Below are 57,671 nucleotides of genomic sequence, written 5' to 3' on the forward strand. Positions count from 1 at the left end.
TAGTCTCGCCGGTACGATCGGACACTTCATCCCAGCGCGCGATCAGCAATTCGCCAGCGTTGGCGTCGCCGCCGATGTAGCGGCCCTCGGTCAGAGTTACGTTGGCGCGCGCGAAATGGCCGGCGCCCGCACACAGGATTGCGCGCGACGGTGCGTCGTCACCGACCAGCGCGAGGAGGCCGGGGCTGACCAACACGGGGTCGAGCGCCGCGAGGCTTTCGTCCGCCAGCACGCCCTGCGTCATCTGGGTGGAGGCGGTGGGGGCGAGACAATTAACGCGGATGCCGTATTTCTCGCCCTCGATCGCCAGCGTCTGCATCAGCCCGACGAGCGCCATCTTCGCTGCACCGTAGTTCGCCTGTCCGAAATTGCCGTAGAGCCCGGAGGACGACGTGGTCATGACGATGCGACCGTGGTTCTGCGCGCGCATCACCTCCCACACCGCCTTGCTGCAGATCGCCGCCCCCATCAGGTGAACGTCGAGGACGAGGCGGAAGTCGGCAATCGACATCTTGGCGAAGCTCTTATCGCGCAGGATCCCGGCATTGTTGACCAGGATGTCGATCCGCCCCCAGCGATCCATCGTTTCGGCGACGAGTGTGGCGACCGCATCCTCGTCGGTAACCGAGCCCGCGATTGCCGAGGTCCGCCCGCCTGCCGCAGCAATTTCCGCCGCGACGCCCGCCGCAGCGTCGCGCCCAAGATCGTTGACGACGACGTTCGCCCCTTTCGAGGCGAGATAGCGCGCGTGACAGCGCCCGAGCCCGCCGCCCGCGCCGGTGACGATGGCGACACGGCCGTGAAGGGGAAGATCGCTCATGATGGTAACTCGCTGCTAAGAGGCAATTCAGGGCGAAGGACGAAAGAATTCAGCGCGAACTTCCGCAAATCTGGCGGAAACCGGCGGCCATGAAGGCGGCCATGCGCAGCTTCACGGCGTTGAAATCGTCCGATCGGCACAGTCCGTCGGAAAGCTTATCGATCCGGCCAGTGCGGGCGAGCGTGACCATCAGCGCGCCGGTGACGAAGTGATATCCCCAGTAGATGTCCGCCTCCGCGCAATGCGGCAAGGCGCGCTTCAGGATCGCGACGAGGCGGTGGACAACCGGATCGAAGTGCTCGTCCATCAATTCGGCGCCCCATTCGGGGGTGTTGGCGACGAGGGCACCGAGCGCCCCGTAATTCTTCCAGCCCTCGCCGCCGTGAATGTACAGATCGAGATCGGTATCGAGGAACGCGTGCAAGGCGCCTTCGACGGTCGGCGCATCGCCGGCCTCGCATTCGTAGGCGGCAAGCGCCTCCATCCGTTTTTCGCTGGTAACAATCGCGCGGCGTGCGAAGACGGCGTCGAACAGCGCTTTCTTGTCGCTGAAGTAATAGTTCATCAGCGTGTGGTGCGCGCCGACGCGCTTCGCGACATCCTTGAGCGTGACGCCGTGCAAGCCGTGTTGCGAGAAAAGATATTCCGCCTCGTCGAGGATCTGTTCGATCATCTCGGCGCGCTGTTCGGCCTTGGTGGCGCGTCGGCGCGTCGCGGTTTTCTCCGGGGCGGTCATGCTGGTCCTTGCTTGTGGCGCGGCGCGGCCGCCGATCCTGTCAAGCGTCTCCATATTCAGCCCGCAAGCGAATCTTGTCGATCTTGCCGGTCGGGGCGAGCGGCATGGCGGGTAGGCGGACGACCGCGTCGGGTACCCACCACGGCGCGACACGGCCGTGCAGCGGCGCGAGCAGGTCGGCGTCGGTGAGGGCGGGTTCGCGCAATTCGACCAACAGGATCGGCCGCTCGCCCCATTTGACGTCGCTGCGGCCGATCACCGCAGCCTGTGCGACGGCCGGAAGTGCGCCGACGATGCCCTCGATCTCGGCGGGGTTGATCCACTCGCCGCCCGATTTGATAAGGTCCTTCGCCCGGCCGGTGATGATGAGATTGCCGGCGCGATCGATCCGCGCGAGATCGCCGGTGGCAAACCAGCCGTTACCGTCGGTGGCTGGCGCGTCCTGCCCGAAATAACGCTCGACCACCGCCGCGCCGCGCACGCGCAGATGCCCCTCCACATCGCGCTGCTCGGCCAGTGCTATGCCATCGGCATCGGTAAGGAGAAGGTCGACCCCGATCGCCGGCTTGCCCGATACGTCGGCGCGGCGCGCAGGATCAGCGGGTGGGGCGACGGTACCCGAAGGTGAGAGTTCGGTCATTCCCCAACTGGTTTGTACCGCGACGCCAAGGCGCGCTTCGAGCCGTGCCATCAGTGCAGGCGGCATCGGCGCGCCGCCGACGATCAGGCGCCGGAGTGTCGGCAGCGTCTCGCCGGTCGCGTCCAGATGCTCGAGCAGGCCAAGCCAAACGGTAGGTACGCCTACCCCCACCGTCACCTCCGCCGCCCGTATCAGCCGCGCAAGGCTCGCGCCGTCGGTATGGCGGCCGGGCAGGACGAGGCGGCCGCCCGCGGCCGGAACGGCGAATGGCAGCCCCCAGGCGTTGGCGTGGAACATCGGCACGACGGTGAGCACCGCATCGCGCGCCGAGATCGCCATGACGTCGGCCTGCAGCGTGCGCAGCGTATGCAGAAAGCTCGATCGGTGCGTGTAGGTTACCCCCTTCGGGGCACCGGTAGTGCCCGACGTGAAGCAGAGCCCGCTCGGTGCGGTCTCCGGAAAATCGCCCCAGGCAATGTCGCGCGGTGCGGCCGAGAGGAGCGGTTCGAGCGCGGTTGCCGTCGCGTCTTGCTCCGCCATACCGTCGATTACCAGGATACGCGCGATGCCGGTGGCGCGTTCGGCAACGCGGCGGGCGAGTGGCAGCAGATCGGCGCTGGCGACAAGCAGTTTGGCCTGTGATTGCACCGCCATCGCGGCGAGTTGCGCCGCGGTGAGCCGGGGATTGAGCGTGTGGCAAACCGCCCCCATGCCCATGATCGCGTACCACGCCTCGACGTGCGCCTGGCTATTCCACGCGAGTGTCGCGACGCGGCTGCCGGTGGTGACGCCCAAGTCGGCGAGCACACCTGAGACGGCGCGCGCGCGATCGTGCAGCGCGGCATAACCGATCCGCGCGAGGCCGCCGTCGTGGGCGGTGACGACTTCGGCCTGCGGATGCCATTTGGCAGCGTGGGTCAGGAACTTGTCCAGCGTCAGCGGAAAATCCTGCATCGCTCCGTCGATCATCGGCAACCCGCCACTTTCGCGAGGACCGGCGAGGCAACCCCGGTATTCCAGTTCCACGGCTGATCGCCCGCCGCCCGGCGGCGACACATTGCCGCTTCGTGCAGCGCGAACATGCCGGGACGGATGCGCGTTGCCGGGCGCGGTTCATCGGCGAAGACCATTGCGTTCGCCGCCGTGCCATAAGCGGCCCAGGCGGGCTGGCCCTTCGCGGCAGGGGTGCCGGTGCGCGCAAAGGACAGCCAATAGTCGCCCATCGCGGTGGCAAGCCGGCGCTCGGTGACATTGTCGGGGATCTTCGGCCACAATCGCGGCGTGTTGTCCAAGGTGCCGAACACATACGGCAGCTCGGCGGCGTGAAAGGCATGGAGGCCGTTCTCGTCGGCGGCCGGATAGCCATGATCGAAGAGGTAGAGATAGCCCGGCTGGCCAAGCGCCGTCTGCCCGATCGCCACCCGCTGCGACGTCCAGCCGTAGAGCGCGTCGCGCGTGGTGGCGAGGACCGACTCCGCGACATCGCCTGATGGATAAAGGCGCAGGAAGGGATCGGCGAGGTCGCCGTAGCGTTCGCGGATCGTCGCCTCATACGCAGCCGCGCTGGCGGGCGCAGCGGGTGCCAGCGCGCGCAGCGAGCGGATTTCACCGGCGTTGAAACCGGCTAGCACCGGCACCTTGGCCTGTTCACCGCGATCCCAGGTATCGACCAGCTGACGTGGAAGCGTCCGGCCGTCGATCGTGCCCGATACCGCATATCGTTTTGCCGTTGCCTGACGCGTCAGCAAGCCGGCGTCCATTGCGCGCAGACTGACAAGGTCCGCCGCGCCAAGATCGGCCATCAGCTTTTCTCCGGCGCGTTCGGCGGCGGGGAGGCCATGACGGGCCTGCTTCAGCTCGGGCGTCGTCACCATATAGGCGCTCTGTGCGATCGCCTTGGCGAACAGGCCGCGCGCGAGCGGGCTCGCCATCAGATACATGACGCTCAGCGCGCCGGCGGATTCGCCCGCAATCGTGACGTTGGCGGGATCGCCCCCGAATGCGGCGATGTTGCGCTTCACCCACCGCAGCGCGGCGATCTGATCGAGCAGGCCGTAATTTCCCGAAACGCCGTCCGGGGATTCCGCGCTCAGCGCGGGATGTGCGAGATAGCCGAGCACGCCGAGGCGATAGTTGACCGACACCACGATCGCACCGCGCGCCGCAAGCTTCGCACCGTCGTAGATGCCCTCGTTGCTGTAGCCGGTGACGAGCGCGCCCCCGTGGATCCAGACGATTACCGGCAAGTCCTTCGCGCCCCGCGGCGCCCAGACGTTGAGTGTCAGGCAATCCTCGCTCATCCGTTCGGGCGGATTCTCGTAGATCACGCCGAGCACCTGGGGCTGGACGCATGCGGGGCCGTAGGACGTCGCCTGATAGGGCATCGGCCGGAGCGGAAGGTCGGCAGGCGGCTGCCAACGGCGCGCGCCGACGGGCGGCTGGGCATAGGGGATACCCTTGAAGACGCGGAGGCTGCCCTGCGTCGCGCCCTCGATCGAACCGGCCGGCGCGTCGACCCGCACTGGTTCGGCGATCGCGGGCGTGGCGAGCAACGCGGCGATGGCGGCGGCAAGGATCTTCATGCGCGGGTCTCCTCGCGGTGGAGCAGGCGGGCGAGCGCGAGAAACAGCGCGATCGCGACGAGATAGAAGGGCGTTAGCGTGTAGAGCGCGGTCTGAAGCGCGTGCGGATCGCCATGTGCCTTGAACCAATCGCTTGCCTGACCGACCCAGGTCGGCCCGAGCCCCAGCCCGATGAAGTTCATGATGAGCAGCAGAAGCGCACCCGACAGCACGCGCTGGTTTGGCAAGACCTCGTCCTGCACCAGCGCGACGCTTGCCGAGAGGTAGAAATAGTTGAAGACCATCACCACGGACAGCAGCACCAGCGCGAGCGGCCAGGACGGTGCCCAGACGAAGCCAAGGTAGAAGGGCATCGCGACCGCTAGCGACAGCGCCGGCGCGGTGGCGTAGCCGGCGCGCGAGGCACGCGTCATCCGATCGATCACGCGGCCCGATATGATCATGCCGCCACCCATGCCGAGTGCGAGGACGAGCGCGTACCAGATCGCAATCTGGCCGAGTACCATCTGCTTCTCTCGCATCAGGAACAGGACGGCGAAATTGCCCATGCCGTAGGTGACGAACTGCGTCGCCCCGCTGCCGAGTGCGGCGAGCATCAGTACCGGGTGCGTCAGGAATATCCGAACCGTCGACCAGAAGGCTGCCTGCGTCGGTTCGGATGCAGCGCCGCCGACGTCGGTCGCGCCGCGTACCGGTTCGCGCATGAATAGCCGCAGCAGCAGGGCGGTGACGACCCCGATCGCACCGATCACGATGAACGGCATCCGCCAGCCGAACCGCTGGGCAATCGCCGCGCCGAACGCGACGCCGATCGCCGCGCCCACCGCCGGCCCGAGATTGAAGATGCCGAACGCCGCGGCGCGCCGGCCGGGCGGATAGATGTCGGTGATGATCGCATAGGAGGGCGGGACGCCGCCCGCCTCACCGAAACCGACCGTCATGCGGGCAGCGACCAGCTGGGTATAGTTCGCCGCCAGCCCGCAGGCGACCGTCGCGCCGCTCCAGATCGCGCAGGCGAGCGACAGCACGGTCACGCGGTTGGTGCGATCGGCAAGCCAGCCGACGGGGATCGCGATGAAGCAATAGAACATTGCGAAGTAGAGCCCGCCGATCAGCCCGAGTTGCCCGTCGGTGACGCCGAGCGAATCCTGGATCGGCTTGGCCACGATGCCGATCAGCTGGCGATCGAGGAAATTGAGGACGTAGACGAAGGTCAGCGTCGCCAGCACCAGCCCCGGCCGGGCCGGCGCGGCATCGACAGCGGGCGGGGCGGTCGTAGCGGGCGGGGCGGTGGCGGCGACGCTCACGCCTCAGATCCCGTAACCGATGCGGATGCCGATCGTGCGCGGTCGCAACGTGCCGAACCGGCTGACGAGAAACGCTTCGGGATGGATGTAGACCACCGAATGATCGTCGAACACGTTCTCGACATAAAGCGCGCCCGTCCACGCGCCCTTCTTGACGCCTAGATTCAGGTTGACGTTCACATATTCGTCGGTCTCCCCGAACGTCGAGAGGCGCAGGTTCGGATTGCCCGGCGTGTTGGGGAAGGAACTGTTGTACGACCCGACATATTGCGCATTCACTGCAAAAGTGCCCTTCGCCTCCGCACCCAGATCGAACCCCAGCGAGGTATAGATCGCGCCCTGCAATCGCGGCGCGGACAGGCGATGGCCAAGCACCGCGCCCGAGATCGCCGCTTCCGCCGCTGTCAGCTCGGTGATCTTGCTGTCGTTATACGCGGCATTCAGGCCGATGAAGACATCGGTGGCGGGGATCACCCCCATCTCGACTTCGAACCCCTTGCTGCGTGCCGCCCCGATGTTGGTGGCGAATTGTACCGAGTCCGAGACGCGATTGGCCTGCGCCTGGATGTTGCTCCAATCGATAAGGTAGGCGGCGACGTTGATCGTCACCCGGCCGTCGAGCCAGCGACCCTTCGCGCCGATTTCGTAACTGTTGAGATTGTCCGACGACGCGCCGTTCGGGATGATGATATCGGCGCTGTTCACCACGCTTCCGCGCCCGGCGAAAGCGTTGACGATCGGCGCGCGGAAACCGGTGGAGAAGGTGGCATAGGTCGTTACCGTCTCGGTCGGGCGGAACGAGGCGCTTGCCTTCCACTGCGGCTTGGATCCCTTGGCCTTAATCCCGGTGACGGCCGTGTATGGCGTGAATTGCGTAAAGTTGACCGGCAGGTACGCACCGGTCGGTCCGCGGAGGCCGGCGAGTGCGGCCTGAAGATAGTTCAGGCCGAAAAACGTCGGAGCACTGGCGAGATAGCCGCCAGCCTCGGTGAAGCCCTGCGCGGTGATCCGGCCGTAGCGGACGCCGCCGGTCAGCCAGAAACGATCGGAGAATTTATAGGTGAGCTCGCCGAAGCCGGCGAGCTCTTCGCCGATCTGATGCGTGTATTGCTTCTGGTAATATTGGTCGGGCAGCCCGGTCATGTTGCGGGCTGCCAGGAACGCGGGATTGGAGCGATAGAGGAAGTCCACGTCGCGGCGGCGATGCAGGTAAAAGCCGCCGAGCACGAATTGCAACGGGCCGTCGAGCGAAGAGGTCAGTCGCGTTTCCTGTACGAACACCTTGTCGTACCCGTCGGCGTCGAGCCCAAAGGCGATCGGCGCCCCTGCGAAGCTGCCGGGTGGGAAGGTACCGGCAAGATCGAGATAGAACCGCTGGCGGAAGTCCGAATAGGTCGATGAGCTGGTCAACCGCCCGAAGTCGAATTCATAGTCGATCGTCGCGTTGGCGATGATCTGTTCGCCGGTGAAGCGGTCCGGCTGGTCGGAGATACGCTTTTCCCGCCCCAGCGATGGGCTGGTGAGTGAAGAATCCTTCGGATCGCTGTTCTCGTAGCTGCCGAGCAGGCGGACCGAGAGGCGGTCGGTTGGCTTCCACAAGGCAACCAGACGCCCTCCATAGTCGACCAGCGTGTTTGAGTTGCGCACGCCGGTGCCGACGTTGTCGAGATAGCCCTCCTCGTGGCGATAGAAGCCGACCGCCCGGATCGCGAGCTTGTCGTTCACCACCGGCACGTTGAGCATGAGGTTGTAGCGCTGGCGCAGGCTGTTCGAACCGGTGAGGCCGAGATCAACCAGCGCCGAGACATCGAAATCGTTGAGGTCGGGGCTTTTGGTCAGAATGCGCATAGCGCCCGAGAGCGAGCCGGAGCCGAACAAGGTGCCCTGCGGCCCGCGCAGGAATTCGACCCGCTCGACGTCGAAGAGGTTCGGATCGACGACGGTGGTGTTGCCGATCGTCGAGACAGGCAGTTCGTCGATATAGACCGCCACCGAGCTTTGCAGGTTGGCGTTGTAGCCGTTCGTGGCGATGCCGCGCGCCGTGAAATTGTTGAAGTTCTGCGTCGGGCGGTTGAGGATCACCCCCGGCGTCTCACGCGCGATACCTTCGAAACCAACGATACCCTTTTCGGTCAGCTCTTCCTGCTGGAAGGCGCTGACGCTGATCGGCACATCCTGGATGCGCTCGGTACGGCGGGTGGCCGTGACGTAGATATCGTCCGACCCGGGCGACGCGTCCACCGGGCTATTTCGATCGGTAGCGGTCTCATCCGAAATCGCAGCATCCTGTGCCAGCGCCGGCAGACTCGTAAATAGCGTCGCCGCCGCAACGGACGCGAGCAGACTGGCCTTCATGTGCCTCTCCCTGAACCAATTGATCGAATGTCAACTTATGGTCCGATGGATGCCGACGATTGAGGCCGCTGTCAACACTCACTCTCAAGCGTGTGAACATTGTGAGGTGCTTTGGTTTGGCGGAGAGAGCCGGTACGGGTCACAGAGAAGCCTTCGGCTTTCCAACGTTTCGGTCGGTGTTCGGCGCTAAGGGCACGCGCAATGCCGCACGATTGACGAGGTGCGTGAACCGACGAGCACGAATGTCGACTGGATGCGCGGAGAGACGGCTCTCGCTTCGGCCACGGCGTTGATTCGACGCGAAGCGACCATCGTAAGGGCTTGACGATCTTCGGACGCACGATCGTACAGCCAGCAGGGCCCAGCCCCTGTGGTATCGCCGCTGAGCGAATCGCGTACGCGCGCTGTCACGCGCCACGCGACGACTGGCTGTGGGGCCGGGCCGTCATCCGACATGGCATAAAAAACGACGGCGGAGGCGAGCCGGCGGTATGCCGGCTCGCCATTCTCGTCACGCCAAGGTGCGAACGCCGACTTCCCGCGCGTAGAAGCGCCGGCTGGCCGCCGCGACGAAGGCGTCGCCCAATTCGGTCACCCCCTCGTCCGGCTCGACCCCGGCCTTGTCTAGCAATGCCTGTGCGGCAGCGCTGGCTCCGATCGCCTTGAGATGGCCGAAGGCATCCATCACGAATTGAACGGCGGCCGCTTCCTTCAGCAATGCTGCGCATCCTTCGTCGGACAGCACCACTGCGATGGCGTCGAAGATCTGGCTAGGCGAGCCGGCGAGCTGGCCGTCCGCCTTTCGCTTCGATCCGTCGGCCAGCGTCGCGCCGCCGACCTTCGGCGCGACCAGTACGGCCTTGCCGTTCGCTGCTTCGACGGCAGCGATCACCGCGTCGATCGCTGCGCCGTCGCTGCCGTCGGCATACAAGATACCGACGCTGCGGCCTTCCAGCGTGTCCTTCATATTCTTGTGGATCGACAGGGCATCGGAAGGCGCCATATCGACCGGGTCGCGTGCCGCCGCTGCTTTCGGCGGCAGATCGATACCCAAGCCATCGGCCACGCGCTTTGCCAGATCGTCGTCGACGTTGCGAAGGTTGGCAACCATGCGCGGCGGGACCTGTTCGAGCACGCCGACCTTCGACAGCTCGAACACGAACGACGAGGCGATGTGCGCCTGCTCGCTCTTGGTTTGCGATCGATAGAAAAGCCGCGCCTGGCTGTAATGATCCGCGAACAATTCCGCACGGACACGTAGCTTGTCACCCTGTTCGTCCGGACCGGTAGCAGCATTCACCGTCGCGAAGCCGCGCTCGACGCTCTCGCGCGGGCCGCCGTCCTCACCGTGAGCGGCGAGGCTGTTGGGCTCGTAGTTCGCGCGGCCCTTCGGCACGTGCGTCTGCATTTTGCCATCGCGCTGGAAGTTGCCGAACGGGCATCGCGGCGCGTTGATCGGGATCTGATGGAAGTTCGTCGTGCCCAATCGAGAGTTCTGCGTATCGAGGTAGCTGAACAGCCGACCCTGCAGCAGCGGATCGTTCGAGAAGTCGATACCCGGCACCACGTTGGTCGGCAGGAACGCGACCTGCTCCGTCTCGGCGAAGAAGTTGTCTGGGTTGCGATTGAGCGTCAGCGTGCCGATGATCCGCACCGGCACATCGTCCTCCGGGATCAGCTTGGTCGCGTCCAACACATCATAAGGCTGCGCGTCGGCAAATGCCTGATCGAACACCTGAATGCCAAGATCCCATTGCGGAAAAGCGCCGGTGTCGATCGCTTCCCAAAGATCGCGGCGCTGATAGTCGTTGTCGGCGGCCTGAAGCTTCAATGCTTCGTCCCAGATCGTCGATTGCAGGCCGAGACGTGGCTTCCAGTGAAACTTGACGAAGCTCGCCTTACCGTCCGCATTGACCAGCTTGAAGGTGTGGACGCCAAACCCTTCCATCGTGCGGAACGAGCGGGGCAAGGTGCGATCCGACATCGCCCACATCAGCATGTGGGTCGTCTCCGGCATCAGGCTCGCCCAATCCCAGAAGGTATCGTGTGCGCTTCCCGCCTGCGGATAGGCACGATCGGCTTCCATCTTCACCGAATGGACGAGATCGGGAAACTTGATCGCGTCCTGAATGAAGAACACGGGGATGTTGTTGCCGACCAGGTCCCAATTGCCCTCGCGCGTGTAGAATTTCACGGCGAAGCCGCGCACGTCGCGCGGCGTGTCTACCGAGCCCGCACCGCCGGCGACGGTCGAGAAACGGACAAATACCTCGGTCTGCTCGCCCTTGGTGAAGACTGCCGCCTTTGACAGGTCACTGATATCGTCGGTTGCCTCGAAGACACCGTGCGCGCCGGACCCGCGAGCGTGCACGATGCGCTCTGGGATCCGTTCGTGATCGAAGTGGAAGATTTTCTCGCGCAGGACAAAATCCTCCAGCAGCGTGGGTCCCCGCGCGCCGGACTTCAGGCTATTCTGGTTGTCGCCAATCGGCACGCCGTGGTTGGTCGTCAGCACAGGTGCATCACCCGTCGCCCGCTGATGGGTCTCGCCGCCGTTGCCGGTGGCGGTGGTCATGTCGCTCATGCACAGTTCCTTCGTGGCCAGACGTGGCTCGTCAGCAAAACGAAGCAGGCAGCCGAAGGTCCCACCTGCTGATGTCTTATAAGATGATTGGCCGATAAGTTCGCTTCAGCGCGCTGAAGCGAATCCGGCATCATATGCGGCGCTTACGCTGAGGGGCGCCTTCGGTCAGAAGGGAGCGCCGGAAGGCTCGTGATAGGGGCAGCCGTTTACACGTGCGCGGAAGTCGGCGGAGTGGCGGTAGGTCTCTTTCCGTGCCCGGTTGATGTTGCCCAGTGGGCGGTGCGCAACGAGCCCGGTCCAGATCGAGAAGCGCATCTGCTCGTCGATCTGCTGGAATTTATCCTCGCTCAGACTGTCCTGCCTCGCCGCTCGAACGGTCGCCACCGGCTGAAAGGGGGTGTCGTCCTGATCCCATTCGACCGTCGGATCTTCGATCGGTTGGGCGTCGAGATCACGGCAGAGCTGAACCCGCAGCTCCCATTCCATCTCGAGTACCCGAGCTTCTGACCTGATCACCTCGCGAAGGGCGTCAGGACGGTGACTGGCATCGATCGTCGTATCGGTCTGATCGGTCAGATCCTTTGAAACGGGAAAGAGCGCGAACTTCGCGATATATTCGCCGTAGCGGAACGGCGTGACGCTGTAGTAAGTCTCGCCGAGCGGATCGGAGTTGGGCGCCCCGCCCAGCGTCTGCACCTTCGTGCTTTCGATGCCCACCGTGCTCAGCACCGTGTTCACGCCGCGCAGTGCCTTCGACAATATTTCCTTGGTTCCCTCCAGCTTGTCGGTGGTGCCGGCGAGCAGTTTCAGATTGCCGAGAAACTTGTCCGCCGTCTTGCTCTGGAAGACCGGGCCATTGACCATGATGAAATCCTGCGTCCGCCCCTCCGCATCCGGCAGGCGTTCGCCATCGACGTCCAGGACCTTTAGCGCCACCCCACGCGGTAGGCTGATCGTGTCCGGCAGAATGTCGCCGGCATTGGTCGAGAAGCGCATGATCACCTTGTGCTCGCCCGGCGTGATGAAAAGACCTTGGGCCAGCTCGGGTGGAAGATCAGCGTGGACGGTCAGCGTCCCTTCCAAGAAGCCGTGCGCCTTTGCATGTACCGATCGTACGGCGTGACCGTAATCGTCTGCGGTCCTCTCCAGGATCCTGTCGAACGTCTGGTTGAGCGCTGCGATCGTCTCGGTTTCGTCTGGTTTCACGTCCTCTACGTCGGCGGAGTAACGAACGGGTGTCTTGGCCATGATCAATACTCCTTAAGGCAGGGGGCGGTTACTTGCCGCCGTCGGGCTCGGCGCCTCACGACAGGCCGACCGAATGCCGTGTTCAACGCGCGACCGCAAAATAGTTCGCCTGCTTCGCGCCGCCGGTGATCCGACCAGGCCTAAGAATTCCGCCGGCGATATCCGAAAAATACTTCTGACCGGTATCGTCGACCACTTCCGATGCGGTGAGCGCTGACGTCTTGCGACAAGGTTTCGCGCGCTTATTGTCTGGAACGGCGCGGATCGTGACCGATGCTTTCGATGCCGGGGCAGCGCGCGATTATCGTATCGGCGATCAATCCTCGCGAAACATTTCGCGCTGGGACTTGTCGAGTTCCTCCGCATAACGCCGCCGAACATAGGATTCCGACAGGATGCCAAGAACGTCGCCGTTGACGGCGACGATCGCCATTTCGTCTGCGCCGGCCGCATCGAAAGCAGTCATCACGGCCTTGATGCCGGCGTCAGGCTCCAGAACCTGTTCCCTGTGGATCGCCAGCGTTCCGACCGCCTCTGTCGGCGAAACACCCTCCGCGAAGGCGGCGGCGGTTTGCACGATCCCGGCGTAACGATCCTGATCGTCGACCACCACCACCCGGCTCGTCGATCCCAACGGGAAAAGCCGTCGAAACTCGGCAACGGTGATACGGGCAGGCGTCGCCCGCTCCACCTTTCGCATCATTCGTCCGGCGGTCAGCGTGCGGACCCAACCCACATCGCGCGCGCTTTTGATCGTCTCGCCGCGCAGATGAAGCCGCCACGTCGAGAAGGAATAGCCGAACGTCTCGCGGACGATCGTCGACGATACCAACCCGGCAGCGATGGTCGCGCCGGCCAGCGAGAAGTCGTGTGTCGCCTCCAGCACCAGCATCGCCATCGTCATCGGACCGCCGACGACCGCGACGGCCAGCGCCGCCATCCCTACCAGCGCGGCGTTGGTGGGATCGATCAATGAGTGGCCTGCGAGCCAGCTTAGTCCGCCGGCATACAATTGCCCCAACAGACTGCCCAGGAATAGCGACGCGAAGAAGAGCCCGCCTCTGAAGCCGAAAGCAAGCGATACGATCGACGCCACGCTCTTCAGAACGAGCACGGCCGCCAGGATCGTCAGCGGCACGCCGTATTCCAGATCGATGTGGAGGGCACCGTGACCTGCCGACAGGACCTGCGGCGTCATCCAGGCCAAGGGGACGAGCAGCGCGCCCCCGACGATCGGCCGCAACGAAGTGCGAACAGGCAAACGGCGGCTTCCCGCCTCGACGCTCGCCACCGCGCGCATCAGCAGGATGGCGATTGCCGCCGCGATCGCGCCCAGCCCGGCGTAGATCACGTAATGATGCGTCTGCACCTGCTCGCCGACCGTCGCGTCGACAATATAAGGTTGCGCGCCGAACGCCTGGGCGACGAGCACGCCCGATAGCGCTGCCGCCGCGACGGGCGCGATCGCGGCGGGTGTATATGCACCGATGACGATTTCGAACGCGTAAAACGCACCCGCCAGCGGGGCGCCGAACGCGCCCGCAATCGCAGCGCCGGCACCGGCGCCAACGAGGACGCGAAGGTCGGCGCGCCTCAATTTGATCCATCCGCCCACGATCGACGAGATCAGCCCACCGAGTTGGGCGTAGGCGGCTTCCAGGCCCACCGACGCGCCGAAGCCGTTCGAGATGATCGTCTGGCCCGAGATGACGAGACTGTCGCTCCGCGACATGCGGCCGCCGTGCAGGGCGTTGGCCTCCACCGCATCGACCATCTTTCGGGTTCGCGCCCGGACGGCGTAAGAGAAGAGCGCCAAGACGGCGCCGCCGACGGGCAATGCCAGAAGCGCCGACAACGGGATTGCCGGCGTCCCGCTCAACCGCTGTCCGCTTGGCAATGCGAAGAGCAGATGCTGTATGGTCCGGGCGATGGCGCCTTGAACCACGCTCAATAGTCCGGCAGCGCCGCCGATTACGAGCGCCAGCAGGATCAGGAATGCTTCGCTGGCACGCACTTTCTGGCGCAGCCATAACGCCGCGACGCGAATAGCCGCGATGTTCAGCGTCATTCTAGCACCACCCCGCACGGCGGATCGCGCTTTGGGTGCCATTCCAGAAGAGTAGCGCTGATACCGTCACGACATCGTCCTGCTGCACGGCCAGAGTAAGACGGCGCCCGCCCCCAACGCCGCCCGAACGCCAGCGATCAGGCACGCCGGGCGGGATATGACGATCAAAGGCGCCGCCTGGAAAGAGCGGGAACGTCGCATGGTATCTGTTAGCGACAAGCGCTCGCCCGGGCTATCCATCTTGATAGGATCGGCCGATCGACATGCGTTCGGGACTATTCGTGCGGCGAGCCGGGTTCGGCGCGCGTTCAAGATGTCGCGCGCGCGTTCCGCTTCTTGGCAAGGCGGCTACAAGACCTGAAAAGGGAAGCCGCATTGCCATTTGATTTGCTGTATCGTCGTCTCGCTATCGTCGCCGGTTTGTTTGCTATGGCCGGCTGTGTTCCGGCGGGACGTCAACCTCTGCCACCAGCCGCCGTACCGATTACCGTCCAGACGACGACACCCGTTCGATCGCCGCCCACGCCGGCGAACGCGCAGCCGCAGCCGTCTGCTGCTTTGCTCAACGCTGTCCAGGCGCTGGGCGCAGGCTTCGACGGCCAGGTCGGCATCAGCGTTCGCGACATCGACGAAGGCTGGGTTGTCGCCTGGGAGGGCGATACCCCCCGGCCGCAGCAGAGCGTCAGCAAATTGTGGGTCGCGATCGGGGTCATGAATGCGGTCGACCGGAAGCGATTGTCCCTCACTGATCGGGTGACGGTCACCCGCGCCGATCTCACCGTCTTTCACCAGCCGATCCGCGCGCTGGTGGGCAAGGGCGGTTACGCGACGACGATCGACGGCTTGCTGCATGGCGCGATGACGCGCAGCGACAATACCGCCAACGATGTGCTTTTGTGGCGTGTCGGCGGCCCCGCAGCGATCAATCGGATGCTGGGCGACAAGGGTATCGTCGGCGTTCGCTTCGGTCCCGGCGAGCGGCAATTGCAGGCGCGTACCGCCGGGCTCGAATGGCGCCCCGAATGGGCCGGCGGCTGGGGTTTCCTGCAAGCCCGGGCGGCAATGACATATGACGCGCGCGACAAGGCGCTGCGTCGCTATCTCGAGGCCCCGATCGACGGCGCATCCGCCAACGGCGTGACGCTCGGACTATCGCTGCTGGCGCAGGGTAGATTGTTGAGCGCCCGATCGACCGCGGCATTGCTGACATTGATGCGGTCGAGCAAGACCGGCCCCTTACGTCTGAAGTCCGGGCTGCGCCCGGGTTGGACGCTCGCCCATAAGACCGGGACAGGACAGGATCTCGGCAGCTTGTCGACCGGATACAATGACGTCGGATTGCTCGTCGCACCGGACGGGCACCGTTATGCCCTGGCGGTGATGATCGCGAGCACGCGCCAGCGCATTCCGGTGCGAATGCGCCTGATGGGCGACGTGACGCGCGCCGTGATCGCCTCGAGCGAAGGTTAGTTCACCGTGGCGCGGTCGGTGGGCGATCGATCGGGTAGGTTTGCCCGATCACCGCCCCAGGTGGCCAGCGTCTTGCCGGTTTGGGGATTGTCGATCGCCACATCGTCGAACGTGACGGCGATGATGCAGATCGGGCGCTGTTCGGGGCCGGCGGGCTGTCGGCACGAGACGGGGGATCTATCGGCTGTTCCGCCGATCCGACCACGAAGGCGAAGCTGCAGACCTTGGTTGCCCGGCGCTTCGTCCGGGGCCGCGCGAACCACGCTTTCGTAAGGCTTGCCGTCGCGTAGACGTTGGCCGGCGCTATCCGAGAACTGTGCGATCGCCACTGTTTGCCCTGGCAACGTGACCGCATCTGTTCCGGTTGGGGCGATACTGTCTTGGGCGGGCGGGCAGGTTTCGCTGGCCGTCCATGGTCGTGGAATCCAGAAGCCCTCCGCCATGGCATCGCTCGCCGATCCATCGGTCGACGTGCGCAGGTCGTCGCTGCTCCAGACCACGGGGGACACATGCACGCGCAGCGCCTTGGCGTCGTCATCGTAGCGCCAGCGCATCGCACTATCGCTGCCCGCATCGGATGGTCCGCGGCATCCGAAGGGCAGTCGTAGTTCGAACCGCTGGCCCGCCAGATCGGCAGTAGCCCCCGGCAGCGGGCGGCCTGAAGCAAACGCATCTGCCGCCTGCGATGCCAGCGCGATCAGATCGGCGCGCGTTTTTATGATATCGCGCGGGTCGGGCAGCGACGGCGTCGGTTGGGCAACGGCAGGTGGCGTTGCAACGGGCGTTGCGGCCGGTTCGATCTCCCGCGGCGACGTGCCGCGCCCGACCAAGAAACCGGCGCCGCCGACAACCACGGCGATCGCCAAACCACCGGCCAGGGCGAGCCGACTGTTCCGCAAGTTGGGCTCATTCATGCGGCATCGATAGCAAAGGTCGCCAAATACGCCTACCCGAGGTCATGACGTCCGCCGATATCGTCCCGCCCGTGTGGCTCGGTCCCGCGGTTTGCCCGTCTCGGACCCCGTCACGGACAACGCCGGCGTGACCTTCGATCAGATCCTGACCCTGGTTGTATTGGTGGCGGTTGTCGCCGCCCTGATCTGGGACGCGGTGCGGTCCGACGTCGTTGCGCTGAGCGGGGCGGCCGTCCTGTTGGTCGCCGGCGTCGTGCGGCCGATCGACGTTCAAGGCGCCTTTGCCAGCCCGGCGATCATCGCGCTCGCCTCGCTCTTCGTCATCGCCTACGCGCTCGAACTATCGGGGCTGCTCGACCGCGCGATCGAAGCCGCGGTTGCAATGTGCAAGCGACTTGGCTCGGCGGGTATATGGTTGATGCTCGGCGCGATCGGGATCGTTTCCTGTTTCCTCAACAGCACGCCGATCGTCGTCCTCGGCGCGCCCGTCGTGCGCGATGTCGCAACCGCGCTGAAGCTGCCGCCGAAACGCTACCTTATGCCGCTGTCCTACATTACGGTGCTGACTGGTTGCTGTACCCTTATCGGAACGTCGACGAACCTGCTGGTCGACGACATGGCGCGCAATGCCGGGCAGCCGCGCTTCGGCATATTCGAGATCACGCCGGTCGGCCTGCCGATCGCGTTGGCGGGCGCGATCTACCTGTTCCTGTTCAGCGGTAAGCTGATGCGTGGCAGCATCGCTGACGAAAGCCCGCCGACCGATCAGCGCGAGATCGATGTATCGAACGCCCAGGTCGGTGATCCGACGCTATTCGTCGAACACCGGGTGTTTCAACCAGCCAAGGCAGCGATCGCTTTTGCCGTCTTTGCAGGGGCGATCGCTGTCGCCGCCACCGGCGTCGTGCCGATCGCCGCGTCGGCTTTCGCCGGGGCCGTGCTCCTGATCCTGCTGCGCGTCATCACCGCCGATGAGGCTTATGGAGGGCTTCGTCCCCAGATCCTGATCCTGATTGCCGGGATGGTCGTTATCGGACTGGCGATGGAACAGAGCGGATTGGCCGCGACGGCGACGGGTGCGCTGGTCGGTTCGATGCAGGAGTTCGGACCGCTTACGGCGTTGATCGTGTTATACGGCGTCACGATGGTGCTGACCGAACTATTGTCGAATGCGACAGTCGCCGTTCTCGTCACCCCGATTGCGGTGGCGCTGGCGGAAAGTCTCGGCGTCAGTCCGCGGCCGTTCCTGGTGGCGGTGATGATGGCGGGCAGCGCGGCATTCGCGACCCCGTTCGGCTATCAGACCAACGTCATTGTCTACCAGATGGGCGGTTACCGTTACCTGGACTTCGTGAAGGTGGGATTGCCGCTGAACCTCATCACATTCGCCGTCGCGATTCTGGCGATCCACACGTTCTTTCCGTTCTGACCGATGCCCAAGGTCGTCAGTGATAAAGTGGGACGCTTCCGCGCCGGCGGCGCAATTTCGCCTATCGCGACGCCGGTGTTCGCCGATTGCTATCATTGGCCGCTGCCCGAAAGCCTTGACGGCAATATCCCCCATCGCGGCAATTGGGGATGATCTTGGCCACCCCTTCGGTAGGAAGAACAATACGATGAGTGAATTGCCGCATCACGGACGATACCGCTATAGCCCGATCGTCGGTCGTCCCGACTATTCGTGGCCGGGAGATCGTCGTCTGGCGATCTACCTCGGCGTCAATCACGAGGTGTTTGCTTTCGGCGGGGGGCTGGGGGCAACCCTCGCGCCAGCAAAGACCGATCCCGACGTGATGAATTTCGCGTGGCGCGACTATGGGAATCGCGTCGGGGCATGGCGCTTCATCGAGATGTTCGACCGGCTCGAACTCAAGACAACGGCGCTGATCAACAGCGCGATCATCACTCACTGTCCTGGACTTGCCGAGGCGTGTCGCGACCGGGGGGACGAAATCGCAGCGCACGGCCGCACCAATGCGCACGCGCAGGGCGAGCAGAGCGAGAACGAGGAACGCGCCATGATCGCGCAGACGCTCGACGATTTCGCTGCGATCGGTGTCCGCCCCCGCGGATGGCTTGGGCCGTGGATCTCGGAAAGCCATCGGACTCCGGACCTGCTGGAGGAAGCGGGTTTCAGCTATGTTCTCGACTGGGCGCACGACGATCAGCCGACCCGGCTCGCGACCCGCAGCGGTGCAGGGATCCTTTCGATCCCCTATTCGCAGGAGATCAACGATATCCCGTCGATCATCGCTCGCCAGCAGGAGGCAGCGACCTTCGCCGACATGATCGGGGACACGGTGATGCAATTGTTGAGCGAGTGCGACCGGCGGCCATCGGTGTTGGGGATCGCGCTTCATCCGTACATCATGGGGCAGCCGCATCGGGCCCTGCATCTCGAGCGGGCGCTGACCCGGCTGCGAGAGCGGGACGACGATCGCATCTGGTGGACCACCGCCGGCGCGATCGCGGATCATGTAGCCAAGACGGAGGGGGCTGGAGTGTAGCGATCATTCGCCGCGTCCATCTTGTTCGCTGCCGAACGCCGGTGCCCCGCGCCAAGACACGTAACGGCAGGGCGTTCGGCGGGCATCGTCACCGCGCGAGCAACGTAGCGATATCGCGCGGACGCAATTCGGTGTCGTTCGTTCAGGGGTAAGCCAACCGTGGCCATTGCTGATCTCAGCTAATCGCGGAGGCGGGCGATCCTGTACGGCCCCGACCGGGTTGGCAGCGGTCGCCCTTTCCAGCTCAACTGCACCAGTCCATCGCGAAGCAGTGCATCGACCGCGGCGTGAACCGCCGGCATCGCACCTCGCCAATCGGGCGCGATCGCGCGCGCTACCTCGCTAGGGCAGATTGTCGCGCCCGCCGCACGGCTTGCGAGGAGGGCGAGTGTAGCGGCCCTCGGATCGTTCATGCAAAATGCGCCCGCATTGCGTGCAGCCTAGTCAAATGATCGCCTACTGCCCGAGCCGTGGCGGGCGGCACCGTCAGCATGGACGACATGACCGATGGCTGGCCGGTCTTCGCAGGCTACTCGGCGGCGACGGTGCATCGTATCGTCCTTTCGGTAGGGTCGATCGGATCGAGCAGAAACATGCCGACGGCTCGGTTCGCCGCTAGCCATGCGATATGCTCCGCGGTGATCCGCTGGCCGGGCACGAGGCGGGGGACGCCGGGCGGCGCAGGAGCGATCGTCTCCGCGGCCACGCGACCTTCTGCGTCCCGCAATGCGACCTGCTCGACCGGTCCGAAGAACGCGCCAGCAGGATCTTGTGCCATCTCCGACGACAGCGTCGCGATGCGTGGAACATCGACGGCCGACGCCAGCTCCAGCGTGCCGGCTCGCAATCGGTTAACGCAATCGGCCAGCCCCTTAGCCAGCGCGCGGATGTCGCTGGATGTGGTGCCGACCGAGACGACCGCCAGAAGGTGGCGCGCATCGGACAGCCCGACGCAGATTCGATGATGCTCGTTCAGCCAATCGTCGATGGCGTAACCCGACACACCAAGTGCCGATACATCGATCAGAACTTTCGTCGGGTCGAGTTGCGCGCCGGTCGGAATGTCGGACGGTCCGAGAACACGCACGCCGTCGATCACAGCGACACGCCGGCGAAGATCCTCCGCGCGCTTGATGGTGGCACGCCAGATCGTGTCGCCGTTGATGGCGTGATCGCGCCGGGCGGCATCGAGGCTAGCGATTATCGGCACGGACGGGCTCGTCGTCTCGTAGAGTTCGTAGGCCATCCATAGCCGCTGCCGATCGACGAGTTCGCCGCGCGCGAGCAAAGCCGAGCCCTGTGTCAGCGCGCCCATTGTCTTGTGCAGGCTGTAGACCGCGACGTCCGCCCCCTTGGCCAAGGCATCGTGCGGCAGCGCCGCTGAAAAGGCGAACGCGCCGCCCCATGCGGCGTCGCAGATCAGCGGTATGCCGCGCGCGTGGCACAAATCGGCCAGGGCGGCGATATCGCTGGTGACGCCGTAGTAAGTTGGCGACACAAGCACGAACGCCTTGGCATCCGGATTGGCATCCAGAGCAGCCGCGAGCGCCGCAGGATCGACACCGTGCTCGACGTCCCATTCGTCGTCGACGATGACGGGTACGATGCGGGCATCCAGCCCCGCGCCCAAGGTGTGCGCCCGTTCCGCTTTATGAACGTTCGCGGCGAACAGCACCGTGTCCCCCGCACGCGCAACCGCCGCCAACGCCATGTGGAGGCTAAGTGTCGATCCGCCGGTGACGAACCGACAGAAGTCGGCGTTCCACGCCTTGGCCGCTATCTCATGGGCACGCTGGACGACATGAGCGCCCTCCGTCCGGTCGTCGAGACCTTTGGGGGTGATCACATCGGCTTTGAAGACACGCGTACCAAGCAGCTTGCGCACGTCGCGCGCGGCTCCCCTGCCCAGATTATGGCCTGGCGCACCGAAACCGCGCACCGGCCGTCGCTCCATCGTGGCCAGCGCCTCGAGAATGGGTGTCTGATCCTGCTCCATCCTCCTCGAACGCGCGAACGCGCCAGACGACTCGGCGCAACAAATCAACGCCTTCCGAAGCCGAGAAAAAGAAGGACCCGATCCGAGCGGGGCAATGGTGTTCGCCGACTCGCGTGGTTCCGGTGGACACGGTACGACTGGATAGAGCGGTGACGCTTCGAGCGTTCAAGCCGAAGTTCGCAGCGCGATGGACGAACCGCGTGCAGGCACCGACGTCGTGTAGCCGATGGCGGCCTTGCGAGGTAGAACCGACGATAAACCCCTCGGAAGACAAGAATGAAGCTCAGCGCGCGCGATCAGATTTCCGGCACCATCGTCACCGCCAACATCACCGAGCAAGCGATCGCCGACTTCTGGCTGGCGACCGGTGAGACGGTGACCGTCATCGTCAAGGCTAGCGCCGTGATGATCGGCAAGTAACGTGAAGCTCGGCCCCCTCTGGCTCAAGATCCAGATCGCGTGTGGCGATGCCTTGGCAATGGGGCCGGGGAAGGCCGACCTGCTCGAGGCGATCATCGCCGAAGGTTCGATCAGCGGCGCAGGCCGCGCGCTCGGCATGAGCTATCGCCGCGCCTGGCTGCTGGTCGACGAGATGAACCGCTGCTTTGATCCGGTTCTGGTCGAGACGCTGAAGGGCGGCGGCCGGGAGCGCGGGGCGAAAGTCAGCGCGACCGGTCTCGCCATCCTCGAAGCCTATCGTGAGATGGAACGCGAGGCCGCAACCATCGCCGAGCACCCCGCTTATGCGCGCTTAAGCGAACACCTGCGCGTCGAGCCGATCCCAACCGATTGAACCCGACCAGTCCAAGGTCGCCGTCAGCTCTATATACGACCAAATACATTCTCGATATACGCCCGGACATAACGCAGCCGCGGGGACTGCAAGCAGGGTGTCGATCGATGTCGAAGCGGGTTGCGGTGTTTCTCGGCGCCACGGCCATGTCTGCGTTCAGCGCTCCCGCGCTTGCCCAGTCCGCTGCGACGGAGGTGCCGCCGCCAATCTCCGACGATGCGGCCGACACCCGCCTTCCGGAAGTCGTCGTCACGGCGCGACGCCGGGCCGAGGAAGCGCAGCGTGTGCCCGCGGCGCTGTCGGTCGCCGGCGGTGACCTCATCGACCAGAGCTACACGGTTAACACGCAGGGGCTGACGACGCTGATCGCGACGTTGAACTACAGTTCGGCCAATCCGCGCAACACCGCCTTCACGATCCGTGGGCTGGGGTCGAGCGTCGTTGCGGTCAGTCAGGCCAACGACGGGCTGGAGCCGGGCGTCGGCTTCTATGTCGATCAGGTCTATCATGCGCGCCCCGCGACCGCCGCGTTCGACTTCGCCGATATCGCGCAGGTCGAGGAATTGCGCGGGCCGCAGGGCACATTGTTCGGCAAGAACACGACGGCGGGCGCGCTCAACATCACCACCCGCGCGCCAAGCTTCGCGCGCGAAGGCTTCGCCGAACTGTCCTATGGCGATTATGACTTCGTGCAGGCACGCGGCTGGGCGTCGGGACCGATCACCGACACCGTTGCCTATCGCATCTCGGGCGTCTCGACGCGGCGCGACGGCGTGCTCGACAACGTCCGCATCGGCCGCGCCGCCAACACGATCGGCACGCAGGCGGTGCGGGGGCAATTGCTGTTCAAGCCCGATGACACGATCCAGATGCGCGTCATCGCCGACGTCAGTAACTTTCAGGCCTATTGCTGCGGGCAGGTGTATCTGCGCACCGGCACGAGCCTGCGCGCGGCCGATCGCCAGTTCGGCGGGCCCAACGGCTTGGCGGCGCAGTTCGGCTACGCGCCACCCAGCAACAATGTCTATGATCGCAAGACCGACATCGACGGGCCGCTAGGCGTCGACACCAACGAGGGTGGCGTCAGTGCGATCACCGACTGGAACCTCGGCCCAGTTACGCTGACTTCGGTGACGGCGTGGCGCTTCTGGAACTGGGATGCGGAGAACGACCGCGACTATACCGGCTTGTCGGTCCAGCTGTCGCAGCACATCCCGTCGCGGCAGGACCAGTATAGCCAGGAACTGCGTCTCGCCTCGAACGGTACCGGGCCGCTGTCCTATGTCGTCGGCCTATACGGCTTCCGCCAGCGGCTCACAGGACGGCCGATCAGCATCTATGGTCCTGCCGCCGCGCGCTATCTGATCGGCACGGTGACGGGGACAAACAACACGCTGGTTCCGTCCAATCTGCTCGACGGTTACGGGCAGGATGGTCGCACCGATTTCCGCAGCCTTAGCTACGCCGCCTTCGGCGAGGTCAATTACCGCTTCGTCGATCGCCTGACCGCGACGATCGGCCTGCGCTACACGCAAGAGGAGAAGGACGGCTATTATGCCACCACCGTTGCCGGTGGCCCCGCGACCACCAACCCCGCGCTCATCAATGCCCGCCTCGGCGTGCTGCGCCCGCAAAGCTATGAGGCACACGACAGCGACGGCAGCCTCTCGGGGCGCGGCAACATCGCGTGGCAGGTCACTGACACGACGATGACCTACGCAAGCTATGCGCGCGGCTTAAAATCGGGCGGGATAAACATGTCGGGCCTGCCGCTCGACAGCAACAACCGGCCGGTGCTGGCGACGGCCGTGGTGCGTCCCGAGCGCAACGAGACGTATGAGATCGGCCTGAAGAACACGCTGCTCGACAACCGGCTGATCGTCAACATCGACGGCTTCTACACCAAGGTGCGCGACTTCCAGGCGACGGTGGTCGAGAACTCGCTGACGCAGACGGTGCAGCTGCGCGGCTATCTGTCCAACATTCCGCAGGTGACGGTGAAGGGGATCGAGGCGGACGTGACCGCGCTGCCTGTACCGGGGCTCAGCGTGCGCACCGCCTTCGCTTGGTCTGACGGCAGATACACCGACTATCCGGCCGGTCCATGCCCGTTGGAGGCGCAGACCGCCGCGACGACGCGGTGCAGCCTGACCGGCCGTCGCTTGGCACCGCTACCACGCTTCGCGATCACCGCAGGACTTGATTACCAGCGGTCGGTGGGGGACGGGCAGGTCTTCGTTCATGTCGATACCGCCTCGCGCAGCGGCTTCAACGGCGACCCCAGCCTGTCGCGGTTCACCTATATCCGCGGCTACAATTTGACCAACGCCAACATCGGCTATCGCTTCACCGATGGGCTTGAGTTGATCGTCTGGGCACGCAACCTGTGCAACGCCGACTATATCCAGAATTTGACGATCCAAGCGGGCAACTCCGGGCTGATTGTCGGGACGCCCAGCGACCCGCGCACCATCGGCGGGACGATCCGCTTGCGCGTTTGAGGTGTGCCGAGGTGCCTCCACGCTTTCGCTTACGCATAAACCGAGACCAGCAATTGGTGTGGGATACCAACACCCCTGAACCAAAGGTTTGAGCCCGTCCGAACAGCTGTACTCCAAATTTGAGCGACTAAGCAGGAGACATGGCGTGGTAACGCCCGCCGCGAAGGGGCAAGCTGTCGCGCATCTCCAGGCGTCGGAGGAGACGAAGGTGCACGGTTGGCGCACCGGGGCCCGCGTCGGTAATGGCGCTCCCCCAATATATGCAGGGCTCCAGCCTTCGCGCACAACCCGCTCGGCATCGACCGTCGGTTCCGAATGCTCAACATCCGCGACGACGTTAGGTGAAGTTCCTCTGAACGGTAGTGGACATCTCGATCTCGGGCCGCGGGTCGTGCGCGAGCTGGCCGATCTGGTCGACAAGCGGGACCCGTTGAAGATGATCGTCAATGACAAGGGCAGCGAACTGGCGTCGAACGCAGTGCTTGCCTGTTGTGCGACCTTCGCAGAGCGAAACCAACCCATTGCGGAACGTCATCGCCCGATCCAACCGCTCGATTGGGAGTCCGGAAAGCGGATCATGCATACCAAAATCGTCAAAGGCCCGATCCATGCCGCAACATAGCGCGACGTCAGATCAAAAACAGCCGTGAGATCCAATCCGAATTTAAAGTGAGAAATAATGTGGTAGAAGCCCGCCGACTTCCCAAAAACCCGGCAATTTCAATGTCTCGCAAGAATAAGTGGCGGTGCTGTCAGTCTAACGCGAACCGCTCTCTCCACGATGCATGTGCATCTTTGAGGGCAGGGGCCTAGCTCGCGAGGATCTGCCACTCTGCCAAAGCGGCAGAGCGGCTGTCCTTGTAGGTCTGGCGATCGATTAGGTGGCGTTCTAGGTTGAAGTGGTTGTGGACGTTAGCGTGCACCGAGGCGAACTTTTGCAGCGTCTTCATTCGTCGGAACCGCAGCATCGCTCGCTCACGTCGTCGGAACGGCAGGTGGCTGTTCTCAACCCGGTTGTTAGCCCAGCGACCAACCTCCTGCTTGTCGCTGTTACCGAGCTCGTTCAACGCTGCACGGTAGGAGCGCAGACCGTCCGTCGTAATCGCCTCCGGTGAACCATGGCGCTTAAGCGCCTTTTTTATGAAGGTCAGGGCAGCCTGCTTGTCGCGGGTTTTAGTAATGTAGCTCTCGAGGATCTCGCCTTCGTGATCGACCGCTCGCCAGAGATAGACCATCTCGCCGTTCAGCTTCACGTACATTTCATCGAGATGCCAACGCCACTGCCGGAAGCCACGCATCCGCGAGACGCGCTGCCGGCGTATGTCTCCGGCAAACAGCGGTCCGAACCTGTTCCACCACATCCGCACCGTCTCATAACAGATGTCGATCCCGCGCTCGAACAGCAGGTCTTCTACGTTCCGCAACGACAGCGGAAACCGCACGTACATCATGACCACGAGCCGAATAACCTCCGGTGACGAGTTGAACCGGTGGAAAGGGCTGGGCGGCTTAGCTCTCGATCGGCGGCTCATCTGAGGCCGCTAGCAGCGCCTGCTGAGCGCTGCCACGTTAGTCTGACAGCGCCCGTCTGACTGCTAAAGCGCGGCTAACCGGTACCAGCGGAGCTTCGGGCCGGGAGTTGGTTATCGATCTAGGATCAAGGTATGAAGTCTAACTTCCGGAGCAGAGCTTCGGCGTGGTATTGGAACATACGATCTCTATACCAGATCATTGACAGCGCTCTCGCGTGGAGATCAGCTAGCAAAGTGTGAGCGGCAGCGGCCTCTTTGCATTTCGCGCGTCGCGCCCGCTTCTTTTCAGCCATGGATCTTGTTAGATGATGCGAGCCATCCATTGGTAGTTCCGGAATGAAGTGAACCTTCGGGACTCCAGGAGGCGGCTATTACTCCACCTCCTGAAGCCTATGGGTTCAGAACTGGTAGCCGTAGCCTGCGTTCGCCCCGGCCTTGCCCTGGCTGTCGACAGTCGCGCCGAGGCGAAAGATCGAGTGGCCATCGTTGAGATAGGTCGACGCACCGAAGGCGAAGGCGGACTGCCCGCGATAGGTTCCGCCACCGATCGCGACCATCGACTTGCCCGGCTCAGTCGCTTGCGGCAGCGCGGCCGCGGCGAGCGCAGAGGACGTCCCAGCGCCGAGATCCCGGCGCACCTCGCGCAAGTTGAAGTTCATCGACTCGAGCGCGGCGGAAAGGCGGGCATCGGTGTAGGTATTGGCCTGCGCAACTGCGCCTTGGAGCCCGGTCTGCAGCTGCCCGACGTTGACGGCGTCGGTCGCAGTGGTTCCAGCCGCGACGTTGCGCAGCAAGACGGCGCTGCCGCTGCTGTTGAACGTCACGTTGGTGTTGCCGGCACCATATTGGACCGAATTTGCGCCAAGCGCAGCAGCCTGCTGGGCTACTTGCGCCACGGTGGCGAGTTGCCCGCCATTAACGGCTTGGGTCGAGCCAGCCGCCACCGTGCCATTCGCGACATTGGCGAGGGTGACACCGCCCGCTTCACCGCCAGCAAGCGTGATCGTGTTGCCGCGGCCACCGGATGCGGTACGATCATATTGCACGCTGTTTGCAGACTGGGTGGCGACCGCAAACAATTGCTGGCCGTTCACCGCATCGGTCGAACCCGCCGTTACCGCCCCGTCAGCGACGTTGTGCAGCGCGACCGGCGCCGCGGCATTCGCGCCGACTAACGTCACGTCATTGGTAAGCGTACCGCCATTCGGCACTGTCGGCGTTGCGGCGTTGCTATACTGGACAGGGCTGACCGCGCTGCCCACCACCAGATTGTTGAAGTTGGCGATGGCCGTGGTGTTGGCGGCGACTTGCGTGTTGGTGGCTGCGAGCTGATCGCCGTTCACTGCATCGGTGGAGCCAGCGACGAGCGCACCGCCGCGCACGTTATGCAGCCCTACCGTTCCTCCGCTCGCGCCGACCAGTGTCGTATCGTCGCTGACGATCCCGCCGTTGGGAGTCGTCGGCGTCGCCGCATCGGCATAACGAAGCGGCTGGTTGGCGACCGTGGCTTCAAGGTTGGTGATTGACGTGGTGTTGTTGGCCACTTGCGCGCCGAGGTTGGTGATGGTGGTATTCGCGCCGGCCACGTTGTTCTGAAGATCGGTGATCGCGGTCGTGTTGTTCGTCACAGCAGTCGACAGATTGACGATACCGGCTTCGTTCGTCGTAACCCGTGCGTCCAGGTCCGTGATCGCGCCGGTGTTGCCGGCGACCGCCTGATTGGTCGCGAACAACTGCCCACCGTTTACCGCATCGGTCGAGCCGGTGGCCAACGCGCCGTCGCGCACATTGTGCAGACCGACCGGACCGCCGGTTGCGCCGGCCAGCGTGCCATCGTCCGTGACGGTGCCGCTGTTGGGCGTCGTCGGCGTGGCCGCATCGGAGTAGCGCACGACGCCGGCCAGACCGCCACTGCCGAGCCCGGCAATCGCCGCCGTATTCGCCGCCACTTGCGCGTTCGTTGCGAATAACTGCGCGCCGTTAACCGCCTGCGTGGAATCTGCCGCCAGCACGCCTGCGTTCAAATTTGCGATCGTCGTGCCAGCGGTGCCGCCCAAGGTAATAAGGCCGCGGTCGGCGCCGTCATACCGCACTGCCGCAACATCAAGCCCGGCGATCAGGTTCGTGTTGCTGGTAACCTGCGTCCCGAGATCAGTCACACGAGCATCGACATTGGTGATGGCCGTGGTGTTGCCGCTCACGGCTTGGTTGGTGGCGAACAATTGCGAGCCGTTGACGGCTTCAGTCGATCCAGCGGCCAGCGTACCGGGCGCGAGATTGTCGATGGCAGTGCCGGTGGCGCCCGCCAAGGTCACGCGATCGCGCGTTGAGCCGTTGTATTGCACCGACGCGGTGCCGAGGGCGGCGACCTGTGCGGCCACGCCGTCGACTTGGCCGACAGTGGCGGCATCGGACGGCGCGTTGCCAGCTGCGACGTTGGTCAATTGACGTAGCGCGCCTGGGGCACCGACCGACACTTCGCCGACAGAAGTCTGCGTCCCGGTCAGTCCGGTGGCGACATAGCCAGATAGCGCACCACGAGACGCGATCGATCCCGCGCCAAGAGCGACGCTGTTCGCGGCGGTTGCTTGGCTGTTCTGACCAAAAGCAACGCTGCCAATGGCGCCCGCTTCGGTGCGCGCATTATTCCCCATCGCAATAGCGTTAATGTCACTGGCGAACGCTGCCGCTCCGTTAGCCCCTAGCCCGGTGATCTGGTTGCCGCCGATGGCGACCCCAGCGGGCGTGTTAAGGGTGATCGAGTCAGACGTGACACGACACTGATCGGTCGGCGCGACGATTGTGCCATCGGTTGCCAGCACCTGCAGGGTGATCGGCGCACCGGACGCAGCTTGCGCCAACAACCCGCTCGCGTTGAGATTGAGTGGTGGGACGAGAAGCCCAAGGATCGGCGTGTCGAGGATGTCGTTTACCACCGCTTCTGTCGACGCGGCCGTACCGGTTATCACGGGCGAGAGGATGTCGGTCACGACTGATCGCGGCAGGCTGACGCCTGAACAGGCACTAACGAGTCTTTGCTGAGCTTGTGCCTGTTGAGCCGCCATAGCGGCAAGAACAAGGGGAGCAGTGAGAAACGTTCGGGTGAGCAGCCGTGCTGCAAAGGAAATACGCGCGGATCCGGTATCGACCATGCTATCCTCCTCAAATCGGGGACATTTGTCCCTCTCATATGAGGATTGTCGGCAGCTGTTAAAAAAGTGTTAGCGGGTATATCCATTCGCGAGTAAGTGGCGACGATTACCTGGGAACTTACTTTGAACTAATCAGTTATGGCGCGAGCGGGTAGGTAGCTTAATTTCGACAAAAGCAGTATATAGTGTAGGTGGAACCAGCGTACATCTGTTACTGCGCGCACGCGAGAAACGGGTCGGCTGAGCTTAGATAATTAAGCGGCAACACGCCCCTAGAGGCTGAGACAACAAACATATCTAAATCAATGTACCGAGAGTTAGCTCGGAGGAACCGGCTGCTGTGTTTGCCACATGCATGATGTGATACGTTCAAGCGCCTTCCACGACATCGGATCCTTGCGTGTATTCGAAGGTGGCTCGAAAGGGCTATGGCGCGCGATAGCTGCAAGCGGCAGAGGGGTAGGTCAGGATATTGCTCTGATACGGCTCGACTTTTTTAAAAAACCGGACGGATTGAGATCCGGATTGGTGGATACGTATCGCAGCTCGCTGGTAGAGCGGCTGCTATTCGGGCCGACGGTTGGCCGAGTCGCGTCGACACAAACACGCCTAACAAGGGCTCTCCAGACTATACAATCAGGCGCGCGCTGCGGCTCAACAGGGAGCCTGCCATGTCGATCAGCAATCCAACAGTGGCATACATACTGCAGAATGCTCGAAGCGTAGCTGTGCTGGAGGTGGCCGATGTCATCGAGCAACGAGCCGCTGAGCCGAGCGCAGTTGGTGATTGAGGGCGATTGCGAAGGTCGGCCGATCGAACTGCGCGGCGAAGTCCATTTCGGCAACACTGGGAAGGGTAACTGCAAAGGCGACTTCCTGCTGTCGCCCGCCATCATCTTGAAGCGTGATCCTAAGCGGGCGACGACGAGCATCAAAGACAGCCACAACGACGAGAGGTCAAATGGCTCGAGTATCAGCAAAGCTTGAGCGTCGTAGCCCCGAACTAAAACCGCTGCGCTCAGCGAGCACTAGACGCCGAGAAGCGTATCCTGATGGTTGGTTCGCCTTCCGATTGAACGTGTAACGCTTGCCTTTCCGCCTCCGAGAAAAGCGGGCGGCAGAACGGCTTATGCGACTAGTACGCGCACGGGCGCGAGGCTGCCTCAGTCATTATAGTCATTATGGCGCACGCCTTACGCGCGCACACGCGTACGCGATGGCAAGCGTTATATTGAACCGGGTTTTCGGAAGCATGCGCGCGCGAGACTGAGTGCATCACGCTTCTATTGAAACGGGAGAGCCGACACCCTCCTGCTCGTTGTGTGTTCAGCTCACAAACGGTGGAAGCTAGTCCCTCATCGCGGCCATGAAAGTTCGCGCTCGTTAGCAAGACGGTGGTATTCTCACCCTACCAATTAGGGAGAGGCAAGGCGCCCGGGAGAACCGCAAAAAGATAAGTTCTTCGGAGCAATTATTCTGCTCGCGAGTAACCGCCGGTGCAAGCGCGATGTCAAAAATTTTGTGAAAAAAGCCGGCCCGACTATGAAGAAGCCAACGGGCCGAGTTTGCTAACGGCTGAAATCGTTTAGCCGCGCTGCGGGAATCATGTTCGTCGAAGGCACACCCACAGTGAGATTCCCTGCAACTGCTTTCGTAAGAAGGCGCGCTGCCAGTCGGACGTGGCGGTCCTCTTAGGAGGCGAAATGGCCTTCTGAAGCATACCGCTACGACGCAGCCCTACCGATCTGCCGGTTTCCGTTCCCGGATCGGTCGACTGAAGGCGCTCTGCTTTGCGTCCCGTTAAGCATTGTCGCCTAATCGGACGTGACTGGCGCGCCGAGGATCAGTCATGCGTATCGATCAACTTCTTCCCACCCCAACAGCCGCAGAGCCTCTCGAAATTCCGGCGGAATTGCTTGAAAGCGTGCAGCGTCATCAAGCGCACCTGAGCGCGCTAGTGGCTAGCATGCGCTCTGCTGGGGTCGCGGGAGACGCGATAGAGAGTAGTGTGCGGGTCCTGGTAGACAGCTATGCCGACGAACTAACAGCCGTTATCCGCAGCATGATGCTGGAGGCGGGTCATGCTTGATTCCCTGCTTCGGGACGAACCTGCGCGCATCGCTGCTCTGCACCGGTTAGAGGTGCTGGACACTGCGGTCGAAGAGCCGTTCGAGAAGATTGTCACACTCGTGCGAACTGTACTCGCGGTTCCAATGGCGACGGTGACGCTCGTCGACCGTGATCGCCAGTGGTTCAAGGCCAGGCGGGGGCTTGAGGTCGACCAAACACCGCGATCGGTATCGTTCTGTACTCACACCATCCAGCAACGCGAACCATTGATCGTTGAGGATGCCGACCTTGATCCGCGCTTCGCGGGCACCCCGCTTGTGAAGGGGCCTCCGTACATCAAAAGCTATGCTGGGGTGCCGCTTCGCACACCCGAAGGCTACAACATCGGGTCGCTGTGCGCGATGGACACGCGTCCTCGGCGTTTTAGCCCCGCGGACGTGGCTATTCTGTCGAACTTCGCCAACATCGTCTGCGATGAGCTTGAGCTGCGCATGATCGCGCAGGTCGATCATCTAACTGGTGCTCTCACCCGAAGAGGTTTCAACGATCAAGCCGATCGCGAGATCGCGCGCGCTAATCGTTACGGCCGTCGCGGTACGCTCGTGATGCTCGACCTCGATCACTTCAAAACGGTCAACGACACGCATGGTCATGCAGTCGGCGATCGGGTGCTACAGCAGGTTGCTGAAATTTTGAGGGTAACGCTACGGCCGTCTGATGTATTTGGTCGTCTCGGCGGTGAAGAGTTTGCAATCTTGCTGCCTGAAACTATCGGTAACGAAGCGGCCGCCGTCATCGAACGTTTGCGTTACGTAGTCGCCAACCAGTCGATCGTCCTTGAAGACGGTACCGCGATTCATGTCACAGCCAGCTTTGGTGCTGCACCCCTCAGTTCCGAGGCTGTATCATTCGACACTTGGCTAAAGCAGGCCGATACAATGCTTTACGCGGCCAAAGCCGCTGGTCGGAACTGCATTCGAGTCTGGGAGTGATGGAAGTGCGCTCCGCAAATCAACTGGCTTGCTGTTGAAGTCTACTTCATTTCCCATGGAGGATAGCCGGGGCTGTAAAAATGAACATCCCGCGCAGCTAGCTGTGCCCAGCGTGACGTTCCAGTAAGGCAAGTAACTCTTGCACAACCTGAAACGGGGCGAATGGTTTCGTCAGCACTGGGCGAGCCGCGAAGCGGTTTGGAAGCGAAGTTGCGCCGTAGGCGGTGATGAAGACGAAAGGGATTCCCAATTGATCAAGTTCATCAGCGACCTTGAAAGACGGGCCATCCAGAAGGTTGACGTCGAGCGTAGCGATGGTCGGGAGGCCGTCGCCTGACGCTAGGGAGATAAGAGCGTCTTCACCTGACGCGAAAGGCCCCTGCGGCGTAGCACCTACAGATTCGACAACGGAGGTGATGTAGTCAGCGAGGAGGTACTCGTCTTCTAGCACGAGAACTTTTTGCCCGGCGAGAGCATCGGTTGCGTACGGCATCCTGGCTAGATCGTCCTTTAGATCAACGCCTTAATCGCATCTCACTTGCATACTTCGCAATGATCCAGAGCAAGCGACGGCCCATCCTGTCGCGCCATCACCACATGTCGCTACGAATGGCCGGCATCGCCAGTGAAATTCAGGTATAATAAGAGTTTTAGACGCTCTAATAGTAAGTTCGTCTGATCAACAGCTTCGAAATCACGCCGGTACCCGACATTGCGCACATGCTATCCTTAGAAACAAGTGACGCCGTCGCCTCGAGCATCGGTAAAATGCCGTTGGTTCGTAGACGTAACGTCGCTAACGCACGAGAACCTACTTGAGGGTGCCGAGAAGCGATGATGACCAGCTATAGCCAGCTTATTGCAGAGCATCTGATGATAGACGAGCTGGCAACATCTTTAGCCTATACAAGCTGTAGAAGGCCGTGTCGCGCGAGACGGGCGCTGTCCTACTTTTCATTGCCAACAAACGGTTTCTGCGAGACGCCCATCAGGGCGTGCACGGGTCGCTGGACCCGCTACTTTCGCTCCGAAGACGGTAGCACCTTGGGACGCTTCGACATTTCGCAGCACGAACGGAACGTGGCGTTGTGTCGATAGAAGCAGTATTAGGTGAAAAACGGACAAAACGGCGTCATTGCAAGAAGCTGAGCTGATGGGAAATTTAACTACCATTGCCGATTGCGAGAATATGCTCCGCCTGGTTTTGACGACTTTGGATAGTCTGTCGACCAAGCATGAGGGCGAAAAGCGTCAAAAGACGAAGGTTGCGGCGCTCCACGTCCATCAGGCAATCGAATCACTTAACAGATCGGACTCGTTCGATTCCGAGTTTCCAGTTACCCTCAACAGCTAAATCAAGCGCTCTTTCCATGCGCGCTAAACCGTCCTTCGATAGGTATACGATTGTTCCACGCTTATCGGAAGGATCGTCTTCTCGTACGCTCAGGCGTTGCTCATGCAACAAAATTTATCCAGCGTAGTCCTGTTGTATAAGGCGACCGGGAAGCAATGCATAAAGAAGTCGCTATAACAATACTTCCCCTTCGATAGGCGACGTATAAATCAAGCAGCATGTGCCGCGCCGGCTCGGAAAATAGATCACCACCAAACACACTATCTCTACCACTGGCAGTAGCAATCAAGCTCAATGCGACAGTCAGCCTATCAACTCTTCCGGGATACGACTCCGATTGTTCCGATTTGTCGCGCTTACAAGACAGCGCGACAACGGGAGATTCTTGCGTATCTCTAACTTCCGCAACTGTACGCTGCAATTGGTCTAGCGTCGTCTGAATACGGGCGAAGACGATATCGCTCATGCTGGCCAAGTCCTGCCCTTCCTCCAAAAAGCCGCTTTTCGCACACAACTTACGCGTGGACCCTACGGGGGTTTCACAGGTAACAAGATGAGTTAAATTTTCGCTCCATCTGGAGTAAAAGGCTGCGTTGCCAGCCATAACGCTCGCCTGCGCTGCGCGTCGCCTGTGGAGCAGTTGACTGGATCGAAGCTGCGCGCTTTAGGTTTCGCTTGAACCGTATAACCGGCGGGGAGGAGTGGGAAGTTTGAACGATACGTTCGACCGGGCCATCCTATTGAAGGAGATTAGGCAAAGCCTAGAGCGCGCCCTATCCTGCGCTGATCAGATATCAGAGCCACTTTTGGCAGTCTCTATTGCTACAGCAGTAGACATATTAAATCAAATTACTAATGGTGAGTCACGGGTTTAGTCTAAGTTTCGCTGGACGATGTATAGCTCTTCCAGTGTCATGACAACCTTCGCGTATCCGTGTTCTGTCAGATTTAACAAACCATATTTTAATTCGATCAGGCCTTCTTCTAGCAAGACTGCTATCCACCGATTTGCCAGCGCCCGCGATGTACGGGGCGGCAAAGGCATTGTATCGTAATTGATTACTTCACCAGCATCTTCCGCTACCAACAAAGAAAAGATAATATAGCGCGGCGCATCATCTTGTAATCGCGGAAGCCTTTGCGAAATAACATTTGACGCAGCCAATAGTCTTTTAGCGAACTGCGTAGTAGTTGGTGGGCTGGGTGCCTTCCTGCGCTTAGGCTCAAAGCGGAGCATCTTTGGCATCGGCGCAAAATCTCCGTGGATCTTCATAGCAGTGGATTCGTCGAATGCTTTCATGCGATCGGCGAGAAAGCAACATAGATTAGGCCAACCCGGATTAAAGTTGGGCGGCATGATCCAAATGCGGCTTCTTCCGCATGCGTACGCCGCATCTCGCGAGTAGACGTTGCGGTAAGAAGCTCCTGTTTGGCGCACTTAAGAGTTCGATGTGCTTTGATTTTCAGTGATCCGATGGGTGGCCGGTTCTTGCACAGAGGCTAGTCTGCGCGGGGATGATGGTTGTGAAGCTGGAGATGCATTCGTCCTCTGGTAAACGAGCGAATCGCCGCCCCGTACCCCGGTAACACAGAAGTCATGCGTTGTTCGTACAACGCCAGCGGCACTCGACGTAAGTCGATAGGGATAGGCAAAGCGTCCGCGGTTCAAGTCAGGCGTTAGACAGGCGCATAGGCCGCTCGTAACTTTTGCTTGTTGTTTAAATTTTGAACGCAAGGCGCAGCCCGCATCGGCGGTGAACACAGGCTCTCGGCTTCCACTGGACGGCCCGCGACATAAGACCTTCAGGGAACACGCGGGAGACACGTTCCTGAACTAGCGCCGTTCCATCGTCGCGGCGTTGGGGCGGTGCGGTCGAACATAGAAAACAATCGTGAAGCCATGGATCGTCGTGCTTCGGCTGCTCTGTGTGATGGCAACCGCTACAGCGTGGAGCGCCGAACTAGCGGTAGGTGACATAGGACGGAGCCGGGAGAGCCACCAGCAGCGATCCGGTAGCTAATATCCGCGCAGCTAGCTCAGCCAGCTAGTGCAGTGTACCAGTTAACACGCATGCATCCCGGGCGCTGCAAAGGTGGCCGAGCAGCCAAGAACAAAGACTTGAATGCTGGTAATTGCCGAACGTAATACCAGCGAAGTTAGTAAAGTGACCGGTCCTATACTCTGCTTGGACCGATCGTAGTCGCTTAATCTGTATCGCTGCCTAGATGCGCCTTTGCAGCAGCCTTTGCATTAGCAAGGCTATTACCCTTGCGTGACTTAGGGGCGGGCTTTTCATCGGTAATCGCGTCAGCGGCCTTCTCTACAACCCTCCGCCCTAAACCAATCGCCTTCGCTGTAGCGCTGCGTGCAGCGCTGTATGTCGGGGCGGTCATGGGATAGTCGGCCTTTAAACCGTACCGGACGCGATAATCTTCGGGTGTTAGTCCATGCCGGGAAAGATGCCGCTTGAGCGACTTGTACTGCTTCCCGTCGATCATGCTGATGATAAAGTTTGGGTCAGCGAGCGATTTTCGCACGCTTACAGCGCGCTCGAACTCCGGTGCTGCCTCTTCCTGGTCCGCAGTCGCCGGGCCTAACTTGGAAACCGTCTTGTGCATGGTCGCCAGGAACGCAGGAACCGCATCTACCTCAACGCGCGTATTGGGGTTGGCGAGCCAAGCAATCGTTAGTTCGGTAGCCAGTGCGACGGTATCTGTGGAGTCACTCATCCCATTTCAATACACGCGATCCATACGGCATCAAAGGCGGAGGAACGATAAAGATCGTCACTTTGTCGATTACACATATCGATCTGCTTGGGACACGCCAAACCGCTAGCTGGCACCGCCGGCGGCTATGCCGATCAACGCACGCAACGATATTTTATTGTTCCTATCGAATGCATCAGGTCATCTTACGGGTAGCGTGATAGATGTAGATGACGGTTAATCGCTCTGAGATGGTTTGCGCTCGAACTTGGTGGAAAGGTACTTTGGCTTTGCGGTTAGCATCCCCTGGAGCTCCAATTCTAAGTCCAAAATCAAATAGTCACTCGACTTCATTCTGAAAGAAATCATGGCTGTTGTTGTGAGGCAGCGCTGATAAGGCGCTCCTCTGGCCTGGCCAGATCGTTCGGTCGGGCTGTGGGTGGTGGGACAGGCATATCGCCGGTCATCAACCGAAAGGCCCACTCATGTCGCTTACCGACACCCAGAGCATCCTGCTGAGCAGCGCCGCGCACCGCGGCTCCGGCAGCGTTTACCCGCTGCCCGCCAGCATCACTGCCGGACCTGGCCCCGTCGCCCGTACTTTGAACCTGCTGGCCAAGCGCGGCCTCATTGAGGAGCGCGAGACCAGTTTGCCAGACGAGGTGTGGCGGGTCGGGGACGTGACACGCTACGGCATGTTCGTGACGGCGGCGGGTCTCGTCGCGATCGGCGTCGACGACGGAGCAGGGCAGGGGTGTGGGCGCGCTGCGGTGCCCGCGCCTGTCCAGACCAAGGCAGCACAAGTGCTCGCGCTGCTACGACGCTCGGACGGCGCAACGCTGGCCGAGCTGATCGCCGGCACCGGCTGGTTGCCGCACACCACGCGCGCGTTTCTGACCGGGCTGCGCAAGAAGGGCCGCACGCTCGAGAAGAGCAAGCGCGATGGCGTCACCTGCTACAGCATCGTGGAAGCCGGCTGATGGACGTCGACGCCGAGATCGCCGCGCTGGACGCACTCTCCTCCGAGCGCCTGCGTCAGCGCTGGATCGTTGAGACCGGGAACGCGGAGCCGCGCGTCAGCCCGAAGCTGCTCCGGCTGGCGCTCGCCTGGGAGATCCAGGCGCGGCGCCTCGGCGGGCATACGCGCGAGACGACGCGCACGCTCGACCAGCTTGTGCGGGGCGATACGCCTACCACGCCGCCAGCTGCCGGCATGCGGCTGGTACGCGAGTGGGGCGGGCGGGTACATGTCGTGGTGATCGACGAGGATCAGGTGGTGCGCTGGGACGGCAAGAAATGGAACTCGCTATCCGAGGTAGCGCGCGCGATCACCGGCACGCGCTGGTCGGGGCCGGCGTTCTTCGGTCTGAAGAAGAAGGTGGCAGCATGAGCGCGGCGATCCGCTGCGCGATCTATACGCGCAAGTCGTCGGACGAGGGCCTAGAGCAGGACTTCAATAGCCTCGACGCACAGCGTGAGGCATGTACCGCCTATATTCGTAGCCAGGCCTCGCAGGGCTGGTGCGAGATGCCCGAAAACTATGATGACGGCGGCATCTCGGGCGGTACGCTCGAGCGCCCGGCGCTACGCCGGCTGATGGACGATGTCGCTGCCGGCAAGATCGACATCGTCGTCGTCTACAAGGTCGACCGGCTAAGCCGCTCTTTGTTCGACTTCGCCAAGCTGGTCGAGGCGTTCGAGAAAGCGGACGCCAGCTTCGTCAGCATCACGCAGGCGTTCAATACTACCAGCAGCATGGGGCGGCTGACCCTCAACATGCTACTGTCCTTCGCGCAGTTCGAGCGCGAGGTGACCGCCGAGCGCATCCGTGACAAGATCGCTGCCAGCAAGGCAAAGGGCATGTGGATGGGCGGTACCCCGCCGCTCGGCTACAAGCCCGATGGGCGCAGTCTGGCGATAGTCGACGAACATGCTGCGATCATCCGGCACATCTTCACGCGCTATCTAGCGCTCGGCAATGTGCGCCAGCTCGAAGCCGAGCTGAAGGCGCAAAAGATCATGGTGCCGCAGCGCGCCAGTATCAGCGGCAAGCCGCTTGGTGGCGTACCGTTCTCACGCGGTACGCTCTACCTCATCCTCAAGCGGGTGACCTACACCGGCCGTATTGCGCACGGCGAGAAGGTCTACCCGGGCAACCACCCCGCGATCATCGATGTCGCCACGTTCGATGCGGTGCAGGCGTTGCTCGCCAGCAACCTTCAAGGGACCAAACGCACGCGCAGCCAGAGCGAGAGCCTGCTTGCCGGCAGGATCGTTGACCAGCACGGCGCGCCGCTAATCGTCACCCACGCGACGAAAGCCGGGGCAGGGGAGGGGTGCACTAGCCGCTACCGCTATTACGTCAGTCGCGCGCTACACCATCAGGAGACAACCAGCGGCATACGTGTCCCCGCACGCGAGATCGAGACGCTCGTCACCAGCCGGCTTGCTAGCATGTTCGACGATCCGGTCGAGTTGGTTGCCACCGCCTGGCTCGAGGTGCCCGGCGATCGCTATGCCGACGTCCAGCAGCGTTGCACCCACATCGCAGCGCAGCAGCGCCTGCGCAGGCCCGACGCACTTGCCATGCTCAAACAGGTGCAGGTGCACGACAATCGCATCGATCTCATCCTCGACACCGCTGCGGTTGCCGCCGCCCTCGGCGTAACCGCGCACCCCAGCGCCCCAATGATTATCACGCTCAGCGATCATGTGCGGCTGACCCGGTCGGGCAAGGCGATGCGGCTCGTGCACGGCAACGGCGCAACGGCAAGCGCTTCACCCGATTGCTCGCTGGTCAAACTCATGGTGCAGGCACGGCGCTGGTGGGAGGAGCTGCGCCGGGGCGAGATCGACATCAGCCGGCTTGCCGTTCGTGAGCAAGTCAGCGCCGCGTACATTACCCGCGTAGTGCGTCTGGCCTTCCTCTCGCCGCAGGTCACCGCTGCGATCCTGGCCGGCAAACAGCGTACCGGTGTTAACGCGAAAAGGCTGACGCTAGAAGAGCCGATACCGGCAAGCTGGCAGCAGCAGGCGGCAAGCATGCTGCCCATCGCTTAATCAGTGTTTTCTCGCGGCCGACGCGCTGAATGCACTCGACTTCCATGTCGAGCAGAGCGACCAACGCTGCTGTCGCCGGACGCAGCTCAAGCGGACCGGCGAGCCCGGGCAGCGCTGCTGACCCCGGCTGTAGGCGGTGGAACCGACGATAGTGTCAGGTTCCACGATGGACGCCTGCCATGACCAACTTGAACGATGCATCTTCCGCTACGCCCCCTCAGCCGCTGCCGACGCTCACAAAAGTGACCACCAAGGCACGCAACTTGAACGAAAGCCTATGGCAGCTGCTAACGAAAGCCGAACCGCTAACGGCTGCGGAGTGGGCCTATGTCGAAGAACTGGAGCGTCAGACGCTTTAGCTCGCAGCCGTAGCGGAGCTTCCGCCTCAAAAGCGTCATTTCCTACTCGAAAGCACGAAGATGGCATCAGTTGCCGGTCTCGCGCTTTGACGACCTGGAACGTCCGGGATTGGTGGATAGCGGACTGTCTGCTTTCGGGTCGCAGCCAGCAATTGCTAGCCGTTCGTTCAGGGGGGAGAGGGGCTTAAACGCCTTTCGGTGATCTAGAACGTCCTTCGTTTCTGTGAGCTTAGGCCGGACAAGCATCTTTTTTTATCGTTACTCCAGCGGCAGCGATGCCAAACGGCGAACGCGTAATGCACAAACAGGGGCGTCGAGCGGGCAATGCACGAGGGCCATTTAAACAGGTTATTCGGAAGTCTGGGAGAGCCGTAGCGACACGGTCAGCGCTCCACCAAGACGAATGGCGCCCAGATCGACGGATGGTCATGCGCAGGCACGCTGCGATCGCGGCGCAACGCCAGCATCGCATCTCTTAGCGCCGCCGCGCGGTGGCGACCAGTACGGGTCGCCTTCAGCGTGTCTACTGTTATTCTTGCGGCCGCGTCGTCGCGGATCGGCCAGTGCGACACGAGAAGCGAGCGTGCTCCCGCGAGGACAAATGCGGTCGCTAGGCCGCTGTACGCCGGGGCGCCCTGCTCACCTCCTGCGGCACTGTTGCACGCGGACAGGATCACCCAATCCGCGTCGAGTCGCAGCGCCGCAATCTCCGACGCTGTTAACAATCCGACTTTCTCGCCCGGCTCCGGAGTCAGCACTAGCGCCGGTTCGCCAAGGCCGCTCACCTCGCCTGCGCGCAGGCCGTGGGTAGCGAAGGCGATGGTGCCAAAGCGCTCGAGTGGCTGCTGCTCGACCGCTGCCTCGGTTGCGTCAGCGCCAGTCAGCACCACGTCGTCCAAGCCGCCGAGCGCGCGGCGCATCCGTTCCAATTCTGCAACGGCGAGCGGTAGCGGCGGCAGATCAATCAGCGCGCCACCCTCGATCGTGCCACCGCGAACGGCGAAGCCGGCGCCCCGCGACACGGTAAATGTGGGCAGGTGAGGAGCACCGACCCCGAGAAAGCGTCGGCGCGGCGCGAGCGGCTTCGCGGGCGCCTGCGCCAGCGTTGGCATGACGCGGACATTATGGGTGTCGATCAGCCAGGTCTGCATACGTCCTCGCCTTCCCGCGCTGAGCAGTGCCGGCGGCACAGTGGCGAGCGGCCCGGTGGCGTAGTAGAGGAGCGACGCGTTGCGGCGCAGTACTGGTCGCAGTGCCGGCGGGATCAATGTGGCGTAAAGCGCCTGCGACGCTGCCAGGTCGAAGGCGCGCTCGGGCCCCGCCTCCACGCTCGCGCGCAGGCGCTCTACGAGTGAGGCGACCGTGCCGGCGGGAACCTCGCTACGGCTCCAGCTCAGTCCGTCGCGGGTTACCGTCACAGTGATGGTGCCGCGCTCCAGTTCCAGGGTGATCGGCGCGACCAGCACCTCGCCCGGCTGCAGACGAGCCCGAAAGTCGGCGAGCGACACCGGCGCCGGTCGCGCCTCCGCACGGAACTCCGGGAAAAGCCGGTCAAGGTCCGCGCTGGCGCGCGAGATCGTGGCGTCAAGCGCCGCGATCTCGGTTGCTACTGCGGCTACCGCTACCTTGTCGCCGCGTCCCAGTGCGGCGCTGCGCGCCCGTTCCCGAACCCGTCGCACCCGCACCGCTTCCTGCAGCGTGGCGACCAGCGCCGCCTGCCCGGGATCGCGCCTTGCGAGCGCCGTCGCGCGGTCGTGGCTGGCGAGCGCCAGTGTTGAGAGGTTGGTAAGCTGGAGCGCGCGAAATGCATCCTCGTCGTGCCCCGCTTCCAAAGCGAGTGCCACAAAAGCAGCGCTGGCATAGCCCAGCACCGGCGCGTAGCTGATGAGGTCGCCGCGCGAGCTGGCGGTGTCTAGCACCTTGCTTTCCAGCCGCCGCGCGATCGGCAGCGCCAGCTGGTAACCCGCCTCGGCACCCTCGGTTTTCGCGAGAACCACGGCGTGGATCATCTCGCCCGCAATCCGGCGCTGGTCGCTTTCAGTCAGCTTGGCGCGGATAGCCAGGATCGCGCCACGAGCGACGCGCGCCGCCTCCGCAAGGTCACCGGCTTGGAGCAGCGTGTCGGCTAATTCCAGTTCGGCTGCTGCTCGCTCAGGATGATCGGCTGCGGCCGATTGCATGCTGGTGAGCGCCAGCCGGCGACGTTTCAGCGCCAGCGTAACCTCACCTCGCGCCAGCGCGACATTGGCAGCGCGGCGCATCGGACTGGCGGCCTCGACCGGGTTGCCCTGGTCCCCCGCGATTTTCCCAAACAGCGTGTAGGATTGCAGCCACAGCGCTTCGGCCGCGTCAGTGCGGCCTATTCTACCAAGGGTGCTGCCGAACTTGCCCAAGGTGTTGGCACGGAGCTTCAGACTGTCCGAATCTAAGCGCGACTCTAAATCCAGTGCCCGCCGGAACACGACCTCGGCCTCGGCGTAGCGGCCGGTGTTGAGCAGGTTGGTCGCCAAGCCGTCGAACAAAAGGGCGAGTGTCGCCGCCTCGTCCGGACGGGTCTCAGACAAATTTGCCATCCCCCATTCGACCGACGCGAAGCGAACCGCTACTGATTCCTCAACCCGGCCGGTATAGATTAATCCAATCGCATGATTGCTCATCGCCGTGGCGATCCGCGGGTCGGTCGTCGGCAGGCACCTCTTCGCCAGATCGTTCGCTAACCCGCTGTAGCGGGCGAACCCCTCGTAATCGCCGACCGCATAGGTCGCCCAGCCCGCCGCCGTCGCCGCCGTCGCCCGTTCCCAGCTCTCCGCACCGAAACGCGCTTCGGCGAGCGCCATCGCCGCTTGTGCGTGCGAGAGACCGGGTCCGGGCATCCCCTTATTGGTTTTCGCATAGGACAGGTTGGTCAGGATCATCCACCGTTCGGGGAAGCGATCCGAGTCGGTGGCGGTCAGCGTCTCCGCCTCCTGCGCGATCTGCAGCGCCTCCGTCATCTCCGGCGCCCCGTCGAGGAGGTTGGCCAGCCGCGCCATGACCGACGCCAACTGCGCCGTGGGCGTCGCCGGGTCGGCGCGCATCGCCACTAGCAGCGAGCGCCATTCCTCCTTGCTGACCGGTTGCCCGAAGGTGCTTCGCAACGACAAAATGCGGAAACGCTCGGCGGTTGATGCGTCCCCGATCAGAGGTTGGATGCTCGGCGCGGTCCGCGTGCAGGTCGCCGCTGCAGGGCCTGCCGCAAGCGACGCAGCCACGGCTCCGGCGAGAGTGATCCGCCGCCAACCGTTACGCATTGTTCGCTCCACTAACGGCCATTGTCATCCCTGAACGGGAACTCTCCTGATAGCTAGCGCGGCGAAGGAGAAGACGATGAGGTTCTGCGCGCGTGTGCTGGCGGGGTTTGTCTTCGGGTGCGGGCTGTTCCTCTTCAACATCGTCGAGGCCGAGCCGCTGTTCGGCAGCCCGCGGGATTCGGACCGCTGGCGCCTCACTCCCCTCGACGTTCCAGGCGCCGCTACGATCTGCGCATACGATCGCGCCGCGCTGCTGCGTACCGGAATGCCGGCGGCGCGCTGCGCTCACGAGTTGATCGCAGGCGATCGCGGCGAAGAGGTGGTATTCGCGACTTGCGAAGGCGTCGGCTGGAGCCGCTCGGCGTTCAGGCCGATGGGCGAGCGTGTAATCCGGATCGAGACGCAAGGAGTCCGCTATGGCCAGCCGTTCGCCGTCGACTACGACGCGCGCTGGGTCGCGGCCTGCGAGGCGAAGCACCAATAGGTTCCCGTGCCGCTCGTCAGGGCCACCCGTTGCCGCCGTCAGCACCTGTTCCGTTTGCCGGCAGAAAAAAAGAGCATGGCGGGGGACATCATGGCTGACGTGACCCACGCCAGTCGCAGACCGCAGCAGAACCTGATCGCGCGAAGCAAGACAGGGCCGGCGCCAATACCTGGCAAGCAAGTGAGGCATCAATCCATCACCACATAGTAGCGGATCGATGCTGTCCCCTTATTCTCAACGGTAATGGTGTAACGCTCAGTGAAGGTCGGCCACCAGGCGCACTCACTCACCGGGGTCGCGCACGCCTCGGCGCCGCTTCCCAACACCGTCATCCTCGCCGGTGTGCGCGGGCTGGTCGCCACCGAAACCTGCGCGCGCTTGCCGGCGAGGAACAGCTGCTCGGTCCTGAACGAGGCCGCCGGCGCCAGTACACCGCGATGGTAGGCGGGGCCGAGCACCCGGCCGCGCCAGGCCGGCCCAGCTTCCGATCGCACTCCCGAGACGCCGCGCCATTCCTCAACCGCATCACTTCCCGCCGCCGGATGCGCGCCGAGCCGGACCAGCGCGTCGAGCAGCGGCGCCAGCAGGACGCGGCTGCGTGACCCGCCACCGACAGTAGCGGCGTCGGCGGCGGCGAGCAGGTTCGCCACCCTGGTTGAGGTCAGCTCCGTTTCCGGCGTCTCCGCCGCTGCCAAGCCCGCCAGCGCCGCAAGTCCCGTCATTACTAAACACTTGCGCATCATGGTCTCTCCTCGGGCGACAGGGAGAACCGGCATCCGCGCCCGCTCGGCTCCAGAGTTAGCGATAGGTCGTGTCGCAGCGCAATCGCGCGCGCCAGCGCGAGGCCTAGCCCGTGTCCCGCGATGCCGGCTGCCGACGGCGCCCGGCCGAAGCGCTCGAACACCCGTTCTACCCGATCGGCGGGAATTCCCGGCCCGTTGTCGGCGACTGTCACTCGCCCGTCCGCCGCTACTTCCAGCACCACCTCTCCGCCCGCAGGCACGTACTTAATCGCGTTGTCGAGCAGGTTGGCCAACAGCCGCCCGATCTGAGGCGGGTCGCCGACCAGCCGCGCACCCGGGTGGATCGCGACGTGAAAGGCGAGGTCCGCCTCCTCCATGCTACCGCGATACACCTCGGCAAGGTCGCCCACGAGCTGCGCCAGATCGAAGGGTCGTAGGCCCTCGCGGTCGCCGCGCGCCGCTTCCGTCGCGGCGATGTCGAGTAGCGATTCGAGGAGGGCCGTGATGCCGCGCACGTCGCGACTTACCAGGCCGACCGTTTCGGAGACCTGCTCCTCGCTGGGCGCGCGCGGCAGCCGCTTAAGCCGGGTTTCCAGGTGAAGGAGAGGGGTGCGGATCTCGTGCGCGATCTGGTCGGTTACATGGCGCTGTGCTTCGACAAGCGCCTCCAGCCGGGCCAGAGCGCGGCCGCTCTGGCGAGTGAGCTCGCCGATCTCGTCGGTGCTACGGTCGCCGATAAGTGCTGTGACCTCGGCAGTCCCGGCAGCGCGATAGGCCCGGTTAACACGCGCGATCCGCCGCTGGAGCACGCGCGCACGCCAGGTGGCGAGCAGCAGCACCGCCGCTACAATCGCCGCAGCGCCAGCCGCGAAAGCCAGCGCTAGCCGCCTCAGAGTCGCGCGCTCCGGGGCGTCCTCACGCGCTACCAATAGCTCGACGCCTGGCCCCAGCATGGTCGTCCGCGCATAGCCGGTTCGCCCTCCCCCGAGCACCACAGTTCCCAAGGCCGATTGCGCTGCTGCAAGTGGCAGGTCCGCGGCGAGGTCACCCGCGACCTTACGACCGTCGATGAACAGTCGGTAATGCGGTTGGCGTCCGTCACGCGCGATCGGCAATTCACGGTCCGCGATACGCGCGATGAGCTCGGTGCGTCCGCTGGTGGCATAGATGTCAGCGAGCCCAGCTAGGTCGGCGTCGGTGCCGGCTGCCAGCCCAGCGCGCAGGCTCCCCGTGACGCTGGAATGGACCACTACATACAGCGCGACCGTTGCAACCACCGCGATCAGCGCTACCCACAGCGCCGACCGGACAACAAGCGATCGCGTCCAGGCTGGAACAGCTTCCATCACCGCCCCAGGCGTCACTGCCCCTCGGTCAATCGGTACCCGACACCCCAGATCGTCTCCAGTGCCGGTCCCGAGAAACCCTCTTCCAGCTTGCGACGAAGCCGGCCGATGTTAACATCGACGACGTTGGTCTGGGGATCGAAATTCATGTTCCACACGTCGCGCAGCAGCATTTCGCGGGTCACCGCATACCCAGCATTTTCCATGAAGTAGCGGAACAGCTCGAACTCCTTGGGGCTCAGGGCGATGTAGCGGTTGTCGCGGAATGCGGTGCGCGCTTTCAGGTGACACTCGAACGCGCCGTGGATCAGCACCGCGCTGTGCGTCCGCCGCCCTGCACGGCGGTGCAGCGCGCGGATGCGGACGATCAGTTCCTCGGTTTGATAGGGCTTTGACAGATAGTCGTCCGCGCCCGCCTCGATCCCCTCGCATCGGTCCTGTGACCGGCCGAGCGCCGATAAGATCAGGATTGGAACGTCGATTCCCGCCTCGCGCAGCCGCCGTGTCACTGCGATCCCGTCGGTGTCCGGGAGCATCCGGTCTAGGATGATAACATCGAAAGGTTCAGCCGACGCGCGGCGCAGGCCGGCGGCGCCGTTGTCCTCCCAGATCACCCTGTCGCCCTCCGACGCCGCGAGCGCCAGGACTCCGCTCGCGGCAACCCGGTCATCCTCGATGTACAACAGATTGAGCTTGCTCATCGGCCTTGCCCCCCCACGCGATACTACGCACCGATCGTCGTAGGGCTCAAGCGCCGCAATCCGGCTCGCCTGGTGGGGCGCCCGGCACCAGTGACAAACACTGTTAGGTCCGCCGCCGCTAGCCGCCTCACCCCGAATAACAGGCTTTGTCACTGGCGCGCGTGACCCCGTCCGGCGACCTTGACGACAAGGTCGCAGCATCGGCGCGGCGGGGAGAAAGTCATGATCGATCATCTGTTTTACGCGGCGTCGCCGCTTGTCCGGCATCGTTCGATCGATCGGCCCGCCGGCGGCAGCGATGGCACGCGCCATCCGTCATTTACCCACGCGGGCACCCCGATCGCCATCGTCTGGCGCCCACTAACCATCGCACTCGAGAAGAAGACAAAGAAGATGTCGTATCATCGTATTCTCGCCGGCATGATCGCCGCCAGCGCCCTGACAACCGCACCCGCGGCCTCGGCGCAGCAGGCCGTCTCGGCTACCCCCGCCCCGGTCCTGACGGCGCAGGACGACGCATCGATGGGATGCTCGGCACTCGGCGTCGAGATGGCGCGCGCCGCGCAGCAGTTCGCTACGGCACAGGCCCCCACCGCGCTAACCACGACCCCGGTTTATACCGCCGTACTATCGCCGCTGGATGAGGCTGGTCGCGCGTACCAGGCGCAGCAGAACGCCCAGCAGCTCGGCAACGTCCAGGCGCTGGCCGCGCGCGGTGGGGTCAGCCGCGGTGCCGCGACCGCAGCGATCGGCAGCGTTGCCGCACTCCAGCAGGTCGCAGCCAATGGCGGCAATGTCCAGGACGCCGCTAGCTCGGTCGCGGGTGACATGGTCGGCAACCAGCTCGCCAAGAACATCCCCGGCGGTAAGCTGATCGGCGGCATGATGGGCGGGTTGTTCAAGAAGAAGAAGCCGGCGCCGGTAGCGGCGGTCGCCGCTGCGCCGGCCGGCAGCGCTGCGCAGGCCCGGCTGACCTATCTGGGCGCGCTCTACCAGGCGAAGGGCTGCAAATAGATTGGGTGCTCCGCCGCGCGATGCGCCGGACGCTCATCGCGCGGCGCCACGCGGCGCAGCGGTGCCACGACAAGGGATTGATCGGCGGACCGGTCGGAACCGGCATGGGCTGGCAGCTCAATTCACGCCGGCATCGTGCCCGAACGCTCCGGCGATCCGCCGATGAGGGGACCGGCAGACCGGTCCTCGCGGAAGAAAAGGGAAGTCAGCAGTGACGCAGGTGATATGGCTGCTCGCCGCAACGGCGTGCCTCGGCACGCCGGCTGCGGCATCGGCGCAAACCGACGACGTGGTGGTGCGGGCATTGGCGCTCCACCAAGCCGGCAAAGCGAGCGAGGCCGTCGCCCTCCTGCTGCCACTGGAGGCGCAACGCGCGGGCGACCCCGACTATGACTATGCGCTGGGCCTCGCCGCCGCCGATGCCGGGCTTCCGGGCGTCGCGCTGCCGGCGTTCCAGCGAGTGCTCGCCCGCCAGCCGGGCAACGCACAAGCGCGCGCCGAAATCGCGCGGGTCTATGCCATGGCAGGCGATATCGACACTGCCCGTGCCGAGTTCGACACGGTCGTCGCCGACCCGTCGCTGCCCGATCCTGTGCGCCAGCGGTTCGACCGGATGGTCCGCGGCTATGATCGCCAGATCGCCGGCGGCGGCAGCACGCTGAGCGGCTTCGTCGATGCCGAGGGCGGGTATGACAGCAACATCAACCAGGCGACGGCGCTTGGCACGATAACGCTGCCGGCGTTCGCGTTCCTCGGCCCGGCAACGTTGGGCGGCGCTGCGCGGCGGATCGATGCCGGGTTCGGCCAGCTCCAGGCCGGGCTCAGCGCGCAGTACGGGCTATCGCGCCAGACCCGCGTTTTTGCCTCAGCGCTGGGATTCGCGCGCGAAAATGTCGACGATCGCGATTTCGATCAGGCGGCGATCACAGGCACTGCAGGGATCGGCAAAACGCTCGCCAACCGCGACGTCGTTTCGCTGGCAGCGCAGGTGCAGCAGTTCTGGCTGGGGCATGATCCATACCGGGCCAGCTACGGCGCGATTGGCCAATACACCCACCGGCTATCGGGCGGGCAAGCGCTGTCGATCAGTGCGAGCTACACCCGGCTCGAGTACCGCGGCGATCGGTTGCGCGACGCCGACCGCGTCGGCGTTAGCGCTAGCTATGTCGGGCGCACGGTATCCGCGACGCTGAACGGCGGCACCGAGCGCACTACGAACCGTCCGGCGCGACACCTGTCGAATGAGTTCATCGGCCTGCAAGTGGGGCTTGAACGGCCGTTGTCGCGCACCGTGGCGCTGACCGGCAGCGCCAGCGTCGAGCACCGCGACTATGCGGGCGCCGATCCGCTGTTCCTGCGCGGGCGGAACGACACGCAGATCGACGCCTCGCTTGGCCTGCGCGTCGTGCTCGCGTCCGGCATTTCCGCACGGCCGCGGATCGGCTGGAGCCGCAACGTCAGCAACCTCGACCTTTACGACTATCGCCGCGTCACGGCCTCGTTCGGCCTGCGCGCCGAGTTCTGATGAAGGATCTGTCTATGACCCTCGCTCGCTCACGCGTTCTTGCCCTCGTCACCGGGGTCTCGACACTCGCGCTCGCAATGCCTGCCGCCGCGCAGACCGTGCTCTTCAGCACCGGCGCCGGCGTAGACGGGCGCGCCATCGTCAGTGGGCCGTGGTCGGGGCAGATCGACGTTCGCGGCGGCATCACCCAGATCGCTACCGACGATGGCGGCGTGGTGTCGTTCGTCGGTGACGCTTCCGTCGCGCTGGAGGATGTGGCGCTACGCGTGGCGCAAGGGAAGTTCACCGCCCGCGCGGGCCGCGCCCTGATGCAAATCTCGGCGCCGAACGGTGCGCGCGTGACGCTGCCCGCGGGCGGCGCAGCCAGCCTGGGCGTCGCTGGCGGCGACTTGACTGGCCGGGCGCTGAGCGGAACGCTATCGATCGAGACGAGCGGCGTCACCCGCCGCTTCGCGGCCGGTGACGCGTTCTCCGCGACTGCCTCGCGCGCGGTGTCGGTGGTTACGGCCGGCGCGCAGCCGGTGTCGTCGGCGCCAGCCGTGAGCGACGCACGGCCCATGGCGGAGACGGAGAACCCGCTGCTGCCGGTGTTCGCAACCGGTACGCCGGCTCAGGTGCTGGCGCAGGCGCTCGGGAGACGCGATGCGCCGCTCGGCTTCGACTTCGACGCGGTGTCGCGCGCGACCGCAGACGTGAATCTCGCCTATCTGCGCGCCGGCGGCACGCCCGGCGAGTTCAGCGCCGGGCTCGCAGGTGGTACGTTGGAGCAGTATCTGACCGCGCTGAGGAACGGCACGAGCGGCGCGGTGCCCGCCGGCCTCGCCAACGCCTATCTCGGTTACTTTGCGGCGGATGGGCTGGCCGGGGTCAACCGCCAGCAGCAGGCGATCATCGACGCCTATGCGCGCGTCCTTGCGGCCGGCGGTAACTCGGCGGGTTTCAACGATGCCGCGATCGGCAACGCCTATTCTGGTTATATCCAACGGCTCGCCACCGGCGCGGCTGACGGCGGCCTCAGCCCCCAGGCGGTCGCCGCCTACGAGAACTACGTCCGTTCGCTCGGGTTGAGCGACACCTACGACGCCGGTCGCCGCGCGCAGATCGCAGCGTTCCAGCAGCTTCAGGCGGCCGGGGGTTCGCCCGCCGCCAGCACCGGGGTGGACGTGATCGACCGCTATCTCGCCTATCTTGCCACCGGCGGCGCTGCGGAGAGCTTCACCGGCGCGTCGTCCGCGCTGATCGCGGCCTATCTCGAATATTTGCGAACGGTCGGCCTTCCAGCCGGCGTCGATCCGGCCGCGGCCGAGCGGCTCCTCACCTTCTACGCGCATCTTCAGGCCGGCGGGAGCATCGGGACGTTGCCGACAACCGGCGGCGGCACGACGCCGGGCCCGGCCGAGCCGGTGCTGCCGCAGGCGCGCTACGCTGGTCGTCTGTACGGCTTCTCGGGCGGGCAGACCTTCTCGAACGACCTCGGGCTCTCCGATGTCGGAATCGATACCGAAGGCCATCCGCGCACTTTCGACGGGCTCACCCGGATCGACACCGCCCGCCTTGTCGAAGAACGCCAGGGTGACCGCTGGGTGATCGGCCGCTACACCGACGGCAAGGTCCGCACGACCTTCAGCAGCGGTCCGGTCGAATACACTCTATCGCCGAACGAGAGCATCCACTTCGGCTATGCGACGTCCGTGGCCCCGGTCACGCGCACAAGCGGCACCGCGAGCTACGGCCTCACGGCGAGCACGACACCGAGCTATTTCGACGGTTCGGCGGTGACCGCATCGGCGCTCACCGCCGAACTGGCGATCGCGTTCGGTGCCACGCCCAGGTTCGGCATCGCCGGCGTCCTCACCACCACCGCCGCCGGCACGGCGCAGCGTTACGAGTTTGAAAGTGCGGGCGGCCTCGCTGCCCCGTCGCTGGCTATACGGCGGGACAACGACATGCTCCGTCTCGACAACGGCAGCACGCCAGTCACTACCACCGACCGCCGATGCCAGGATAATTGCTTCCTCTCACCCAACCTGATCGCCAGCGGCGCGGACGCCGACGTCGTGGCGGGCACGCTCGGCATCTATTCGGCGCGGCAGCGCGGCCAGATCCTGACCGGCGCGGCGGTGTTCACCCCCGGGGCCGCCGTTGTCCAGCCCCAACCTCAGCCGGAGACACAGCCGATCACCAAAGCGACCTACGCGGGCGCCTACCTCGGTCGCGCCGGCACCGCCATCGTCGGCGGCGGCGACGCGGGCATGGTCGAGATCGAGGTCGATGCCGCAGGCTACCCACGCGGCTTTCGCGGCGCTCAGCGGGTCGGCACCGCACGGCTGGTCGACGCCGCCAAGGGGGACGGCTGGGTGACCGGCCGCTACACCGACGGCACCTTCATCACGACGTCGCAGGGTTTGGAGAACACGCAGACGCTGTCGCCGACCGAGAGCCTGCATTTCGCCTTCGGCACTAGCGTCGTGCCGTTCACCGGCAACCGCGGCACCGCCCGCTACCAAGTCGCGAGCTTTACGACGCCGTCGTATCACGATGGATCGGCAGTCACCGACGCATCCCTGACCGGCACCATCGCAGTCCAGTTCGGCACCCAGCTGAAATACGGGATCGAGGCGCTGCTGACCGCGACCGCGGCCAGCCAGGAGCAGCGCTACGCCATCGCCAGTACGGGCGGTCTCACGCAGCCTTCGATGACCGGTGGGGTGGCCGCCACCGGCTTCTACCTGTTCGGCCAGGCAGGGGTAACCAGCACCGACAGCCGGTGCGCCGACGGCTGCCGGTTCACCCCCAACATGGTCGGCAGCGGCGCCGACGGGCACGTCATCGCCGGTACCTACACCTTGTCGGGGGCCGCCGCATTCCTGACGGGCGCGGCGGTGTTCAAACAGAGCGCGCGAGACCTGACTCCGGTCGTGGCGCCGACGCCGGCGCCAACCGGCGCACCGACCGGATCGGTCGACCTGGCCGGCCATGGTCCCTTCTCCAGCCTCAACGGCTCCAGCGTCGGCACGCAGGCGATTGCTGCGGCGGACGGACGGCTGGAACAGATCCGCCAAAACAAGCGGGGGACCAACACTGACCACGAGTTCGGTGGCCTCGCCGGCGCGATCGGCTGGACTCGCTGGTCGGGCGGGACCACGGACTCGACGTTCGCCAGCGGCGCCAACACGACCTTGCCGGAGAATAGTGGTCAGCACATCGTCTGGGGCAGGTCCGCCACTAACTTGCCGACCACCGGTACCGCCAGCTACGCGCTTGCCGGCGCCACCAAGCCGACGTCGTCCGACGGTGCTGTCGCGCCGGGGGCACTAACCGCGGGATCGCTGGCGGTCGATTTCCGCGCGATGAAGGTCGGCTACGACCTGTCTGTCCAGTTCGGCGGTGACCGCTACTCGGTCGCCTCGCGCGGCGGACTGGCCGCACCGAGTGTCGCGCTGCTCCAGGATAACCGATTCGATTCCAGCTTCCGCACCGGCGAAGGTCCGCTCGTCAACGGCAATGGCTGCACGGGGACCAACTGCTTCGCCGAGGTCCGCGGCTTTCTGGCAGGAGCCGGTGGCACGCATGGAGGACTGGTGTATCACTTCCTTCCCGGCCCCAGCGGTCGCGAGGTCAGCGGTGCGGCAGCCTTCACAAAGAATCCGTAAAATAGGTCACGCCCCGTTTCTCCATACCTGTGAAACGCGGGACCCTGGCTTGGCAATCGGCATGGCGTTGTCCGCGACAAGCCGTCTTGGTGGTAAGCCGCCTGTCCGCTTTCCGAAGAGTAATCGCGAGAAGGTGACGTTTGTTCAGGTGTGGGGGCAAGGTTCCGTGGACGTTCCCAAAAGGCGTGAAGCGAAAGGTCTGCCTATTGTCAGGACCGCTGGGTCATAGCCAAAAGATGATGGTGGCAGCGAGGGCGATGTCGGAGAAGGCGACGTTTGGGCATCGGTCGTAGCGAGTGGCGACGCGGCGCCAGTCCTTTAGCCGGCCGAGCATGATCGCGATACGGCTGTGGCGGCGGTAGCAGGGCTTGTCGTACCTGACCGGCTAGTTGAGGGATCGCCGACCTGGGTTACATGGCTGGTTGCCTTTGGCTTCGAGGGCGTCCCTGAACCAATCCGCATCATAGCCGCGGTCGCCGAGCAGCCATTGCGCCTTCGGCAGATCGTCGAGCCGGGCTGCCGCGCCGGTGTAGTCGCTGACCTGCCCGGGGGTCATGAAGAAGCTTAAGGGCCGTCGTCCGCATCGCTGACGGCGTAGCTTGGTGTTCATGCCGCCCTTGGTGCGCCCGATCAGCCGCCCAATGCCCTCTTTTAAATCGCAGGTTTGATGCCGTGCGGTGTGCCTTCAGCTAGGTCGCGTCGGTCATAACGGTCTTCGGTACGGGCTCTGCTGCCGCAAGACCCTTCATCATGCGCAGGAAGACGCCCTGTCGCTCCACCGCTTCCGGCGATTGTAGAGCGTCTTGTGTGGGCCGTACGCGCTCGGCGCATCACACCAGCGCAGCCCGTTGCGATTGACGAAGACGATGCCGCTCGGCACCCGCCGGCCATCCACCGGCGGCGTGCCATGGCTCTTGGGGAAGTAGGGCCGCAGGCGCGCCATCTGCTCATCCGTCAGCCAGTACAGATCCCTCGTCTACGGCCTCCTCGCGGAGCTGAATCAGATCGCTACGCTCTCATCAATGGGCTCTGTCCCTAGCAACCCAAGACGCGGCATTGGGCTGCAGGAGAAATCTATTGGGAAAGCGTGGTTGTTAAGGGCGCGCGGGAGCGCCAACTAGGTGGTGAATTCGTTTGACAGCTTCGAGCGGGCATCGGCCGGCAGACTCGTTCGTCGGCCTACCCGTGTAGCTTGGCATAAGTGCGGTCGCCGCACGCGCCCTGCACCGATCGAATCAATTAGCTCGATACTGCCCTCAGCCCGGACAATTCGGCTGTTGTCGCCTCCTGTTGCTGCGTCAGCCGTGACGTGAGCCGCCGCGCCGCCGACAATGCCTGTCCGACCACCTGATCCATATTGTAATAGCGATAGGTCGCCAGCCGTCCGACGAAGGTTACGTGCTCTTCTGCGATGGCAAGCGCTTCGTAGCGTTTGAACAGCGCCTGATTTTCTTCCCGTGGGATCGGATAATAAGGGTCTCCCTCTGCGCTGGGATATTCATAGGTGACACTTGTTTTTGCTACGACATCGCCTGTCAGGTGTTTGTATTCGGTCACCCGCGTGTACGGCACCGCCTCGTCGGGATAGTTCACCACCGCCACCGGTTGCCGCCAAGCGCGATCTTCCGTTTCATGCCGGAACGTCAGCGAGCGATAAGGTAGCTTGCCGTGGCAATAACCGAAATACTCATCAATCGGCCCGGTGAAGACGAGGTGGTCATGGGGATAGGCGTCACGCACCTCGGTATAATCAACACCCAGAAGTAACTCGATGTTCGGATGGTCGAGCATCGCCTCGAACATGCGCGTGTAGCCGTCTGCCGGCATCGCCTGATGCTTGTCGGTGAAATAGCGGTCGTCGGTATCGGCGCGGGTCGGCACGCGCGCCGTGACCGATTTGTCGAGGTCGCTGGGATCTAGCCCCCACTGCTTGCGCGTATAGCCACGGAAGAAGGTTTCGTAGAGTTCCCGCCCTACGCGCGAGACGACGACATCCGCAGAGGTACGGATCGGCTCGACCGGCTCCGCCCGCTCCGCGAGAAATGCCTCGACATCGTCCTCGGTCTCCAGCCCGGCATCGTAGAGCATGTTGAGCGTCGTGCGATTGATCGGCATCGGTACGTACATCCCGCCGACATCCGCCAGCACGCGATGCTCATACGGCCGCCACTGCGTGAACCGCGACAGATAGGCAAAGACATCGTCCGAATTCGTATGGAAGATATGCGGGCCGTATTGGTGGATCAGTAACCCCGCTTCATCGCGCCGATCATAGGCATTGCCGGCGACATGCGGACGCCGATCCACCACGAGTACTGAGAAACCGCTGTTTGCGAGCCGCTCGGCCATCACGGCGCCGGCAAAGCCTGCGCCGACGACCATCACGTCGTACCGATTGGTTCCCAGCGGCCAAGACGTCGGCGACACGATCGGTTCGAGCACGTGTTTCGCCGCTTGTTCGATCGCGATCAATGCGCTCATCTTTAGCACCGTGTCGTCCCACGAGCCGCGCGCGAGCTGTTCGTCGGCTGCATCGCGCCACGCCAGGTCGCCGCTGTTCGCGATGGCCTGTTCGCAGGCCCGGATGAATGCTTCCGCCGTCTCGCCGATGCGGATTGCATCGAGCGCGCCGTAATGACGCACGACATCGACGATAGGGGTGGAGACGACCTTGAGGCCGGCGGCGAGATATTCCGGCGTCTTGGTGGGGCTGATGTACCGCGTCGCCTCGTTGATCGCGAACGGCATCAACCCGACCGACCAGCCGCTTAGGTAGGCGGGTAGGTCGGCATAATCGCGGCTACCGAGGAAGTGGAGGTTGGGACGGTCGGGAAGGCTCGCGGGATCGATCTTTACCACCGGACCGATGATGACGATCGACCATTCGGGATGCGCATCCGCCAGCTTGGCCAGAAGCTCGATGTCCATGCGCTCATCAACGACCCCGGCGAACCCGAGCTTCGGGCCTGCGATCGCCGCCTGATCCTGCGGTTCGCGGGCCGCGCTTCGGGCGGCGGCAAAGTGCGCTGCGTCGATGCTCGACGAAAATGCGTGGACATTATGGTGACGATCGCGCTTCGCCTCGTACAGGCTCGAGCCGCCGGTAAACACGACATCCGCCGCGGCCAGCAATTCCCGTTCGCGATCGAGCAAGCCGACCGGCGGGAACTTGAACGCGGAAAGCTCGTCCATGCAATCGTAGACGACGCATTCCGCCGGCACATGCGCGGAGAATGGCAACATCATTGGCGTGTAATACCATTTCACCGCGACCGGTGGCCGCGTCGCCAATTGCCCGTCGAGAAGCTCTTGCAGGATCGCCTGTTCCTCGGCGCCCGCCAAGCCAGCCGGCAGTTGCGGCGTCATCACGGTCACGGCGTGCTGCGGATCCTGTGCGATCCGGATCGAAGCTTGCGTATCGGGATCGCGATACTCGGGCTCCTCCCAGAAGAGCACATGATGATTGCTGGTGAGACGCGTCATGAGATGCTGCGGCCGTTGGAAGACGAAATTCCAGCGCAAATGACTAAAACAGATCAATGTTCGGGTGTCGGACGAACGAGGACGATGAAGTGCGCGAGTTTGCGAGAGTTCGTCGGCGATCAGCTTCATCGATCTTTCCCTGACATCTGACAGGGTGAATGACGTGCGGTAGTCGATAGTTCCTGCGATTGACGCGTAACTGATTTGGATCACGGTGATTCTACGCGGCGTGGCGCAACATCCCCGCCGCTGGCGCGCTTGTCGCTGGGCTATGGAGGGCCGCAATGGGGAGTCTGGAGCGCTGGTGCGGCGTTGAATGCACCGTCAGCAGGACCGGTGACGTCTATACCGACCAACTTCGCCGGTCTGGGCATCACGACCGACCGGCGGACATCGCGCGGATCGCTGCGCTCGGGTTCAGTGCCATCCGCTATCCAATATTGTGGGAGCGCGTATCGCCCGATTCTCCCGACACGGCGGATTGGACGTGGTGCGACGCGCGCTTGGCGGCGCTGCGCGATGCGAACATTCGCGTCATCGGGGGGTTGATCCATCATGGCAGCGGCCCGGCCTATACGACCCTGCTGGCCGACGATTTCGCTACAGGATTGGCGCGCCATGCCGCCGGTGCCGCGGCTCGCTACCCCTGGATTACCGATTGGACGCCGGTCAACGAGCCTACCACCACCGCGCGGTTCGCGGCGCTTTATGGCCATTGGTATCCGCACGCACGCGACGAAGCCTCGTTCTGGCTCGCGCTGCTCAATCAGATCGACGCGGTTCGGCTGTCGATGCGGGCGATCCGCGCAGTCATTCCAAGCGCGCGACTGATCCAGACGGACGATCTGGGTCGCACCTGGGGAACGCGGCCACTGGCCGAGCAGGCGGCGTTCGACAACCAACGGCGATGGGCAGGATGGGACCTGTTGTGTGGGAAGGTAACGGCAAACCATCCCTTATGGCATCGTCTATGCGCCTTCGGCTTCGCGCGGCGGTTGCGTACCATTGCGGCAGACCCGTGCCCACCTGACGTGATCGGCATCAACCATTACCCGACGAGCGACCGGTTCCTGGACCATCGCGTGCAGCGCTATCCCGCAGATGTTCGCGGCGGGAACGGCCGACGCATCTTTGCCGATGTACCAGCAATACGCGCGCTGGAGCCAGGGCCAGCGCCGTTCTCCGGCGCGATGCACGAGGCGTGGGAGCGCTATGGCCTACCGATCGCGCTGACCGAGGTCCATCTCGGCTGTACCCGCGAGGAGCAGATGCGCTGGGCCGACGAAGCGTTGCGATCGGCGCTGGCGGCGCGCGCTGCGGGTGTCGATGTTCGGGCGATCACTGCTTGGTCGATGTTCGGCTGTTCGGATTGGGATACGCTGATCACACGGCCGGGCCGGTACGAACCCGGGCTGTTCAACGTCGCCGGAGGGTTCGTTCGCGAAACGGCGCTGGCCCGCCAGTGGCGGGGGGCGAAACAAGCCCATGATGTCGTCGCTCAGCCGGGCTGGTGGCGGCGGCCGGAGCGGTTGATCTTCGCCGCCGCGCCGCGCCCCGCGCGATCGGCGGAGCTTCGCGATACCTCCATCGGCACGCCGCAGCCGCTGCTGATCTGCGGTGCGACCGGCACGCTCGGCCAGGCAATCGCGCGCGCCTGTATTGCGCGGGGGATCGCCTTTCGCC

Annotated in this window: 42 protein-coding genes and 1 pseudogene (2 of these 43 cut by a window edge); 19 read left to right on the forward strand and 24 right to left on the reverse strand. The window is 63.7% G+C overall.

Annotated elements, in window-relative coordinates; genetic code table 11:
* The 9 genes from F1C10_RS14360 to F1C10_RS14400 form a co-directional block, all read right to left on the reverse strand.
* Nucleotides 1-820: the 5' portion of an SDR family NAD(P)-dependent oxidoreductase gene (locus F1C10_RS14360; RefSeq protein WP_185207188.1), read on the reverse strand. 71 nt of this gene lie to the left of the window's left edge; the window shows 820 of its 891 coding nt (coding positions 1-820); its start codon is at nucleotides 818-820; its stop codon lies beyond the left edge, outside the window.
* Nucleotides 821-869: 49 nt separating this feature from the next.
* On the reverse strand, nucleotides 870-1,556 hold the full coding sequence (locus tag F1C10_RS14365) for a TetR/AcrR family transcriptional regulator (protein ID WP_185207190.1): 687 nt from the start codon (nucleotides 1,554-1,556) through the stop codon (nucleotides 870-872).
* A 40-nt stretch (nucleotides 1,557-1,596) separates the two neighbouring features.
* A complete protein-coding gene (locus tag F1C10_RS14370) occupies nucleotides 1,597-3,165 on the reverse strand; it encodes an AMP-binding protein (protein ID WP_185207192.1) in 1,569 nt (522 codons plus the stop codon).
* Nucleotides 3,162-4,778 carry a carboxylesterase/lipase family protein gene (locus F1C10_RS14375; RefSeq protein ID WP_185207194.1) on the reverse strand — a complete coding sequence of 539 codons (1,617 nt, stop codon included), beginning with the start codon at nucleotides 4,776-4,778 and terminating at the stop codon, nucleotides 3,162-3,164. The genes F1C10_RS14370 and F1C10_RS14375 overlap by 4 nt, the downstream gene beginning before the upstream one ends.
* On the reverse strand, nucleotides 4,775-6,085 hold the full coding sequence (locus tag F1C10_RS14380) for an MFS transporter (protein ID WP_219729761.1): 1,311 nt from the start codon (nucleotides 6,083-6,085) through the stop codon (nucleotides 4,775-4,777). The genes F1C10_RS14375 and F1C10_RS14380 overlap by 4 nt, the downstream gene beginning before the upstream one ends.
* A 3-nt stretch (nucleotides 6,086-6,088) precedes the next feature.
* Entirely contained in the window at nucleotides 6,089-8,440 is a 2,352-nt protein-coding gene (locus F1C10_RS14385) for a TonB-dependent receptor (RefSeq protein ID WP_185207196.1), read from the reverse strand.
* Between the two features lie 511 nt (nucleotides 8,441-8,951).
* Entirely contained in the window at nucleotides 8,952-11,024 is a 2,073-nt protein-coding gene (locus tag F1C10_RS14390) for a catalase (RefSeq protein WP_185207198.1), read from the reverse strand.
* A 165-nt stretch (nucleotides 11,025-11,189) separates the two neighbouring features.
* Nucleotides 11,190-12,272, reverse strand: a complete 1,083-nt coding sequence (locus F1C10_RS14395) for a catalase family protein (RefSeq protein ID WP_185207200.1) — start codon at nucleotides 12,270-12,272, stop codon at nucleotides 11,190-11,192.
* Between the two features lie 316 nt (nucleotides 12,273-12,588).
* Entirely contained in the window at nucleotides 12,589-14,340 is a 1,752-nt protein-coding gene (locus tag F1C10_RS14400; RefSeq protein ID WP_185207202.1) for a chloride channel protein, read from the reverse strand.
* A gap of 336 nt (nucleotides 14,341-14,676) precedes the next feature.
* Here F1C10_RS14400 and F1C10_RS14405 point away from each other — a divergent pair, with 336 nt between their 5' ends.
* A complete protein-coding gene (locus F1C10_RS14405; RefSeq protein ID WP_258042945.1) occupies nucleotides 14,677-15,810 on the forward strand; it encodes a serine hydrolase in 1,134 nt (377 codons plus the stop codon).
* Here the strand turns inward: F1C10_RS14405 and F1C10_RS14410 are convergent.
* Entirely contained in the window at nucleotides 15,807-16,724 is a 918-nt protein-coding gene (locus F1C10_RS14410; protein ID WP_185207204.1) for a hypothetical protein, read from the reverse strand. The genes F1C10_RS14405 and F1C10_RS14410 overlap by 4 nt on opposite strands.
* 127 nt (nucleotides 16,725-16,851) lie before the next feature.
* Here F1C10_RS14410 and F1C10_RS14415 point away from each other — a divergent pair, with 127 nt between their 5' ends.
* Together F1C10_RS14415 and F1C10_RS14420 are read left to right on the forward strand one after the other, a co-directional pair.
* Nucleotides 16,852-18,153: an SLC13 family permease gene (locus F1C10_RS14415; protein ID WP_185207206.1), complete on the forward strand. Its 1,302-nt coding sequence runs from the start codon at nucleotides 16,852-16,854 to the stop codon at nucleotides 18,151-18,153.
* Between the two features lie 19 nt (nucleotides 18,154-18,172).
* Nucleotides 18,173-19,231 carry a polysaccharide deacetylase family protein gene (locus F1C10_RS14420; RefSeq protein WP_258042946.1) on the forward strand — a complete coding sequence of 353 codons (1,059 nt, stop codon included), beginning with the start codon at nucleotides 18,173-18,175 and terminating at the stop codon, nucleotides 19,229-19,231.
* A gap of 179 nt (nucleotides 19,232-19,410) precedes the next feature.
* On the opposite strand, the gene F1C10_RS14425 is transcribed toward F1C10_RS14420, so the two are convergent.
* Together F1C10_RS14425 and F1C10_RS14430 are read right to left on the reverse strand one after the other, a co-directional pair.
* A complete protein-coding gene (locus F1C10_RS14425; protein WP_185207208.1) occupies nucleotides 19,411-19,644 on the reverse strand; it encodes a DUF3253 domain-containing protein in 234 nt (77 codons plus the stop codon).
* A 116-nt stretch (nucleotides 19,645-19,760) separates the two neighbouring features.
* Nucleotides 19,761-21,227 carry an aminotransferase class I/II-fold pyridoxal phosphate-dependent enzyme gene (locus F1C10_RS14430; protein ID WP_185207210.1) on the reverse strand — a complete coding sequence of 489 codons (1,467 nt, stop codon included), beginning with the start codon at nucleotides 21,225-21,227 and terminating at the stop codon, nucleotides 19,761-19,763.
* A gap of 276 nt (nucleotides 21,228-21,503) precedes the next feature.
* Here F1C10_RS14430 and F1C10_RS14435 point away from each other — a divergent pair, with 276 nt between their 5' ends.
* The 4 genes from F1C10_RS14435 (at nucleotide 21,504) to F1C10_RS14450 (ending at nucleotide 25,143) form a co-directional block, all read left to right on the forward strand.
* Nucleotides 21,504-21,647, forward strand: a complete 144-nt coding sequence (locus tag F1C10_RS14435; protein WP_185207211.1) for a TOBE domain-containing protein — start codon at nucleotides 21,504-21,506, stop codon at nucleotides 21,645-21,647.
* 1 nt (nucleotide 21,648) lies between these two features.
* Nucleotides 21,649-22,020, forward strand: coding sequence for a winged helix-turn-helix domain-containing protein (locus F1C10_RS14440; protein WP_185207213.1), 372 nt, complete (start codon nucleotides 21,649-21,651; stop codon nucleotides 22,018-22,020).
* 107 nt (nucleotides 22,021-22,127) lie between these two features.
* Nucleotides 22,128-24,521 (forward strand): TonB-dependent receptor, encoded by a 2,394-nt coding sequence (locus F1C10_RS14445; RefSeq protein ID WP_185207215.1) that lies wholly within the window; start codon nucleotides 22,128-22,130, stop codon nucleotides 24,519-24,521.
* A gap of 145 nt (nucleotides 24,522-24,666) precedes the next feature.
* Nucleotides 24,667-25,143 carry a hypothetical protein gene (locus F1C10_RS14450; protein WP_185207217.1) on the forward strand — a complete coding sequence of 159 codons (477 nt, stop codon included), beginning with the start codon at nucleotides 24,667-24,669 and terminating at the stop codon, nucleotides 25,141-25,143.
* A gap of 187 nt (nucleotides 25,144-25,330) precedes the next feature.
* Here the strand turns inward: F1C10_RS14450 and F1C10_RS14455 are convergent, their stop codons facing one another.
* Complete coding sequence (locus tag F1C10_RS14455) at nucleotides 25,331-26,053, reverse strand: IS6 family transposase (protein WP_185207219.1); 723 nt, start codon at nucleotides 26,051-26,053, stop codon at nucleotides 25,331-25,333.
* A 398-nt stretch (nucleotides 26,054-26,451) separates the two neighbouring features.
* The gene (locus F1C10_RS14460) at nucleotides 26,452-29,205 is read right to left on the reverse strand and encodes a YadA-like family protein (RefSeq protein WP_185207221.1); all 2,754 of its coding nucleotides are present in this window, start codon (nucleotides 29,203-29,205) and stop codon (nucleotides 26,452-26,454) included.
* 744 nt (nucleotides 29,206-29,949) lie between these two features.
* Here F1C10_RS14460 and F1C10_RS14465 point away from each other — a divergent pair.
* The 3 genes from F1C10_RS14465 to F1C10_RS14475 all read left to right on the forward strand — a co-directional run bounded on the left by F1C10_RS14465 (nucleotide 29,950) and on the right by F1C10_RS14475 (nucleotide 32,267).
* Nucleotides 29,950-30,192, forward strand: a complete 243-nt coding sequence (locus tag F1C10_RS14465; RefSeq protein ID WP_185207223.1) for a hypothetical protein — start codon at nucleotides 29,950-29,952, stop codon at nucleotides 30,190-30,192.
* A gap of 862 nt (nucleotides 30,193-31,054) precedes the next feature.
* Entirely contained in the window at nucleotides 31,055-31,294 is a 240-nt protein-coding gene (locus tag F1C10_RS14470; RefSeq protein ID WP_185207225.1) for a hypothetical protein, read from the forward strand.
* A complete protein-coding gene (locus F1C10_RS14475) occupies nucleotides 31,287-32,267 on the forward strand; it encodes a sensor domain-containing diguanylate cyclase (RefSeq protein WP_185207227.1) in 981 nt (326 codons plus the stop codon). The genes F1C10_RS14470 and F1C10_RS14475 overlap by 8 nt, the downstream gene beginning before the upstream one ends.
* A gap of 97 nt (nucleotides 32,268-32,364) precedes the next feature.
* Here the strand turns inward: F1C10_RS14475 and F1C10_RS14480 are convergent, their stop codons facing one another.
* The 4 genes from F1C10_RS14480 to F1C10_RS14495 form a co-directional block, all read right to left on the reverse strand.
* Entirely contained in the window at nucleotides 32,365-32,760 is a 396-nt protein-coding gene (locus F1C10_RS14480) for a response regulator (RefSeq protein WP_185207229.1), read from the reverse strand.
* A 961-nt stretch (nucleotides 32,761-33,721) separates the two neighbouring features.
* Nucleotides 33,722-34,087 carry a hypothetical protein gene (locus tag F1C10_RS14485; RefSeq protein WP_185207230.1) on the reverse strand — a complete coding sequence of 122 codons (366 nt, stop codon included), beginning with the start codon at nucleotides 34,085-34,087 and terminating at the stop codon, nucleotides 33,722-33,724.
* A gap of 405 nt (nucleotides 34,088-34,492) precedes the next feature.
* The gene (locus tag F1C10_RS14490) at nucleotides 34,493-34,921 is read right to left on the reverse strand and encodes a hypothetical protein (RefSeq protein WP_185207232.1); all 429 of its coding nucleotides are present in this window, start codon (nucleotides 34,919-34,921) and stop codon (nucleotides 34,493-34,495) included.
* Nucleotides 34,922-35,826: 905 nt separating this feature from the next.
* Entirely contained in the window at nucleotides 35,827-36,351 is a 525-nt protein-coding gene (locus F1C10_RS14495) for a MucR family transcriptional regulator (protein WP_185207234.1), read from the reverse strand.
* A 464-nt stretch (nucleotides 36,352-36,815) separates the two neighbouring features.
* Here F1C10_RS14495 and F1C10_RS16760 point away from each other — a divergent pair, with 464 nt between their 5' ends.
* The 4 genes from F1C10_RS16760 (at nucleotide 36,816) to F1C10_RS14515 (ending at nucleotide 39,749) form a co-directional block, all read left to right on the forward strand.
* On the forward strand, nucleotides 36,816-37,310 hold the full coding sequence (locus tag F1C10_RS16760) for a DUF3489 domain-containing protein (protein WP_258042948.1): 495 nt from the start codon (nucleotides 36,816-36,818) through the stop codon (nucleotides 37,308-37,310).
* Nucleotides 37,310-37,720 carry a DUF2924 domain-containing protein gene (locus F1C10_RS14505; protein WP_185207236.1) on the forward strand — a complete coding sequence of 137 codons (411 nt, stop codon included), beginning with the start codon at nucleotides 37,310-37,312 and terminating at the stop codon, nucleotides 37,718-37,720. Before F1C10_RS16760 ends, F1C10_RS14505 begins: the two co-directional genes overlap by 1 nt.
* The gene (locus F1C10_RS14510; protein ID WP_185207238.1) at nucleotides 37,717-39,390 is read left to right on the forward strand and encodes a recombinase family protein; all 1,674 of its coding nucleotides are present in this window, start codon (nucleotides 37,717-37,719) and stop codon (nucleotides 39,388-39,390) included. The genes F1C10_RS14505 and F1C10_RS14510 overlap by 4 nt, the downstream gene beginning before the upstream one ends.
* Before the next feature lie 179 nt (nucleotides 39,391-39,569).
* Entirely contained in the window at nucleotides 39,570-39,749 is a 180-nt protein-coding gene (locus F1C10_RS14515; RefSeq protein WP_185207240.1) for a hypothetical protein, read from the forward strand.
* A gap of 383 nt (nucleotides 39,750-40,132) precedes the next feature.
* Here the strand turns inward: F1C10_RS14515 and F1C10_RS14520 are convergent, their stop codons facing one another.
* Nucleotides 40,133-43,039 carry a CHAT domain-containing protein gene (locus tag F1C10_RS14520; protein ID WP_185207242.1) on the reverse strand — a complete coding sequence of 969 codons (2,907 nt, stop codon included), beginning with the start codon at nucleotides 43,037-43,039 and terminating at the stop codon, nucleotides 40,133-40,135.
* A 76-nt stretch (nucleotides 43,040-43,115) separates the two neighbouring features.
* On the opposite strand from F1C10_RS14520, the gene F1C10_RS14525 reads away from it, so the two are divergent.
* Nucleotides 43,116-43,523: a hypothetical protein gene (locus F1C10_RS14525; RefSeq protein WP_185207244.1), complete on the forward strand. Its 408-nt coding sequence runs from the start codon at nucleotides 43,116-43,118 to the stop codon at nucleotides 43,521-43,523.
* 188 nt (nucleotides 43,524-43,711) lie between these two features.
* On the opposite strand, the gene F1C10_RS14530 is transcribed toward F1C10_RS14525, so the two are convergent.
* The 3 genes from F1C10_RS14530 to F1C10_RS14540 are packed head-to-tail and all read right to left on the reverse strand — an operon-like array spanning nucleotide 43,712 to nucleotide 46,313.
* Nucleotides 43,712-44,263 (reverse strand): hypothetical protein, encoded by a 552-nt coding sequence (locus tag F1C10_RS14530; RefSeq protein WP_185207246.1) that lies wholly within the window; start codon nucleotides 44,261-44,263, stop codon nucleotides 43,712-43,714.
* Nucleotides 44,263-45,612: a HAMP domain-containing sensor histidine kinase gene (locus tag F1C10_RS14535; RefSeq protein ID WP_185207248.1), complete on the reverse strand. Its 1,350-nt coding sequence runs from the start codon at nucleotides 45,610-45,612 to the stop codon at nucleotides 44,263-44,265. The genes F1C10_RS14530 and F1C10_RS14535 overlap by 1 nt, the downstream gene beginning before the upstream one ends.
* 14 nt (nucleotides 45,613-45,626) lie before the next feature.
* Nucleotides 45,627-46,313, reverse strand: coding sequence for a response regulator transcription factor (locus tag F1C10_RS14540; protein ID WP_185207250.1), 687 nt, complete (start codon nucleotides 46,311-46,313; stop codon nucleotides 45,627-45,629).
* A 222-nt stretch (nucleotides 46,314-46,535) separates the two neighbouring features.
* Here F1C10_RS14540 and F1C10_RS14545 point away from each other — a divergent pair, with 222 nt between their 5' ends.
* The 3 genes from F1C10_RS14545 to F1C10_RS14555 all read left to right on the forward strand — a co-directional run bounded on the left by F1C10_RS14545 (nucleotide 46,536) and on the right by F1C10_RS14555 (nucleotide 52,505).
* Entirely contained in the window at nucleotides 46,536-47,327 is a 792-nt protein-coding gene (locus F1C10_RS14545) for a hypothetical protein (RefSeq protein ID WP_185207252.1), read from the forward strand.
* Between the two features lie 211 nt (nucleotides 47,328-47,538).
* A complete protein-coding gene (locus F1C10_RS14550; protein ID WP_258042952.1) occupies nucleotides 47,539-48,852 on the forward strand; it encodes a surface lipoprotein assembly modifier in 1,314 nt (437 codons plus the stop codon).
* A gap of 77 nt (nucleotides 48,853-48,929) precedes the next feature.
* Entirely contained in the window at nucleotides 48,930-52,505 is a 3,576-nt protein-coding gene (locus tag F1C10_RS14555) for a hypothetical protein (RefSeq protein WP_185207254.1), read from the forward strand.
* A gap of 223 nt (nucleotides 52,506-52,728) precedes the next feature.
* On the opposite strand, the pseudogene F1C10_RS14560 reads toward F1C10_RS14555, so the two are convergent.
* Nucleotides 52,729-53,448: pseudogene (locus F1C10_RS14560) on the reverse strand (IS5 family transposase).
* 296 nt (nucleotides 53,449-53,744) lie between these two features.
* Nucleotides 53,745-56,117 (reverse strand): UDP-galactopyranose mutase, encoded by a 2,373-nt coding sequence (glf, locus tag F1C10_RS14565; RefSeq protein ID WP_258042953.1) that lies wholly within the window; start codon nucleotides 56,115-56,117, stop codon nucleotides 53,745-53,747.
* Between the two features lie 155 nt (nucleotides 56,118-56,272).
* On the opposite strand from glf, the gene F1C10_RS14570 reads away from it, so the two are divergent.
* A protein-coding gene (locus F1C10_RS14570; protein WP_185207256.1) for an NAD(P)-dependent oxidoreductase crosses the window boundary here: on the forward strand, nucleotides 56,273-57,671 show its 5' portion. It continues 776 nt past the right edge of the window; only the first 1,399 of its 2,175 coding nucleotides appear in the window; it begins with the start codon at nucleotides 56,273-56,275; the stop codon falls past the right edge of the window.

It is taken from the genome of Sphingomonas sp. NBWT7 (genome assembly GCF_014217605.1).
Classification (GTDB): domain Bacteria; phylum Pseudomonadota; class Alphaproteobacteria; order Sphingomonadales; family Sphingomonadaceae; genus Sphingomonas.

Coding starts and splice junctions, on each gene's coding strand:
- F1C10_RS14365 (WP_185207190.1), bottom strand. CDS start 1,556: ATGACCGCCCCGGAGAAAACCGCGACGCGCCGACGCGCCACCAAGGCC.
- F1C10_RS14370 (WP_185207192.1), bottom strand. CDS start 3,165: ATGATCGACGGAGCGATGCAGGATTTTCCGCTGACGCTGGACAAGTTC.
- F1C10_RS14375 (WP_185207194.1), bottom strand. CDS start 4,778: ATGAAGATCCTTGCCGCCGCCATCGCCGCGTTGCTCGCCACGCCCGCG.
- F1C10_RS14385 (WP_185207196.1), bottom strand. CDS start 8,440: ATGAAGGCCAGTCTGCTCGCGTCCGTTGCGGCGGCGACGCTATTTACG.
- F1C10_RS14390 (WP_185207198.1), bottom strand. CDS start 11,024: ATGAGCGACATGACCACCGCCACCGGCAACGGCGGCGAGACCCATCAG.
- F1C10_RS14395 (WP_185207200.1), bottom strand. CDS start 12,272: ATGGCCAAGACACCCGTTCGTTACTCCGCCGACGTAGAGGACGTGAAA.
- F1C10_RS14400 (WP_185207202.1), bottom strand. CDS start 14,340: ATGACGCTGAACATCGCGGCTATTCGCGTCGCGGCGTTATGGCTGCGC.
- F1C10_RS14410 (WP_185207204.1), bottom strand. CDS start 16,724: ATGAATGAGCCCAACTTGCGGAACAGTCGGCTCGCCCTGGCCGGTGGT.
- F1C10_RS14425 (WP_185207208.1), bottom strand. CDS start 19,644: ATGAACGATCCGAGGGCCGCTACACTCGCCCTCCTCGCAAGCCGTGCG.
- F1C10_RS14430 (WP_185207210.1), bottom strand. CDS start 21,227: ATGGAGCAGGATCAGACACCCATTCTCGAGGCGCTGGCCACGATGGAG.
- F1C10_RS14435 (WP_185207211.1), top strand. CDS start 21,504: ATGAAGCTCAGCGCGCGCGATCAGATTTCCGGCACCATCGTCACCGCC.
- F1C10_RS14445 (WP_185207215.1), top strand. CDS start 22,128: ATGTCGAAGCGGGTTGCGGTGTTTCTCGGCGCCACGGCCATGTCTGCG.
- F1C10_RS14455 (WP_185207219.1), bottom strand. CDS start 26,053: ATGAGCCGCCGATCGAGAGCTAAGCCGCCCAGCCCTTTCCACCGGTTC.
- F1C10_RS14460 (WP_185207221.1), bottom strand. CDS start 29,205: ATGGTCGATACCGGATCCGCGCGTATTTCCTTTGCAGCACGGCTGCTC.
- F1C10_RS14465 (WP_185207223.1), top strand. CDS start 29,950: ATGTCATCGAGCAACGAGCCGCTGAGCCGAGCGCAGTTGGTGATTGAG.
- F1C10_RS14470 (WP_185207225.1), top strand. CDS start 31,055: ATGCGTATCGATCAACTTCTTCCCACCCCAACAGCCGCAGAGCCTCTC.
- F1C10_RS14475 (WP_185207227.1), top strand. CDS start 31,287: ATGCTTGATTCCCTGCTTCGGGACGAACCTGCGCGCATCGCTGCTCTG.
- F1C10_RS14480 (WP_185207229.1), bottom strand. CDS start 32,760: ATGCCGTACGCAACCGATGCTCTCGCCGGGCAAAAAGTTCTCGTGCTA.
- F1C10_RS14485 (WP_185207230.1), bottom strand. CDS start 34,087: ATGAGCGATATCGTCTTCGCCCGTATTCAGACGACGCTAGACCAATTG.
- F1C10_RS14490 (WP_185207232.1), bottom strand. CDS start 34,921: ATGAAAGCATTCGACGAATCCACTGCTATGAAGATCCACGGAGATTTT.
- F1C10_RS14495 (WP_185207234.1), bottom strand. CDS start 36,351: ATGAGTGACTCCACAGATACCGTCGCACTGGCTACCGAACTAACGATT.
- F1C10_RS16760 (WP_258042948.1), top strand. CDS start 36,816: ATGTCGCTTACCGACACCCAGAGCATCCTGCTGAGCAGCGCCGCGCAC.
- F1C10_RS14505 (WP_185207236.1), top strand. CDS start 37,310: ATGGACGTCGACGCCGAGATCGCCGCGCTGGACGCACTCTCCTCCGAG.
- F1C10_RS14510 (WP_185207238.1), top strand. CDS start 37,717: ATGAGCGCGGCGATCCGCTGCGCGATCTATACGCGCAAGTCGTCGGAC.
- F1C10_RS14515 (WP_185207240.1), top strand. CDS start 39,570: ATGACCAACTTGAACGATGCATCTTCCGCTACGCCCCCTCAGCCGCTG.
- F1C10_RS14520 (WP_185207242.1), bottom strand. CDS start 43,039: ATGCGTAACGGTTGGCGGCGGATCACTCTCGCCGGAGCCGTGGCTGCG.
- F1C10_RS14525 (WP_185207244.1), top strand. CDS start 43,116: ATGAGGTTCTGCGCGCGTGTGCTGGCGGGGTTTGTCTTCGGGTGCGGG.
- F1C10_RS14530 (WP_185207246.1), bottom strand. CDS start 44,263: ATGCGCAAGTGTTTAGTAATGACGGGACTTGCGGCGCTGGCGGGCTTG.
- F1C10_RS14535 (WP_185207248.1), bottom strand. CDS start 45,612: ATGGAAGCTGTTCCAGCCTGGACGCGATCGCTTGTTGTCCGGTCGGCG.
- F1C10_RS14540 (WP_185207250.1), bottom strand. CDS start 46,313: ATGAGCAAGCTCAATCTGTTGTACATCGAGGATGACCGGGTTGCCGCG.
- F1C10_RS14545 (WP_185207252.1), top strand. CDS start 46,536: ATGATCGATCATCTGTTTTACGCGGCGTCGCCGCTTGTCCGGCATCGT.
- F1C10_RS14555 (WP_185207254.1), top strand. CDS start 48,930: ATGCCTGCCGCCGCGCAGACCGTGCTCTTCAGCACCGGCGCCGGCGTA.
- glf (WP_258042953.1), bottom strand. CDS start 56,117: ATGAAGCTGATCGCCGACGAACTCTCGCAAACTCGCGCACTTCATCGT.